Origin of the sequence: Amycolatopsis regifaucium, from assembly GCF_001613935.1 — a bacterium.
GTDB lineage: Bacteria > Actinomycetota > Actinomycetes > Mycobacteriales > Pseudonocardiaceae > Amycolatopsis > Amycolatopsis regifaucium.
Window position 1 is genome coordinate 225,554 of the sequence record NZ_LQCI01000001.1, and the last position, 57,671, is coordinate 283,224.

A 57,671-nucleotide genomic window follows, 5' to 3' on the forward strand; every position below is an offset into this window, starting at 1 on the left:
TCGTCAGTGACGGTGCGAGCAGCGGCCAGGTCACCGCGCGGAACCGCCGGACGGGTCCGGCCCCGTCGATCTCGGCGGCTTCCAGCAGTTCTGCCGGGACACCCTGCAGGCCCGCGAGGTACACGACCACGCAGAATCCCAGCATCTGCCAGCAGACGATCGACGCGACCGAGTACAACGCGAGATCCGGGTCCGAAAGCCAGCCAGGCGGCCGTTCGACACCGAACGCGCGGAGGAGGCCATTGACCGGACCCCGGTCGTCCAGCAGTTTCGTCCAGATGATGCTGACCACGACCGAGCTGAGGATCACGGGTGTGAAGAACACGCTCCGCAAAACGTTGTACAGCCAGCCTTTCCGGTCGAGCAGCAGGGCGACGCCGAGGCCGAGCAGGTTCGGCACGACCACCACGATCACGGTCAGGATCGTCGTGACCTTGAGCGCCGTCAGGAATTGTTCGTCCTGGAAGAGCAGCTTGTAGTTCTCGAGACCCACGAACCGCGAAGGCGGGTTGAACGGGTTGTGGTTCGTCAAGCTGTAGCCGAAGCTGATGAGGATCGGCGCCATCACGAAGCAGAGATAGATGACGACACCGGGAGCGCCGAACGAGGCGAAATGCCACACCCGCGGCAGGATCGGTTTTCTCCCCATCGCGCGTCAGCGCGCCTTCGCCCACTCGGCGTCCAGGAACGCGCACGCGTCGGCCACCGCTTTGCGGCCGGTGATGACGTCCTGTGCGGCCTGGTAGACCTTGTCCTTCATCCCCGGCAGGAGCCCGTCGTCCGCGGTCTCCCAGCTGAAGGCGTTCACGATCACGTTCTTCTCGACGGCTTCCCGGTAGAGGTCGTAGCCCGCCTTGAACACCGGGCCGACGTCGGACGGTGGCGTGTAACCCTTGATCGCGGGGAACAGGCCGTCGGCCTTGACCGAGGCGTCGATCTGCTCCTTGTCGAGCTGGAACGCGAGTGCGAACTTCCTGGCGGCGTCGAGCTTCGGTGACTTGGCGTTCACGACGATGCCGCCGCCGGTGTAGGCGGGGACGACGAGTTTCCCGTCCTCGGAAGGGAAGTTGAAGACGCCGATCTCGAACGACGGCTTCTTGGCGTCGGCGCTGGCGGCGAACCAGTTGCCCATCGGGTACATCGCGCCCTCGCCGTTGAGGAAGGCGGCTTCGGTCGCCGAGTAGTCCCGCGAGACCTGTGTCTTGTCGAGGTAGCCCTTGGCGACCAGATCGGCGAACTTGCCGAACGCCCGCTGGAAGGCCGGATCGGTGAACTTGACCTTGTCGGCACGCCGCTGGGAAAGCCAGTCCGGGGTTTTTCCGTAGACGTCGACGCTGACCAGGCCGTCCAGCAGCATCGCGGACGGGAACCCTTCCTTGCCGCCGCCGATGGTGAACGGCGTGATGCCCTTCGCCTTCAGTTTCTCCGCCGCGGCGAGGAGATCCGCCCAGGTCGCCGGGGCCGCGCTGATCCCCGCGTCGGCGAAGAGCTTCTTGTTGTAGTAGATCGGCGGGATGGTCTGGGTGTTGGCGGGTAACTGGTGGTGCCCGCCCTTGATCGGGTTGGCGCCGGGGAACTGGAAGTCCTTGAGCTCCTCGGGCGTCCACGCGTAGAGGTTGCCCGATTCGGCGAACCCGGCCGAGTCGACGGCTATCGCGACGTCAGGGAACTGGCCGGACTGCAGCAGCTGCTTGGCGTATCCGGTGCGGTCGGTCGACGGCGCGACCAGTTTCTTCACGCTGAGACCGGGATTGCGGTCCGTCACGCGTTTGATGGCGGCGTCCCAATAGGACGGTGGAAGGTTCGGTGTCTCGAAGGTCAGGAAAGAGATCTCGCTACCGGACGCGCTCGTCCCGCCGCCCACGGTGCAGCCGGTGAGACTCGCCGCGATGAGCAGCGCCGCTCCCCACGCGAAGGATCTTCTCATCCCCGGCCACCCTTCTCGCGACGATGCGCGGCGTCTCCTGGACGTCGGCATTCGATCGGATGTCTAGGGGGATGTCAAGCAGGTTGACGGCGGGAAAAGGGTTCAAAACGGACGATACATCTGACCTATCGGGGCGCTCAGAGCTTCGTCAGCCGGATCACCGTGCTCGCGAAATCACCGGCCGGAAGCCCGGGGAACAGGCCGTGTGCCTGCAGTGCGGCGCCGTGCCATACCTTTCCGGTGTCCTCGTCGCGGTACCGGCCGGCGGAGTCGAGGCCGTCGAGCCGGACCGGTCGTTCAGGAGCGTGGAAATGTGCCGCTTGCCGGAACACGAACACGACCGCGCGCCCGCCGTCGGCCGCCACGTACTGCAGTGCCGAGACGCCGTCGGTGGACGGCGGCACGAGCCGGTAGAGCCTCCCGTGCTGGACGACGGGCCGGATCTCCTTGTACAGCGCGATCTGTTCGCGGGCGTAGGCGAGGGCCTCGTCCGGCCACTTGACGATGTCGCCGCCGATGCCGAGCACCCCCGCCATGGCGACGTGGAACCGGAAACGCAGCGGGGTGGAGCGCTGCGTGACGAAGTTGGGGTCGTCGGTGACCCACGCCGACATCGCGCGGGTCGGATACACCTGTCCGTAACCGTGTTGGATGACGAGCCTGTCGAGCGCGTCGGTGTTGTCGGAGGTCCAGACCTGGTCCGTCCTGGCCATGACCCCGAAGTCGATCCGGCCGCCACCACCGCTGCACGCCTCGATCCGCAGTCCGGGATGCCCGGCGCGCAGGCGGTCCATGATCGCGTAGACCGCGCGCGTGTGCTCCACCCACAGCCGGTCCGGAGCACTTTCGGCCGGCCAGCCCGCCTCGGTGAACGGGCGGTTCATGTCCCATTTCAGGAAGTCGATCCCGTGCTCGCCGACAAGCGCGTCGAGCCAGCCGAACGCCCACTCCGCGACGTCCGGCCGGGCGAAGTTGAGCACCAGCTGGTTCCGCAGTTCCGATCGTGTCCGATGTGGATGATGCAGGACCCAGTCCGGCCGCTCGCGATAGAGGGCGCTGTCCGGGTTGACCATTTCCGGCTCGACCCAGATCCCGAACTTCATGCCGAGCCGTCGTACCTCGTCGATCAGCGGTTTGAGGCCGTCGGGGAACTTGTCGTGGTTGACGGACCAGTCACCGAGCCCGGCCCGGTCGTCGCTCCGGGCACCGAACCAGCCGTCGTCCATCACGAACAGTTCGACACCGAGCGCCGCGGCTTTCTCCGCCAGCGCGCGCTGTCCGGCCTCGGTGACGTCGAATCCCGTCGCTTCCCACGAGTTGTAGAGCACCGGGCGGAGTTCACCGGGGCGGGGAAGGACATGGCCCAGGGTGTACGCGTGCCATGCGCGGCTCGCGGCGCCGAACCCGCCTTCGCTGTACAACCCGGCGAAGACGGGCGTGGTGAGCGTGTCGCGGGGCGCGAGGCGGTGCACGACGCCGTCCTGGCCGAAGCCGCCGGTCACGGTGAGGCGGCCGGTGGACGAGCGGGTGGTGGTGATACGCCACGAACCGCTCCACGCGAGGGCGGCACTGTAGACCTCGCCGTACCGCTCGGTCGCTTCGCCGTCGTCGATCATCACCCACGGATTGGCGTGGTGACTGGTGATGCCGCGCCTGCTGCCGAAGGTGGTCTCGCCGTGGGGGACCGGCTCCCGGAGCAGCTGGCTCTCCGCGGCCCAGCGGCCGGTGACATGGCTGATCCGGTAGTCCGGCCGGACGGGTACGACCCAGCTCGCCGAGTCGGCGCGGATGACCTCGATCGGGTCGTCCGCGCCGTCGTGGGTGAGTTCGGTCCAGCGCTCGACGACGTCGGTGCCGGACGGGACGCGATAACCGAGCGTGATTCGCAAGGGATAGTGGCGGTCGCGGAAATGGACCTTCAGCAGCCCGCCGTCGATGTCGTGGGAGAGGTACCGCCATTCGAGGGCGCGGGTCCCGTCGGCGAACCGGATCTGGAGGGCGGGGGTCCAGTGGCGGGTGCCGCCGTCGGCGGCGAGTTCGTCGAGTCCCTCGTTGGGATCGTTGAAGGAATCCCAGCGTGCCTTGGTCTCGGGAAGGACGTCGGCGAGCTGTTCCAAGGTGAGCGGCGGCCCCCAGTGGACGTGACCGGGCGTGTCGTCCTCGGCCAGTCTCAGCGCGTAGCTCGTGGCCACCGTGCGGATGAGCCAGGAACGGGTGCTGTCGTCGAAAACGATCTCGGTCACGGCGCCATCCTGGCCCGGATCGTGGTGCGGGCCAAGAGGCAGTCCGTCGAAGCCTCTCAGCCGCCGACCTTCGCGATCGCCACGATGTTCTCCGGCCGCACCCGCACCAGGACCTTCCCCGGTGACGTCGCGTAGGCCAGCCAGCCGTCGATCGTCTCCTGCCCGGCGTCGCCGAGGTAACGTTCGGCGATCGGCCTCGAACCGCGGCGGATCTCTTCGGGATCGGTGACGATCTCCGCGACACCCTCCACACTCACGAACGAGTACGGGGGCAGCGGATCGTCGACGACCACCGAAACGCGGGGGTTCTCCTTGAGCGCCCTGCCTTTGACGGTGTCAGCGCCCAGGTTGACCAGGATGTCGTCCCCGTCGACGGCGAACCAGACCGGGACGGCGTGCGGCCGCCCGTCCGGGCGGACCGTCGCGAAGACGGCGGTGCGGGTGCCTTCGGCGAGAAAGGCGCGGCGCTGTTCGTCGGTCATCTTCTCCGGCATGACGTCATCCCTCCAGCATGGTGTCCAGGCCGAAGGCCGGGAACAGGTGGCTGTCGAACGTGGTGAACTCGGCGGCCTTGCCGTCGACGACGTGTACGAGGTCGAGTTTGAAGGCGCGGAACGCGGCGTCCCCGGGACGCCTCAGGTAGGAAGCGAACGCGGGCATCCGGTTGGCGTCGACCGCGACGGCACGCCATTCGCCCATCTCCTCGGCGATCCTGCCGTGCCTGGCGAGGTGTTCGAGCCCGATGTAGCAGTTGGGCTCCGGCGGCATGGTGACCCGGACGTCGTCGCGGACCAGTTCGCCCAGCGAGGCGAAATCCCCGCGGTCGTGTGCCTCGATGAGCCGCCGGACCAGCGCGCGTTCCTCCTCGGACGGGGCCGCCGCCGTCCATTCGCCGCGCTGCCGCGGAAGGCGTTCGCGCAGGGTCGCCCGGCCGCGCTGCAGGGCGCTGTTCGCGGCGGGGACCGAGAGATCCAGCAAAGTGGCGGTTTCGGCGGCCGCCCAGCCGAGCACGTCGCGCAGGATCAGCACCGCGCGTTGCCGCGGCGGCAGCATCTGCAGGACCGCGAGAAAGGCGAGTTCGATGGTCTCCCTGGCGACGGCGAGGGCGTGGGGCTCGCCGTCGGGCGGCGCGATCTCGTCCAGCAAGCGGTCCGGATACGGCTGGATCCACGGGACTTCGGCGAAGGAGCGCAGCGACGGCACCTGGCGCTCGCTCTTGCGGATCGCGTCGAGGCAGGCGTTGGTGGCGATCCGGTACAGCCACGCGCGGAAGTTCCCGCCGTCGAAGGTGTCAAGTCCGCGCCAGGCGTTGATCAGCGCTTCCTGGACGACGTCTTCCGCCTCGTCGAACGAGCCGAGCATCCGGTAGCAGTGGACGTGCAGTTCCCTTCGGTGCCGCGCGGTGAGCGCGGCGAAGGCGGTTTCGTCCCCCGCCTTCGCCGCGGCGACCGTTCCGTCCGTTTCGGTGCTGGTCATGGCGCCTCCCATCGAGTGTTCTTACCCGATGTAACGGCGCCTTTCGCGAGAACTCATCGGTCCCGCGATGAGTTTTTTCTCCGGTCCTGGAAACCGCGGGTCAGGGGCGTGCGGTGAGATATCCGCCCATGGTGCGGAAGTACTCGGTCGCGGCCAGTTCGGTGCCGTCCTCGGTCCGGACCCGCTCGATGACGAGCCCGTGCGAGCGGCCGCGACGGGATTCGGGGCCGGCGACGATCACGACACCCTCACCTTCACGGATGAAGATCCGCCCCGGGGTTCCGCCGTAGCGGCCCACCGACACCGAGGAGCGGACGACGCGCAGCGGCTTCCCGCGGTGGTAGGTGAAGGCGTTGGGATACGGGTCGGACTGCGCCCGCACCAGCCGCTCGATCTCGTCGGCGGGCCAGGACCAGTCGATGAGGCTGTCCTGGAGGGCGCGTTTGTGGAAGAAGCTGGCCTTCGACCGGTCCTGGGTGACCGGGGTGAAGTTCCCGCTCGCGATCAGCTCGATGGCCTCGGTGGTGATCGGGGCGATGAGGTCGACCGTCCGGTGGAAGAGGTCGGTTGTCGTGTCCTTGGGCCCGACGGGGACCGACCGCTGCAGCACGATGTCACCCGCGTCGAGGTCGGCGTCCATCAGGTGGGCGGTGACGCCCACCTCGGGTTCGCCGTTGATGAGCGCCCAGATGAGCGGGGAGAAACCGGCGTAGGCGGGCAGCAGGGAGTCGTGCACGTTCAGGGTGCCGTGGCGCGGCATCTCGAAGATCTCGGGCGGCAGCCAGGTGCGCCAGTTGTTGGCGACGATCAGGTCGAGATCGGCTTCCTTCAGCTCCGCGAGCAGTTCGGCGTCGTCGGGACGCTGCCGCAGCAGGGCCCGGATCCCATTGGCCTCGGCGAGGTCGGCGACGGAATCGGACCAGATCTTCTCGTAGGCATGGTCGCTCTTCGGGTGGGTGACGACGAGGGCGACTTCGTGACCCGCGTCGATCAACGCCCGCAGGGTGCGGTGTCCCCAGGTCTGGTATCCGAACATGGCGACCCGCATGGGACCGGCCTCCTCCTGGTCGAGGGATGAATATCACCACTGAAAGTACTAGTTGAGCCTCACCTAACTTAGGTTAGGGTTCCCTGGTCTTTGTTAGAAGTACCGAGATGCGGCTGAGCCGCGCAAGGGGTTCAAAAGATGGCACGAGCACTGGTCGGTGAACGGGTTCCGGTCTACGACGTGGTCGGGGTCGGGTTCGGGCCGTCGAACCTGGCGCTCGCGATCGCCGTCGCCGAACACAACGCCGCGCCAGGGGCCGAGACCGTCACGGCCCACTTCCTCGAGCGCCAGGTCCGGTTCGGCTGGCACCGCGGGATGTTGCTCGACAACGCCACCATGCAGGTCTCCTTCCTCAAGGACCTCGCGACGATGCGGAACCCGACGAGCTCGTTCAGCTTCCTGTCGTATCTGCACAGCAGGGACAGGCTGGTCGATTTCATCAACCACAAGAACCTGTTCCCGCTGCGGATCGAGTTCCACGACTACTTCGAGTGGGCGGCCGCCAAGGTCGACGACGTGGTCTCCTACGGCACCGAGGTCCTCTCGGTCACGCCGGTCTTCGACGGCGACCTAATCGTGTTCTTCGACGTCCACGCCCGCACCGGCGGCGAACTGGTGAACCTGCGTGCCCGCAACCTGGTGATGGGCACCGGACTGCGGCCGAATCTGCCCGCAGGGGTCACACCGGGTACCCGGATCCTGCACAACAGCGAACTGCTGCACCGCGTCGAGGGGATGGCCGCCGAGGAGCCGCGCCGGTTCGTCGTCGTCGGCGCCGGGCAGAGTGCCGCCGAGGTCAGCGCGCTGCTGCACGACCGCTTCCCGCAGGCCGAGGTGTGCGCGGTCTTCGCGCGCTACGGCTACAGCCCGGCCGACGACAGCGCGTTCGCCAACCGGATCTTCGACCCCGAAGCGGTCGGTCGGTTCTACGCGGCACCGGACGAGGTCAAGGAACGGCTGATGCGCTATCACGGCGCGACCAACTATTCGGCCGTGGACATCGACCTGATCGACGAGCTGTACCGCCGCGTCTATCGCGAAAAGGTGCAAGGAGTCGAACGCCTGAAGCTGATCAACGTCTCCCGGCCCACCGAAGTCGTCGACACCGGCTCCGGGGTCCGGGTCACCATCGAAGCGCTGGAGACCGGCGAGCGGACCCGGCTCGACGCCGATTTCGTGGTGTACGCGACCGGGTACAGCCCGGCGGACCCGACCCCGTTGCTCGGCGAGCTCGCCTCCGCGTGCGCGCGCGACGACGAGGGCAGGCTGCGGGTCGAACGTGACTACCGGATCGTCACCGAGCCGCCGCTGGACGGCGGGATCTACCTCCAGGGCGGTACCGAGCACACGCACGGCATCACGTCGTCGCTGCTGTCCAACACCGCGGTCCGGGTCGGCGAGATCCTCCAGTCCATTGTGGACCGGAGGGGGACCGGCGCGTCCCGGCCCGAGTACGCGGTGACCGGCTTCAGCCCCGCTTGACCCGCAGACGACGTCGAGTCTTTTCGAACGGTGGAGGCAATCCCGATGAACCGCGGCTTTCCCCTGACTCCGGCCCAGAAGGGGATCTGGCTCGCACAGCAGCTCGACCCGGCCGACCCGGTCTACACGATCGGCTGGTTCGCGGAGCTGCGGGGCGACCTCGACCTCACCCGGTTGCGTGAGGCCGTCGGGCGGGCGGTCGCGGAGGCGGAGTGCCTGCACGTCACGGTGGGATTCGAGGACGGCGAGCCGGTCCAGTTCCCGGCCGCGCCGGGTGAGGTCGCCGTGCTCGACTTCACCGGCGAGCCGGATCCCGAGCGGGCGGCCGACGACTGGGCGCGAGCGGAACTGGCCGCGGTGGCCGACCTCGCCCGGGGCCCGCTCACCGCGCACGCGCTGCTGGTGCTGGCCGAGGACCGGGTCCGCTGGTTCCAGCGCTACCACCATCTGGTGATGGACGCGCACGGGCAGGCGGTCCTGACCCGCCGTGCGGCGGCGCTCTACTCGGGAACCACCGAGACGGTGACATGGCCGCTCTCGGGCTTGGTCGAGGCCGAGGCCGCCTATGACTCGACAGCCGACCACGCCTACTGGCTCGGTGAACTCGCGGGCAGGCCGAACCCGGTGCGGCTGCTCGAACGCGCTTCGGCAGGTCCGGCCAGGTTGCGAAGGCACTCCTGGGAGCTGACGGCGGCGGAGACCGGTCATCTGCGGAAGTTCGCGCTCGACGCGGGAACGAGGCTGTCCCGGGTGGCGATCGCCGCGGTGGCGGCCTACGCCCACCGCGTGACCGGAGCCGAAGACCTCGTCCTCGGCCTGCCGGTCACCGCGCGCACCACCCGTGCCCTGCGCGAGCAGCCGGGGATGATGTCCAACGTCCTGCCGCTGCGCCTGACCGTGCGGCCCGAGACGACGCCGGCGCGGCTGGTCGCCCAGGTCGCCGAGAAGGTCTCCGCGCTGCTGGAGCACAGCCGGTACCGCGGCGAGGACCTCGCGCGGGAACTCGGCGCGAGCGGCGGGGTGCACGAACTCGTCGGGCTGAGCGTGAACTTCATGGCGGTGGACGGCGAACTCGCGTTCGGTGACGCGAGCGCCACCGTGCACAACCTCGAACTCGGGCCGATCAGCGACGTCGCCATCGCCGTCTACGACGCCGATGAAAGCCGGGGCCTGCGCTTCGACTTCGACGCCGACGCGGCCGTGTCCTCGGACGCCGAGCTGGCCGAGCACCGTCGCCGGTTCGCGACGGTGCTGGCCGACCTGGTGGCGCGGCCGGAGCTGCCGCTGGCCGCGATCGACCTGCTCTCGGCCGGGGAACGGGCCGAGGTGCTGGAGCTCGGCACCGCGGTGGCGGATTCGCCGGAGGTGTCCTGGCCCGAGGCGTTCGACCGGGTAGTGGCACTGAAGCCGGATGCCGAGGCCGTCGTCTGCGAGGACGTCCGGCTGACCTATGCCCAGGTCGACGCCGCCGCCAACCGGCTCGCCCGGCTGCTGCGGAACCGGGGTGTGGGTGACGAGGATGTCGTCGCGGTCGCGATGCCGCGGTCGGCGGAGCTCATCGTCGCGCTCCTGGCCGTGATGAAGGCCGGGGCGGCCTACCTTCCGCTCGACCTCGACCATCCCGAAGACCGCGTCGCGTACATGCTTTCCCACGCGGGCGCGGGTGTCGTGGTGTCCACAATGGACGAGGTGGCGCACTTGCCGTCCAGTGTGGACGTCGAACGGGTCCTGCTCGACGATCCGGCGATCGCCGCCGAACTCGGGGCCCTCGACGCGTCCACTGTGGATGTCAGCGGGATCACGCTGAGCCGGGCGGCGTACGTCATCTACACCTCGGGCTCGACCGGGAAGCCGAAGGGCGTTGTCCTGTCCCATGACGGGATCGGGAGCCTGATCAGCACGGCGACCGAACGGATCGGCATCGGCCCGGACAGCCGGGTCGTGCAGTTCGCCTCGACCGGGTTCGACGTGACCGTCTGGGATCTGGTCATGTCGCTGTGCGTCGGCGGAACGCTGATCGTGGTGCCGTCACACCGCCGGGTCGCGGGTGTCGAGCTGACCGGGTACATCGCCGCCCACGAGGCGACGCACATGATCCTGCCGCCGTCGCTGGTCGCGGCCCTGCCGCCGGACTGCGAACTGCCGAAGGGCGCGGTGCTGATCGTCGGCACCGAAACCGTTCCACCGGAACTGATCGCGCGCTGGGCCGAAGACCTGCGGGTCATCGCCGCGTACGGACTGACCGAGGCGACGGTGAACTCCACGCTGTGGGCGGCCGAGCCCGGCTGGACCGGGCCGATCCCGATCGGCAGACCGGATCCGAACACCCGCTGCTACGTCCTCGACACCGCGCTGCGGCCGGTGCCGGTCGGCGTCGAAGGTGAGCTGTACGTCGGTGGCCGCGGTCTCGCGCGGGGTTACGCCGGACGTCCGGGCCTGTCGGCGGAGCGCTTCGTCGCCGATCCCTTCGCCGGGGCCGGCGAACGGATGTACCGCACCGGCGACCGGGTCCGCTGGCGTGCCGACGGCAACCTCGACTTCCTGGGCCGCACCGACCACCAGGTCAAGATCCGGGGCTTCCGGATCGAACCGGGTGAGGTCGAATCCGCGCTCGCCACGTATCCCGGGGTCGACCGGATCGCCGTCGTGCCGCGCGAGGTCAAGCCGGGGGATCGGCGGCTGGTGGCGTATTTCGTCCCGGAGGCGGGCGGTTCGCCGTCGCTGTCGAAGGAACTGCGCGGTCACGCGGAATCGGCGCTGCCGCACTACATGGTGCCGTCCGCGTTCGTGGAACTCGACCGGCTGCCGATCATGCCGAACGGCAAGCTGGACCGCACTTCGCTGCCCCTGCCCGATTTCGGGGCCGCCGCCACCGGCCGCGCGCCGCGGACCGAGCGGGAACGAATCCTGTGCGACGTCGTCGCGCGGGTCCTCGGGCTGGCCTCGGCCGGTGCCGACGACGACTTCTTCTCCCTCGGCGGCGACAGCATCCTGTCGATCCGGCTGGTGCTCGGCGCCGCGGAACAGGGCCTCGCCATCACCCCGCGCCAAGTGTTCCAGCACCGGACTCCCGAGGCATTGGCCGCGTGCGCCGGAGCCGTGTCCGCCGAGTCCACTGCGGACGAGCGGCCGTTGCTCGACCTGACCGGCGCCGAGCGCGCGTCGCTCGCCGAGTACGCCGACGTCCTGCCCGTGACGCCGTTGCAGGAAGGCTTCTTCTTCCACGCGGAGTTCGAGGGCGGTTCGGCCGCCGACATCTACACCGTCCAGGAGGTGCTGCACCTCGAAGGACCGGTCGACGCCGTCACGTTGCGCCGGTCGGTGCAGGCGTTGCTGGACCGGTATTCGTCGCTGCGGTCCGGTTTCCGTCAGCTCGACGGCGGCCGGGTCGTCCAGCTGGTGACCCGGCACGCCGAACTGCCCTGGCGTGAAGTGACCGCCGAGGACGCCGCGGCAGCCTTCGAGGCCGATCGCAAGCGCCGGTTCGACTTCGCCCGGCCGCCCCTCCTGCGGGCGACCTTCGCCCGGCTCGGTGACGACCGGGCCGAACTGGCGCTGACGTTCCACCACATCATCGCCGACGGCTGGTCGGTCGTGGTGCTGCTCCGCGAACTGCTGGCGGCCTATGCGGGAGCGGACGACCCGCGCCCGGAGGTGGACTCGCGCACGGACCATCTGCGGCGGCTCGCGGCGCGCGACCACGAGGCTTCCCGCGAAGCCTGGCGCACAGCCCTGTCCGGGGTGGACGAACCCACCCGGCTGATCGACGCACCAGCCAAGGACGAGCGGCAGCCGTCGCGGGTGCGACTGAGCCTCGGCGGGCGGGCGACGGCGGAGCTGTCGGCCATGGCCCGAGCGCACGGGCTCACCCTCGGCACCGTCCTGCATGGCACCTGGGGGCTTCTGCTCGGCGGCCTCACCGGCCGCGACGACGTGCTGTTCGGCAGCACCGTCTCCGGTCGTGACACCGGCGCCGACGGTCTCGAAGCCGCGATCGGCCTGTACATCAACACGGTGCCGGTGCGGTTGAGCTGGTCGGGTGCCGAAACCTTCGCCACCGTGCTGCGGCGGCTTCAGGACGAGCAGTCCGCGCTGCTGGAGCATCAGCACCTCGGCCTCGGCGAACTGCGGCGCATCGCCGGTGCCGGCCAGGAAGAACTGTTCGACACGCTCGTCGTCGTCGAGAACTTCCCGCGTGACGAGCGCGTGGGTCCGTCCGGAACCGTCCGCCTCACCGGCGTCGAGGTCACCGACGCGGTGCACTTCCCGGTCGCGCTGATCGCGACCCCGGGGGACGACCTGGAGTTCAGCCTCAAGTTCGACGCCGCCCGGATCGACGCGGTCGCGGCCGGGCAGCTCGCGGAACGATTCGCGCGGCTGCTGGAGACGCTGACCGCGAACCCGGCTCTGCCGGTCGCCGCCGTCGATCTGCTGTCGTCCGCCGAACGTGGTCGCCTGGCCGACCTCAACGCCACCGCGCATCCGGTTCCGGAGCGCACGCTGGCCGAGGCGTTCGCCGAGCAGGTCGCCAGGACGCCGTCGGCGACAGCGGTGGTGTTCCAGGACACCGAACTGTCCTATTCGGACCTCGACGTCCGCGCGGAGGCGCTGGCCAGGAGGCTGTGTTCGGCGGGGGCCGGTCCCGAAGAGGTCGTCGCCGTCGCCGTGCCGAGGTCGGCCGAACTGATGATCGCCCTGCTGGGCGTCCTCAAGGCCGGGGCCGCGTATCTGCCCGTCGACCTCGACTACCCCGCCGACCGGCTCGAACACATGCTGGCCGATTCCGGCGCGCGTCTCGTCGTGTCCGAACCCGGGACGGCCTCACGGATCCCCGTGGTCGCCGGGCTCGAACACGTCTCCGTGACCGGCCAGGCCGACGTCGACGACGTGCCGCGCACCCCCGCCGGGCCGGACAACACCGCCTACTTGATCTACACCTCCGGCTCGACCGGGCGGCCGAAGGGCGTGGCGGTCACCCATCGCGCCATCGTCAACCGGCTCGACTGGATGCAGCACGAATACCGGCTCACCGCGGCGGACCGGGTGCTGCAGAAGACGCCGTCGAGTTTCGACGTGTCCGTCTGGGAGTTCTTCTGGGCGCTCTGCGAAGGCGCCGCGGTGGTGCTGGCCGAACCGGACGGCCACCGCGACCCGGCGTATCTCGCGCGGGTGATCCGGGAGCGCGAGATCACCACCTTGCACTTCGTGCCGTCGATGCTCGCCGCGTTCCTGGGCAGCGAAGACGTCACGCAAGACCTCGGCTGGACCCGCTCCCTGCGGCGCGTCTTCTCCAGCGGCGAGGCGCTGACCGGCGAGGTCGCCGCGCGCTGGCGCTCGCTCACCGGGGTCCCCCTGCACAACCTCTACGGCCCGACCGAGGCCGCCGTGGACGTGACCTTCCACCGGGTCAACGGATCCGAGGGCGCGGGAGTCCCCATCGGACGTCCAGTGTGGAACACCCGCCTGCACGTCCTCGACGGCTACCTCCGCCCGGTGCCCGACGGCGTCGCCGGTGAGCTGTACCTCGCCGGCGTCCAGCTGGCCCGTGGCTACCACGGCCGTCCGTCACTGACCGCCGAACGGTTCGTCGCCGATCCCTTCGGCGAACCGGGGCGGCGGCTGTACCGGACCGGGGATCTGGTCCGGCGCCGCGCCGACGGCGAGATCGAGTACCTCGGCCGCACCGACCGCCAGGTGAAGATCCGCGGCAACCGGATCGAACTCGGCGAGATCGAGGCCGTCCTCGCCGCGCAGCCCGGTGTCACGGCCGCCACGGTCGTCGCGAAGGACGGCGCGCTGCTCGGCTACGTGGCCGGTGCCGCGGATCCGGAGCGGCTGCGAGCCGCGGTGAGCGAGGCGCTGCCCGCTCCGATGGTCCCGCGCTCGCTCGTGGTCCTCGACGAATTCCCTTTGACCCCCAGCGGAAAACTCGACGTCCGGGCCCTGCCAGCGCCCAAAATCGCACAGCCCGTGATCGCGGCGACGGGCAACGAACAGGAACGCGCGCTCGCGCGGATCTTCGCGGACGTCCTGGGACTGGACACTGTGGACGTTCACGGGGACTTCTTCCTCCTGGGCGGCGACAGTATCTCCTCGATCGCCGTGTCGAGCCGCGCCCGCCGGGCGGGCTTCGAGCTGAGCCCCAAGGACGTGTTCGAACTCCGGACCCCGGCCGCGCTCGCCGCCGCCGGTCCGCGGACGGAACCGGGTCCGGTGGCGGATGCCGACGGAGTCGGTTCGCTCCCGCTCCTGCCCGAGGTCCTCCGGATCCGGGAGCTGGGTTCCGGGGTACAACCGGAGTCCGTGATCCTGGCCGTGCCGTCCGAGGCCGACGTCGAGACGCTCGCCGCGGCCCTGCAACTGGTCCTCGACCACCACGACGGTCTGCGGCTCGAACTCTCCCGGGTCGCTTCCGTGCTGTGGTCGCTCGAAATCCGTCCACAAGGGACGGTTCAGGCGACGGATCTGCTTCGCCGCGCGACCGGCTCTCTCGAAGCCGAATACCGGGACGCCGCCGACAGGCTGGAGGACAGCCTGCTGCAGGCCGTCTGGTTCGACGAGCCGGGCGAGCTGCTTCTGGTCGCGCATCCGGTCCTGCTGGAAGCGCGGGACTGGGCGACGCTGGCGGCCGATCTCGCCACCGCTTGGCGCGCCGTCACCGATGGCCACGCGCCCGCGTTCACACCGGTGGAGACCTCGCTCAGGACCATCGCCCGCCGGATCACCGGAGCAGCGCAGGATCCCGCGCTGCTCGGCGAAGTCGACCACTGGACCGAAACCCTGGCGCCCGGCGCCTTCGAGGTCCCCACCGCCGGTGAAGTCACCGAGCGCCGGATCACTCTGTCCAGTGAGGACACTCGGACCCTCGTCGGCCCGCTGCCCGCCGCTGTGCACGGCGACGCGACCGACGTCTTCCTGACCGCGCTGAAAGCCGCTGTCGACGGCGACCTCCTGGTCGATCTCCATGGGCGGGTGGACGACGTCTCCCGCACCGTCGGCGCGCTGACGTCGGTTCGTCCGGTGCGGATCACCGTGACCGGCGAACCGCTCGCGATGCTCAAGGCCGTCAAGGAAACCGTCCGGAAGACACCCGGCGGCCACGGTTCGCTGCGCTACCTCAACGCGCAGACCGCGCCGCTGTTCGCCGGTCTCGCCCGGCCGCGGATCGCCCTGCGGTACGCGGGCCGGGTACCCGCCGGAGCGGGGGAGTGGCAGGTCGCCGGGCACGCGGCGGTGCCGCCGCCCGGTGACCACGTGCTGCGGATCGGGGTCGCCTGCGAGGACACCGAGACCGGCCCGAGGCTGGTCGCGACCTTCGCGGGCCCGGCCGAAGCGCTCGCCCTCGCCGACCGGTGGGCCGCCGCCATGGCCGGACTCGCGGCGTCGGACACCGACGCGCCGATGGGGCTCACGCCGTCCGACGTCGAACTGGTGTCGCTGACCCAGGAGGAGATCGCCCGCGTCGAGAAGGTCAGCCCGGTGCCGGTCGCCGATATCTGGCCGCTCTCGCCGCTGCAGGAAGGGCTGTTCTTCCACTCCAGCTACAACTCCGACCGGGTCGACATCTACACGATCCAGGAAGCGATCGACTTCGGCCACCGGCTGGACGCCGACCGGCTGCGAACGGCGGTGTCGGCGTTGCTCCGCCGGATCCCGAGCCTCGGTGCCGGTTTCACCAGCGACGGGCTGCGCGGCCCGGTGCAGTTCGTCGCGGCCACCGTCGAACCTCCGGTGTCCGAAGTGGATCTTTCGGCCCTGCCCGAAGACGAACGACAGGTACGGCTCGACGAACTGATGGCCGAGGACCGGGGGACGCGGTTCGACCTCGGGGCCCCGCCGCTGTTCCGGCTGAAGCTGGTGCGGCTCGGGGACGGGCGCGACCGCGTGGTGCTGAACCGGCATCTGCTGCTGTGGGACGGCTGGTCGGCCTGGCTGTTCATCGAGGAGCTGTTCGCGCTGTACGACCTCGGCGGGGACGACCGGACGCTGCCCGCGGCCGGGTCCTATGTGGACTTCCTCCGCTGGCTGCGGCGGCAGGACATCGAGACCGCCACGACCGCCTGGCGCGAAGCGCTGTCCGGGCTCGCGGAACCGACCGTCCTCGGACCGGACGGCCAGGACCTGGCCCCGGCCACCCCGGTCAACCTGGACACGGTGCTGCCCGGCGACCTGGGCCGCGGGCTCCGGGAACAGGCGCGAAGGCACGGCCTGACCGTCAACTCCGTGCTCAACGCCGCTTGGGGCCTGGTCCTGTCGACGATGACCGGGCGGCACGACGTCGTGTTCGGTGCCGCTGTCGCGGGCAGGCCGGCCGCCGTGCCCGACATCGAGAACACCATCGGCCTGTTCCTCAACACCGTGCCCACCCGGGTGCGGCTCGACCCGGGCGAGTCCGTCCTGGACCTGGTGCGGCGCCTGCAGTCCGAGCGGATGGACCTGACCCCGTACGAGTTCATGAGCCTCGGCGTCCTGCAACGGGAAGCCGGGCATCGAGTTCTGTTCGACACGCTCTTCGTGCTGCGCAACGCCGACGGCGACGAGCGGCGCGAGGGTCTCCGTCATCGGCACGGCATCACCGGCCTGCTCAACATCGACGCGACGCACTACCCGTTGACGCTGGTGGTGACGCCGGGCGAGGAAACCCGGATCACGCTGTCCTACCGGGACGACGTGATCGACGCGGAAGAAGCCGCGTCGGTGCTGGGCCGGTTCACCTCACTGGTCGAGCAGATCGTCGCCGATCCGGCGAAACCCGTCGGCGCGCTCGAGACGGTGTCCGCCGAGGACCGCGCCGCGCTCGAAGCGGGCTGGGCCGAGGCCGGGCACCCGGTCATCGAGGACACGATCGCGGATCTGCTCGCCGTCCAGGCCGAGCGGACCCCGGACGCGACCGCGTTGGTGTTCGACGAGGAGCAACTGACCTACGCCGAACTCGACGCGCGCATCAACCGGATGGCGCGCCTGCTGCTGGCGAAGGGGGCGGAGCCGGAACAGGTGATCGCGCTCGGCCTGCCGCGCTCGATCGACATGGTGGTCGCGTTGTTCGCCGTCCTGCGGACCGGCGCGGCGTACCTGCCGCTGGAACTCGACTATCCGGCCGACCGGCTCGCGGTGATGCTGGCCGACGCCGGGCCGCTCTGCCTGGTGTCCACAAAGGACGTCTCGGCGACGCTGCCCGGCGACGTCCCTCGTATCCTGGTCGACGACCATGAAGACAGGGCGTTCGGCGACGGCCCGATCTCCGACGCCGAACGCCCGCTTTTCGCCCGGGGCCGCGCGGACCGCATGGAGCACCCGGCGTACGTCATCTACACCTCCGGCTCCACGGGCAAGCCCAAGGGCGTCGTCACGCCGTATCGCGGCCTGACGAACATGCAGCTCAACCACCAGGGCGCGATCTTCGCCCCGGCCATCGCGTCGGCGGGCGGGCGGCGGCTGCGGATCGCGCACACCGTGTCGTTCGCCTTCGACATGTCCTGGGAAGAGCTGCTGTGGCTCGTCGAAGGGCACGAGGTCCACGTCTGCGACGAGGAACTGCGGCGGGACGCGCGGGCTCTCGTGGCGTACTGCGACGAGCACCAGGTCGACGTCGTCAACGTGACGCCGACGTACGCCCACCTGCTGATCGAGGAGGGGCTGCTGGAGGACGGCGACGGGCGGCATCGGCCCGCGCTCGTGCTGCTCGGTGGCGAGGCCGTCTCGGAGTCGGTGTGGAACCGGCTGCGCGACACCGACGGGACCTACGGCTACAACCTGTACGGCCCCACCGAATACACGATCAACACCCTCGGTGGCGGCACGACCGACAGCGACACCCCGACCGTCGGCAAGCCGATCTGGAACACCCGCGCCTACATCGTCGACGCCTGGCTCCGGCCGGTCCCCGACGGGGTCGCGGGTGAGCTGTACATCGCGGGCGAAGGGCTGGCCCGTGGCTATCTCGGCCGTCCCGCCCTGACCGCCGAGCGGTTCGTCGCCGACCCGTTCGCCGACGGCGGTGGACGGATGTACCGCACCGGCGACCTGGTGCGGCGCCGGCCGGACGGGAACCTCGACTTCCTCGGCCGGACCGACGACCAGGTGAAGATCCGCGGCTACCGCGTGGAACTCGGCGAGATAGAGACCGCGCTCAGCCGGTATCCGGAGGTCGCGCAGGCCGCCGTCGTCGCCCGGCCGGATCCGTCGGCACCAGGGCTGCAGCGGCTCATCGGCTACGTCGTCCCGGCCGAACTGAGCGGGGACGCGCGTGCCGAGGCGGAGGCCGACCAGGTCGGCGAATGGCGGCAGATCTACTCGGACGAGTACACCGAGATCCCGACCGCGTTGTTCACCGAGGACTTCGCGGGCTGGGACTCCAGCTACGACGGCGATCCCATTCCGCTGGAGCACATGCGGGAGTGGCGGCAGGCGACGGTCGACCGGATCGCCGAGCTGAAGCCGGAGCGGGTGCTGGAGATCGGCGTCGGCACCGGCCTGCTGATGGGGCAGATCGCGCCGCTCGCGCGGGAGTACTGGGGCACCGACCTCGCCGCGCCGGTGATCGCGAAACTGAACCGGGAGCTGGAGCGCGATCCGGAGCTGGCGGCGAAGGTGAACCTGCGCGCCCAGCCGGCGCACGTGTTCGACGGGCTGCCCGCCGGGCGGTTCGACACGATCGTGATCAACTCCGTCATCCAGTACTTCCCGAGCGTCGACTACCTGACCGACGTCGTCACGAAGGCCGTCGGCCTGCTCACGCCCGGTGGCGCGCTGTTCGTCGGTGACGTCCGGAACCTGCGCCTCGCGCGCGCCTTCCACACCGCGATCCAGCTGACCCGCGCCGACGCGACGTCCGACGTGGCCCAGGTACGGCGGGCGATCGAACGTGGTGCCGCGCTGGAGAAGGAACTGCTGATCGATCCGGACTACTTCACCGCGCTCGCACGACGACTGCCGGACGTCGCGGCGCAGGTCCGGATCAAACGGGCCCGGCTGCACAACGAGCTGAGCCGGTATCGCTACGACGCCGTCCTGGTGAAGGAGCCCGCGGAGACCTTGTCGGTCGCACAGGCACCGCGTCTGTCCTGGGACGAGCTCGGTTCCCTCGCCGCGCTGGAGGAACGGCTCGCGGACGCGGAAACCCTGCGGGTGAGCCGGATCCCGGACGCCCGGCAGCTGCCCGAGGTCGAGGCGACCCGGGCGCTGGACGCCGGTGCGCCACTCATCGACGTCTTGGCGCGCTTCCGTGCCGTGGACGGCGTCGAGCCGGAAGACGTGCACGAACTCGGTGACCGGCTCGGTCACCGTGTGCACACCACCTGGTCCGCGGACGGCGCCTTCGAAGCCGTGTTCGTCCACAGGGGACAGCCGGACGCGGTGATCACCGATGTGCACCTGCCGGTCTCGGTCGGGACGAACCTGGCCAAGTACGCCACAAGCCCGACTTCGGCACGCGGCGGCGGCGAACTGGTGCAACGCCTGCGGGACCGGCTGAAGACGGAGCTGCCGGACTACATGGTCCCGGCCGCGTTCGTCACCCTCGGCGGCTTGCCGTTGACCGACAACGGCAAGCTCAACGTGCGGGCGCTGCCGGACGCCGATCCGGCGGTCCGGCTCGCCGAAAGCCGCCCGGCCGGGACCGCCGCGGAAGAAACACTGTGCGCGCTCTTCGCGGAGGTCCTCGGACTGGACGAGGTCGGCGTCGAGGACAACTTCTTCGACCTCGGCGGCCACTCGCTGCTGGCCACCCGGCTGATCAGCCGGGCGAGGACCGAACTCGGGGCCGAACTGGCGATCCGTGACCTGTTCGAGGCGCCGACGGTCGCCGAACTGGCCGCCCGCGCCGGTGGCGGTGAACCGGCGCGGCCGGCGGTGGTCCGTGCCGAACGCCCGGACCGGATCCCGCTTTCGGCCGCGCAGCGCAGCCTCTGGCTGGTCGACCGCATGGAAGCGAACGCGGTCGCCTACAACTTCCCGCTGACCTTCCGGCTGCGCGGCGAGCTGGACTTCGACGCGCTGCGGGCCGCGCTGGGCGACGTGCTCGGCAGGCACGAGGTCCTGCGGACCGTCTTCGCCGAGGACGACGGTGAGCCGTACCAGCGCGTTCTCGACGCGCCGGAGATCCCGTTCGCCGTCGAGGAGTGCGACGAGGCCGGGCTGGACGCTCGCGTCGCCGAGCTTTCGCGGACGCCCTTCGACCTCGCCCGCGAGATCCCGGTCCGGCTGCGGGTGCTGCGGCTCGGCGCCGAAGACCAGGTGATCTCGCTGGTCCTGCACCACAGCGCGACCGACGAATGGTCCGATCGCCCGTTCCTGGCCGATCTGAACTCGGCCTATCAGGCGCGGCGCACCGGCGACGCTCCCCTGTGGTCGGACCTGCCGGTGCAGTACGCGGACTTCGCGTTGTGGCAGAAGGACTTCCTCGAACAGCGTGGGGCCGGCCAAATCGCCTTCTGGGCGGGCTCCCTGCGCGGAGCGCCAGAGGAACTGACGCTGCCGCTGGACCGCTCGCGTCCGCCGCGGCCGACCGGCCGAGGCGGAAAGGTCAGGTTCCAGCTGCCCCAGGAGCTGTCGGCCGCCGTGCGTGACCTGGCGGCGAAGGCGGGAGCGAGCCCGTTCATGGTGCTTCAGGCAGCTGTGGCCGTGCTGCTGCACCGCACCGGTGCCGGGGACGACATCCCGCTCGGCGCCCCGATCGCGGGACGCACCGACGCGGCACTGGACGACCTCGTCGGGTTCTTCGTCAACACCCTGGTCCTGCGGACCGATCTCTCCGGCGAGCCGACGTTCGCCGCCCTGCTGGACAGGGTGCGTGAGGCGGATCTCGCCGCGTTCTCGCACGGTGACCTGCCGTTCGAACGCGTCGTCGAAGAGCTGAACCCGCCCCGGGTGCCGGGTCGTAACCCGCTGTTCCAGGTGATGGTGGGCTATCACCGGCAAACCGGTGCCCACGACGTGCTCGGCCTGCCCGCCGAGTGGTTCGAGATGGACACCGGTATGGCGAAATTCGACCTGCACTTCACGATGGTCGACGACGAGCACACCGCCACGCTGATGCTGGAGTACGCCGAAGACCTCGCCGACGAGGTGACGGCACGACGGCTGCTGCACCGGCTCGCGTCCCTGCTGGAGCAGGCCACCGCCGCACCGGACCGGCCGGTCGGCGCACTCGACATCCTCGCCGCCGACGAACTCGCGCGGGTGACCGAGTGGAACCGCACGGCTCGTGAAGTCCCGGTCACGACGCTGCCGGAGTTGTTCGAGGCGCAGGTGGCGCGGACGCCGGACGCGCTCGCTGTGGTGTTCGAGGACAGTGAGCTTTCCTACGCGGAGTTCAACGCGCGAGCGAACCAGCTGGCGCGGTGGCTCGTCGATGAGGGCGTGGGCGCGGAGTCGGTGGTGGCGGTGGCCCTGCCGCGCTCGATCGACCTGGTGATCGCGTTGTACGCGGTGCACAAGGCGGGTGGGGCCTACCTGCCGGTCGACCGCGACTACCCGGCGGATCGCATCGCGTTCATGCTCGAAGACGCTGCTCCCGCGGTGATTTTGGAGACGCTGCCTGAGGTCGACGGCTATTCCGGCGAGAACCTGGGCCGGGTGGTGGATCCGAAGTCTCCGGCGTATGTGATCTACACGTCGGGTTCGACGGGGCGGCCCAAGGGTGTGGTGGTGCCTCATGAAGGCATCGTGAACCGGTTGTTGTGGATGCAGGACGAGTACGGTCTGACCGCTGATGACCGGGTGTTGCAGAAGACGCCGTCGAGTTTCGATGTGTCGGTGTGGGAGTTCTTCTGGCCGCTCATCACCGGCGCCACGCTGGTGGTCGCCCAGCCCGAGGGGCACAAGGACCCGACGTACCTGGCGGAGCTGATCCGCACCGAGGGGATCACCACTGTCCACTTCGTCCCGTCGATGCTCGCGCTGTTCCTGGAGACGGCGGAGTGCGCCGGACTGCGGCGCGTCATCTGCAGTGGTGAGGCGCTGCCGTCCGAGCTGGCCGCCCGCGTGGACGTCCCGCTGTACAACCTTTACGGCCCGACCGAAGCGTCGGTCGATGTGACCGCCTGGCCCGCCGGTGCCGGGACGGCACCGACCGTCCCGATCGGACGTCCGGTGTGGAACACGCGGACCTATGTGCTGGACGCCCGGTTGAAGCCGGTCCCGCCGGGAGTCCCCGGTGAGCTTTACCTCGCCGGTGCGCAGCTCGCGCGCGGGTACCTGGCCCGGCCAGGACTGACCGCCGAGCGGTTCGTCGCCGACCCGTTCGGCGGCGCGGGGGAGCGGATGTACCGGACCGGTGACCTCGCGCGCTGGTCCGCCGACGGGGTCCTGGAGTTCCTGGGCCGTGTCGACGACCAGGTCAAGATCCGTGGTTTCCGGGTCGAACTCGGCGAAGTCGAGGCGGCCCTGACCGCGGCCGGGTCCGTCACGCGTGCCGTGGTCGTGGCCCGGGACGACCGGCTGGTCGCCTATGTCGTCGGCTCCGACACAGGGTTGCGGGACGCGGTGGCGGCGAAGCTGCCCGAGCACATGGTGCCGTCGGCGTTCGTCGTCCTCGACGAGATTCCGTTGACCCCGAACGGCAAACTCGATCGCAAGGCGCTCGCCTCTCTCGAATACGCCTCGCCCGGGTTCGCGGCCACCGAAGGCCGCGAACCACGGAACGCGCGGGAAGAGGCCTTGTGCGCGTTGTTCGCCGACGTGCTCGACGTGGACCGGGTCGGGATCAATGACGACTTCTTCGCCCTCGGCGGGCATTCGCTGCTGGTGATGCGGCTGGTCAGCCGGATCTCGGCGAGTCTGGACGCCACGGTGTCGGTACGTGACGTTTTCGACGCCCCCACCGTCACGGCGCTGGCCGAACGGCTCGCCGGGTCGTCGGCCCGACCGGTCCTTGGTGTGGGTGAACGACCGGACGTGCTGCCGCTTTCCCCCGCGCAGCAACGGTTGTGGTTTCTGTACCGGCTCGAAGGGGTCACTGCCACCTACAACATCCCGCTCGCCTGGCGGCTGCACGGTGAACTGGACGCCGGCGCCCTGCGGGCGGCGATCGGCGACGTCGCCGAGCGGCACGAGACACTCCGGACCCTGTTCGTCGAGGAGGAAGGCGTCGCGGCACAGCGGATTTTGGCCGACGCGCGACCGGAGGTCCGCTTCTGCGACGCGACGGACTTGCCTGCCCAGCTGTCCGCCGAAGCCGGACGCGGCTTCGCCCTCGACGAGGAACTCCCGATCCGGGTCACCGTGTTCGCGGTCTCGCCGACGGAACACGTCCTGCTGCTGGTGCTGCACCACGTGGCGACGGACGAGTGGTCGCGAGGACCGCTGATTGCCGATCTCGCCACGGCGTACAAGTCGAGGCTGGCCGGATACGGTCCACAGTGGACCGAACTTCCGGTCCAGTACGCGGACTACGCCTTATGGCAACGGGAACTGCTTGATGCGACGGCCTCCGAGCACCTCGAGTTCTGGCGGGACACGCTGGCCGGGCTACCGGACGAACTCGCCCTGCCGACGGACCGGCCACGGCCGGCGGAATCGACTCACCGCGGCGGCCTGGTCAGCTTCCCGATCGACGCCGCGCTCACCGCACGGCTGCGCGAGGTCGCCCGTCGTCACGACGTCAGCATGTTCATGCTGGCGCAGGCCGCGGTCGCGGCGCTGCTGCACCGGCTCGGCGCCGGGGACGACATCCCTCTCGGCGCACCGAGTTCCGGCCGCACCGACGAACGGCTGGAGCCACTGGTCGGGTTCTTCGTGAACTCGCTCGTACTGCGCACCGACCTGTCCGGCGACCCCGCGTTCGGCGACCTGTTGTCGCGGGTGCGGTCGGCGGACCTGGCCGCTTTCGAGCATCAGGACCTGCCGTTCGAGCGGCTGGTCGACGCGGTCAACCCGGACCGCTCGCTCGCCAGGCACCCGTTGTTCCAGGTGATGGTGGTCTATCTGCCCGAATCGGGCGACCGGCTGGAGCTGCCGGGCCTGCACGCGGACCAGGAGGACTTCGCGCAGGGGGTCGCCAAGTTCGATCTCGAATTCGGGTTCCTGGAGAACGTCAACGGGATCTCGGGCGCGATCGAGTACAGCGCCGACCTGTTCGACGAGACCACGGCCGAGGCGTTCGGGCGGCGGCTGATCGCCGTCCTGGCGCAGGTGGCCGCCGATCCCACGGTTCCCGTCGGCGCGCTCGACGTCGTCGGCGAAGACGAGCGCACGCTCCTCGGGCACTGGAACGACACCTCGCACGACGCTCCGGCGACGACGCTGCCGGAGTTGTTCGAGGCTCAGGTGGCGCGGACGCCGGACGCGCTCGCTGTGGTGTTCGAGGACAGCGAGCTTTCCTACGCGGAGTTCAACGCGCGAGCGAACCAGCTGGCGCGGTGGCTGGTCGAGCAGGGCGTGGGCGCGGAGTCGGTGGTGGCGGTCTCGCTGCCGCGGTCGCTCGATCTCGTCGTCGCGCTGTACGCGGTGCACAAGGCCGGTGGCGCCTACCTGCCGTTGGACACCGACTACCCGGCCGACCGGCTGGCGTTCATGCTCGAAGACGCGGCTCCTGCCGTCGTTCTCGATACCCTGCCTGATCTCGACGGCTATTCCGGTGAGAATCTCGGCCGCGTTGTCGATCCGAAGTCTCCGGCGTATGTGATTTACACGTCGGGTTCGACGGGGCGGCCCAAGGGTGTGGTGGTGCCGCATTCCGGCATCGTGAACCGGTTGTTGTGGATGCGGGACGAGTACGGTCTCACGGCTGATGATCGGGTGTTGCAGAAGACGCCGTCGAGTTTCGATGTGTCGGTGTGGGAGTTCTTCTGGCCGCTCATCACCGGCGCCACGCTGGTGGTCGCCAAACCGGACGGGCACCGGGATCCGCGGTACCTCGAGACGGTGATCCGCGACCAGCGGATCACAACCCTGCACTTCGTCCCTTCGATGCTGGAGGCGTTCCTCGCCGAGGAACCGGGCTGGCACGGGGTCCGCCGGGTCCTGTGCAGTGGCGAGGCGCTCCCGCCGGAACTGGCCGCCCGCGTGGACGTTCCGCTGCACAATCTCTACGGACCCACCGAAGCCTCGGTGGACGTCACCTCATGGAAGGTCGTCGACGACACCGTCCCCATCGGACGTCCGGTGTGGAACACCCGGGTGCACGTGCTGGATGCCCGGCTGCGGCCGGTTCCGCCGGGCGTCGCCGGTGAGCTGTACCTGGCGGGGACACAGCTGGCGCGTGGCTACCTCGGGCGGGCGGGTCTGACGTCCGAACGATTCGTGGCGAACCCGTTCGCGGCGGGGGAGCGGATGTACCGCACGGGTGACCTCGCGCGGTGGCGTTCCGACGGCGTCCTCGAATACCTGGGCCGTATCGACGATCAGGTCAAGCTGCGTGGGTTCCGGATCGAGCCGGGCGAGATCGAGGCCGTGCTCTCCCGGCGGGGCCCTGCGCGAGTGGTCCTGCGCGAAGGCAGGCTCGTCGCCTACCTCGCCGGTCCGGCCGACATCGAAGACCTCCGGCGGCAGGCGGAGGCCGCGCTGCCGGAGTACATGGTGCCGTCGGCGTTCGTGGTGCTGGACGAATTCCCCTTGACCCCCAACGGGAAGCTCGACCGCAAGGCGCTTCCCGCCCCCGACTTCGCCGAGGCGGTCTCCGACGACGCTCCGCGCACGCCGCGGGAGGAACTGCTCGCGTCGCTCGTCGCGGGCGTCCTCGGGCTGGACAAGGTCGGTATCCACGACGACTTCTTCCGCCTCGGCGGCGACAGCATCGTCGCGATGCAGCTGGTCGGCCGCGTACGGACCGCCGGGCTGCTGCTCAGCCCGCGTGATGTCTTCCGGCACCGCACCGTGGCCGCCTTGGCGGAGGTCAGCACGGTGCGGCTCGACGCGCCCGCGTCGGCGAGCGGGAAGCCGTTGGTCGACCTCGACGCGGGCGAACGCGCCGAGATCCTCGAAGTCGCCCCGGCCACGGCCGAGGTGTGGCCGCTGACGCCGTTGCAGGCGGGGTTGCTGTTCCACGCCACGATGGACGGCGAGGGGCCCGACGTCTACACCGTCCAGGTCTCCTTCGAACTCGACGGTCCGCTCGACCCGCGGCGGCTTCAGGAGGCCGCTCAGGCGCTCGTCGACCGGCACGCGGTCCTGCGCACCGGTTATCGCTACCTGGCGTCCGGCCGTCCGGTCGCGCTCGTGGCGCGTTCGGTCACGGTTCCCTGGCGTTTCGTGGAATCGGACGGCGATGTCGAAGCGGAGCTGGCTCACGACCGTCGCCGGTTCGATCCGGCGTCCGCGCCGGTGCTGCGTTTCCTGGTGCTGGCCCTGCCGGACGGGCGGCACCGGCTGGTGTGCACCCACCAGCACGTCCTGCTCGACGGCTGGTCGGTTCCGCAGCTGTTCGCGGAGCTGTCGCAGCTGTACGCGGGCGCGGACCTCGCGCCGGCCAGGCAGTACCGCGACCACCTCGCCTGGCTCGGAGACCAGGATCGCGAGGCGGCCGAGACCGCTTGGCGGCAGGCACTCGACGGCCTGACCGAACCGACCCACCTCGTCCCGCACGACCCCCAGCGAGCACCGGCGTTGCCGGAGCGCCGCACCCTGGAGCTGCCGGAACAGGCGACCGCCGCGCTGGCCGGACTGGCCCGTACGCGAGGGCTGACCCTCAACACCCTCGTCCAGACGGCGTGGAGCATCGTGCTCGGCAGGCTGACCGGGCGGTCGGACGTCGTGTTCGGCGCGACGGTCGCCGGCCGCCCGCCCGAACTGGCCGGGGTCGAGCGGATGATCGGCCTGTTCATCAACACGGTCCCGGTGCGGATCGCGGTCGATCCCGCCGAAAAACTGAGCACGCTGCTCGACCGGGTCCAGGACGAACAGGCGAGCCTCCTCGCGCACCAGCACCTCGGGCTCGCCGACATCCAGCGTGGCGCCGGGCTCGGCGAGCTGTTCGACACGCTGATGGTGTTCGAGAGCTACCCGGGCGCGGAAGCGGACGAGACCGGTGCCGGGCTGCGCGGGGAAAACGTGCGTCACGAGGACTCCACGCACTATCCGCTCACCTGGGCGGTGGAACCCGGCACGAGGCTGAAGCTCACCGCCGAGTACCGCGCCGACCTGTTCGACGCCGGTATGCCGGAACGGCTCACGGTCGCGATGGACCGGGTGCTGACCGCGATGGTGTCCGATGTGGACACTCTCGTCGGCCGGGTCGGGATCCTGGCCGAGACCGAACTCGACCGGATCCTGCGCGACGGGACCGGCGCGGCCATCGCCGTCGAACCGTCCACTGTGGCCGGTCTGTTCGAGGCGCAGGTCCGGCGCTCGCCCGGCGCGGTGGCGGTGGTGTCCGGCGACGTCACCTGGACCTTCACCGAGCTGAACGACCGCGCCAACCGCCTCGGCCGGGCACTGGTCGCGCACGGCGTCGGGCCGGAGGACTTCGTGGCGCTGGCGCTGCCGCGGTCGGCGGACGTGCTGCTGGCGATCCTCGCCGTGCACAAAGCGGGCGCGGCGTATCTGCCGCTCGATCCGGACTACCCGGCCGAGCGGCTGGCCGCGATGCTGGCCGACGCGCGGCCCAAGGTGATCCTGACCGAACCCGAGCTGCTGGAGTCGCTGCCCCGGACCGGGATCGAGACGCTCGCGCTGTGCGCACTCGTCACCGAGGACAGGCTCACGCACGACCTGACCGACCGGGACCGCGTCCGCCCGCTCCTCCCGGAACATCCGGCGTACGTGATCTACACGTCGGGTTCGACGGGGACGCCCAAGGGGGTCGTCGTCCCGCATCGCGGCGTGGTGAACCTGTTCCACAGTCATCGCGCCACGTTGCATCGGCCGGCGGTCGAGGCCACCGGTAAACCGCATCTGCGGGTGGGACACGCCTGGTCGTTCTCCTTCGACGCCTCCTGGCAGCCGCAGCTGTGGCTGCTCGACGGGCACGCCGTGCACATCGTGGACGAACAGACCCGGCGCGACCCCGAGCTGCTGGCCGCGATGATCGCCCGGGACGGTTTCGACTTCATCGAGGTCACACCGTCGTTCTTCGCGCAGATGGCGGAGGCCGGTCTGCTCGACGGCGACCGGTGCCCGCTGGCCGTGATCGGGGTCGGCGGCGAAGCGGTGCCCGAGAGCCTGTGGCGTCGGCTGGCCTCCCTGGACGGAACCGAGGCCTTCAACCTGTACGGGCCCACGGAGTCCACAGTGGACGCCTTGGTCGCGCGGATCGGCGACAGCGACAAGCCGCTGGTCGGCCGTCCGGTCGCGAACACCCGCGCCTACGTGCTGGACGCGGCGCTGCGGCCGGTGCCGCCGGGAGTCACCGGTGAGCTGTACCTCGCCGGTGCCGGTCTCGCCCGCGGTTACCTCGGGCGGGCCGCGCTGACCTCGGAGCGGTTCGTGGCCGACCCCTTCGGTCCCGCTGGTGCCCGGATGTACCGCACCGGCGACCTCGCCCGGTGGACCGCGGACGGACGGCTGGACTTCGGTGGCCGCGCCGACGACCAGGCGAAGATCCGCGGATTCCGGGTCGAGCCGGGCGAGATCCAAGCCGTGCTGGAACGGCACGACGAGGTCACGCAGGCCGTCGTCCTGGTCCGCGAGGACCGGCCGCGGGTCAAACAGCTGGTGGCCTACGTCGTGTCCACTGTGGACCAGGGGGAACTGCGGCGGTTCGCGAGCGAGACGTTGCCGGACTACCTGGTCCCGGCGGCGTTCGTCACGCTCGACACGCTTCCGGTACTGTCCAACGGGAAACTGGACCGCAAGGCGCTGCCCGCGCCGGATTACACGGAGCTGGCCGGTGGCCGTGCGCCGGAAACCGAGCGGGAGAAGGCGCTGTGCGCGCTCTTCGCGGAAGTGCTCGACGTGCCGGAACTCGGCGCCGACGACGACTTCTTCGCCCTCGGCGGGGACAGCATCGTCGCCATGCGGCTGGTCAGCCGGGCCCGTGCGGCCGGCTTGAAGATCACCCCGCACGACGTGTTCGCGCACCGGACCGTCGAGGCCCTCGCCGAGGTCGCGGAGAGCCTGGCGGACGAGGACACGGTCGCACTGACGCCGATCATGCACGCGCTACGGGGACTGGGCGGGCCGATCGCCGGGTACCACCAGGCCGCCCTGGTGCGGACGCCGTCCGGGATGACCGCCGGCCAACTGGAGAAGGTACTCGGTGCCGTCGTCGCGCGGCATGACATGCTGCGTGCCCGGCTCGACCGGTCGGTGGACGGCTGGGCACTCCGGGTGGCGGAAACCGTCGACGTCCTCGTCGAACGTGTCGACGTCGAAGGCGGCGACCTGGCCGCTTCGATCGAGCGGCACGCGGAGCCGACCCGTGCCAGGCTCGACCCGGACGCCGGGGTGATGCTGAGCGCGACCTGGTTCGACGCGGGGCCGTCGAGCCCCGGCCGGTTGCTGCTGATGATCCATCACCTGGCTGTCGACGGTGTCTCGTGGCGGATCCTGTTGCCGGACCTCGCTTCCGCCTGGGCAGCGGTCGCCGACGGCCGCGAACCGGACCTGTCCCCTGTGGACACCTCGTTCCGGCGATGGTCGCGGGCACTGTCCGAACAGGACCGCGGGGGCGAGCTGGACCTGTGGAAGTCGGTACTGGGCGGCGGGGACCCGCTCCCGCTGGACCGGCCGCTGGACCACGAACGCGACGTGACCGCCACGGTGAAGAAGGTGTCGCTGACCCTGCCCGCCGAGCGGACGGCTCCGTTGCTTTCCCGTGTACCGTCGGCGTTCGGGGCGACGATCAACGACGTCCTGCTCACCGGGCTCGCGCTCGCCGTCGCCCGGTGGCGCCGGGACGAGGGCCGCGCGGTGCTGGTCGACGTCGAGGGGCACGGCCGTGAGGAGGAACTGGCCGGTGGCGCGGATCTTTCGCGGACGGTCGGCTGGTTCACCAGCGTCGTGCCGGTATGCCTCGATCCGGGCGAGCTGGACCTGGACGACGCGTTCTCGGGCGGAGCCGCCGCCGGTGCCGCGCTCGACCGGGTCCGGGCGCATCTCGCCGGGCTGCCGGACGCGGGGATCGGGCACGGGCTGCTCCGGTATCTCGACCCGCGTACCGGTCCCGAACTGGCGGCGTTCGTGAAACCGCAGATCGAGTTCAACTACCTGGGCCGGATCGGCGTCCCCGAGGCGACGGACTGGTCGTACGCGGCGGAGGCCGAGGCGGCGGAACTCGGGGCGGACGATCACATGCCGGTCTCGCACGCGCTCACCCTCGACGCACTGACCGAGGACCGCCCCGGCGGCCCCGAACTGACCGCGCAGTGGTCCTGGCCGGAGGCCGTACTGACCGAAGACTCGGTGCGGGAACTGGCGGAAGGCTGGTTCACCGCACTCGACGCGCTCATCCGCCGGGCTGACGCACCGGCCACGAAGAAGGAGAACAAGGAATGACGAACCCGTTCGAGAACCCCGACGGCACGTACCTGGTGCTGGTCAACGACGAGGGCCAGCACAGCCTGTGGCCCGAGTTCGTCGAGGTCCCGGCGGGCTGGACCACGAAGTTCGGCCCGGCTTCGCGGACCGAGTGCCTCGAGTACGTCGAGACCAACTGGACCGATCTGCGGCCCGCTTCGCTCGTCAAGGCCATGGAGTCCTGATTCGATTGGGGCTCGTGAGTGATTTGGGTCGTTAGAACGAACCCTCCCTTAGGTACCTACTCGTCACCTGCGTCTTTGCTCGCGTGAAGTACATGATGGCCCCCTTCCTTGCGCTAGGCGCAAGGAAGGGGGCCATCATGTACTGGGGAAGGTGTGAAGGCCTCCTGCAGGAACTCTGAGCCCCCTAAGGAGGCCTTCACGGTCAGGCGGCTACCGGGCTCACCCGCCGTAGGTACCTGAAACACCCGCGGCTAGAACGACCCAAATCACTCACGGGCCCCAACGCTTCCCGCGCACGAAAACGGGGCCGCGAGCTTTTCGCTCGCGGCCCCGTTTTCGTTGCTCGCAAAGGCTCAGTTGGCCGGTTTGACCTCGGTCTTCGGGTCACCGTCGACCGCGGCGGACAGCTGCGGGACGATCCGGTCGATCACGTAGGGCAGGCTCAGCACGGTCACGAACGAGACCGCGCTGCCGTAGGTCCCTTCGTTCTCGATGAAGACCTCGCGCTTTTCCTTCGCCACCTTCAGTCCACTGTAGAGCGCGTCCTTGCCGAGGATCTCCTGCGCCTTGGCCGGGGTGTCGATGAGCCACACGAGTGCGTCGCGGTCGAGCAGGTCGGTCCGTTCGGCGCTGAGGCTCTTGCCGAACTTGTCGCCGATGGCGGCGTCGAGGTCGGCCGGCAGTTTGAAGCCGAGCGATTCGAGGATGTGCGAGCGTCCGTCCTGGCTGCCGTAGACGAAGTAGCCCTCGTAGGTAGACGCCATCAGCGCCGACTTGCCCTGGAACTCCGGGTGCTCCTTGCGCACCTGGGCGAACTTGTCCTCGACGCCCTTGACCAGTTCGTTCGCCTTGGTGGCGCGTCCGACGGCCTGGCCGACCTTCTTGGTCGCCTCGTTCCACGGGATGCCGTAGTCGTTGTACTCCTTGGGCTGCGCGACGACCGGGACGCCGATCTGGCTCAGCTTGTCGTACTGCTCCTTGGTGAGCCCGGAGTACAGCGCGATGATCAGATCCGGCTTCAGCGCCGCGATCTTCTCGTACTGCGGTCCGTCGACGTCCTTGAGGACCTCGGGCAGCGCGGCGCCGCCGAGTTTGCCGGTCGCCCACGGGCCGATGGTGCCGGGGAACTTGCCGAGCCACTCGGTGACCCCGACCGGGACCACGCCGAGGGCGAGCAGCGCGTCCTGCTCGGTCAGGCCCACCGTGACGACCCGCTTGGGTTCCTGCGTGATGGTGGTGCTGCCGTACTTGTGCTCGATCGTCGTCGGGAACGCGTTGGCGTCGACCGCGGAGCCGGCGGAGTTCTGCGCGGCCGGGGCGGGTGACTCGCCGCCACCTCCGCACGCGGTGAGCGAGGCGGCCAGCACCAGTGAGGACGCCAGTACACCGGCGGTCTTCAGGCGCCCGCGCACGGCGGAGAGAGTGGGGATTCGGGCCATCGTCCGTCCTTCTTGATCGGCGGTCCGGCGAAATGCCGGATTAATCGATATTCAGGTTTGCCTAACCTAAGACGCCGAACGGCCGAACGCAACCGGCTCCGCTGCGTCCCGGATCACGTCCGTGACCGGTTGTCCGACCAGGCCGCCCAAAGCGTTGCGTACCGACCACCGGAGGCCACGAGTTCGTCGTGCGTCCCGCTTTCGACGACCGCGCCCGCGTCGAGCACGACGACCCGGTCCGAGGCCGCCGCCTGCGTCAGCCGGTGCGCGACGACGAGACCGGTCCGGCCTTCGAGCGCGGCCGCCGCGGCGGCTTCGAGGGTTCTCGCGCCCGCGCTGGTCGAACGCCACACGTGGGCCTTGCTCGCCACTGCCGCCGATCCCGGCGTCGCGGTCGAATTGCTCCTCTCGCGCCAATGCGCCGACGGCACGTTCCCGAAGCATCTCGACACCATGGAGTGCGGATCCGGCGACCTCGCCGCGACAGCCTCGGCGGTCACGGCGCTGGCCGCGCGGCCGTTCACCGACGCCGCACCCGCCTCGAAACGACCGGACGGCTGGTCCGAGCGGCGCGTGTCGGCGGTCGTCTCCGCGGTGACGGCGCTCGGTGTCCGGCCGACCGGCGAGGGATTGGTGACCGGCGAGGCGGGGACACCGGATGTCGCGCTCAGCGCTTCGGTCGCCGCCGCCCGGCAGGTGGCGGGGCTGGACGCGAGCGGTACCGCGCGTTCGCTGGGCAAGCTCGCGCGGGCCGACGGCGGTTTCGCCAAGGAACCCGAGGGCGACGGGGCGACTGATTTCCCGACGAGCCTGGCCGCCGCGCCGGGTGTCGCCGGCCGGTCGTGGCTCACCGCTGCCGACTCGCCGTTGTCGCCCGCGCTCCGGCTGCCGCTTTCGGGAGCCGACGCGGCGTCCGGCACCCAGTTGCGGGCCACCGCTCAGCCCGCCTTGCCGCCCTGGCTGATGTGGGGCCTGACCGGACTGGCCGGATCGCTGCTGCTCGCGGCGATCGTCCTGATTTTCCTGCTCCGTCGATTCATCAAGACCAAGGGGGGTCTCGTCATGAGAAAACTGCTCGCCGTCACGTCCGTCCTCATCGGACTGACGATCGCCGTACCCGCGACCGCGCGGGCGGTCGACCCGGCCAAGGGCTACGCCGGGGTCTGCACCGGCGCCGACGCCCGCACCGGGGTCACCGTCGTCGTCGACTTCCAGGAACTGGACGGCAACGGCGGCACCGCCGCGCCGACGATCACGCGCTGCTCACCCAACGCGAACCCCGGCACCGCCCGCACCGGAATCAAGGCCTTGCAGGACGCGGGCATCGCCGTCGCCGGGACCGCGAAGTGGGGCCTCGGTTTCGTCTGTCGCCTGGAGGGCCGCCCGGCCGCGACGGAAACCCTTCCGCTGACGACCAACCCGAACTACAAGGAGGCGTGCGTGATCACCCCGTCGCCGGTCGCGTACTGGGGTTACTGGTACGCCGACGGTTCCGGTTCCGCCTGGACCTACAGCAGCCAGGGCGCGCTCAACCGCAACGTCGTCCCCGGCGGCTTCGAAGGCTGGTCGTTCTCGCTGAACAAGTCCGCGTCGACCAACCCGCCGCCCAGGGTGACGCCGTCGAACCCGGCTCGCACCGTCCAATGAGGAGGGTCTTCGGTGTGGTGGCGGCGCTCTTCCTGATCGCCGCCGCTTCGCCGTCCGCGCACGCGATCGATCAGGGCAAGGGACATCCCGGCTTCTGCAAGGACGGCACCGGGGTCACCGTGGTCGTCGACTTCCAGCAGCTGGGCGGCACGACCATCGTGCGCTGCAATCCCCAGCCGACCCGGGACACCGGGCTGGACGCGCTCAAGGGCGCGGGTTTCCAGATCGCCGGTGTGCAGCGCTGGGGTGAGTCGTTCGTCTGCCGGATCGAGAACCGGCCGTCCGCGACCGAGCAGCTTCCCGTCGCCGGGCGCGAGCAGTACCGCGAGATGTGCGTCGACACGCCTCCCTCCGGAGCGTACTGGTCCTATTGGCAGGCTTCGAACAACTGCGCGTGGGACTACAGCCAATGGGGTGTGAAGAACCGTGACTTCATCCCCGGCGGGTTCGAGGGCTGGTCCTTCTCACTGAACGCCACCACGGCGAACAACCCGGTCCCGCGGATCGCCGCGGTGCGGCCGGGTACCGAAGGACAGCCCTGCCTGCCACCTGAGGAAGCGAAGCCGTCCACCGGGGATCCCGCCGAACGGCAAGGGCAACGGCCACAGGCCGGAAACGGGCAGGGCCAGGAGCCGCCCGCGGGCGAGAGGCCGGGTGCGGACGAGCCGCCTGCCGCGGGACAGAGTGCCGGCGCGCTGCCGCCGCCCAAGCCGCGTCCGAGCGCGTCGGCGCGGCCGAAGGCGAACGACCCGTCGGGCAACGTCGCGTTCACCGGTGGGGAGAACGCCGAGGACGTCACCGCGATGCTCGACCGTGAATCCGGCGCGAGTGGCTGGGCACCCTGGGCGGCGGGAGCGGCGGTCCTGATGTTGTGTGTGGCCGGATTCCTGGTGGCGCGCCGACGTAAACGCGCCCAGGGAACCTGATGACGTCGTACTTCCTGCCGCGCGACCTGCATCCGGCCGCCTGGTGGGTGTGGGCGCTCGGTCTCGCCGTCGCGGCGGCCAGGACGACGAATCCGTGGCTGCTGCTGACCATCGTGGCCGTCGCGGGCTACGTCGTCGTGGCCCGGCGCACCGAGGCGCCGTGGGCCTTGGCGTTCCGGCTCTACCTCTACCTCGGCGCGCTCATCGTGGCGGTCCGGGTGTTCTTCCGGCTCGTGTTCGGCGGCGGCGAGGGCGCCACGATCATCCTGCGGCTGCCCGAAATCCCGCTGCCCGCGTGGGCGGCGGGCATCCGGCTGTTCGGCGATGTCTCCGCGGAATCGTTGCTGGGCGGCCTCTACGACGGGATGCGGCTGGCCGCGATGGTGATCTGCCTCGGCGCGGCCAACGCGCTGGCGAACCCGAAACGCCTGCTCAAGGCGATGCCGCCCGCGTTGTACGAAGTGGGCACCGCGGTGATCGTCGCGCTTTCGGTGTTCCCGCAGCTGGCCGAAAGCGTCCTGCGGGTCCGGCGGGCCCGCAAACTGCGGGGTGGTTCCGGCAAGAAGATGAAGGCCCTGCACGCCGTTCTCATCCCGGTCCTGGAGGACGCGCTGTCCCGTTCGCTGCAGCTCGCCGCGTCGATGGACTCCCGCGGTTACGGACGAGCAGGGACGCTCGAGGCGCGTGCCCGGCTGCTCACCGGCACGCTGATGATCGTCGGCCTGCTCGGCGTCTGCGTCGGCGTTTACGCCACTTTGGACGGTTCGACGCCCAGGTTCCTCGCCGCACCGGTGCTTTCCGCCGGGGTGCTGATCGGACTCGCCGGATTCCGGGCCGCGGGCAAACGTGTCCAGCGCACCCGTTACCGGCCCGACCGCTGGCATCCGGCGGAACTCGTCGTCGCCGCGAGCGGGGGCGCGGTCGCGGGTGTGCTGTTCATGACCTCCAGCGTGAACCCGATGGACCTCAACCCGTCGCTGCTCAACCTGTCCTGGCCGTCGCTGTCGTGGGGTCCGTTGTTCGGGGTACTGGCCGGAGTGGTACCCGCCTTCCTGACCCCGGTCCCCGAACCGCCGTACGCCGCGCTCGAAGAAGAAGTGCACACATGATCGAACTGAATGAGGTCTCCTTCACCTACCGCGGCCGCTCCGAACCGGTGCTGTCCGACGTGACGCTGTCCATCGGTGAGGGCGAACTCGTGCTCTTCGCGGGCCAGACCGGAGCGGGCAAATCGACGCTACTGGGCACGATCAACGGTCTCGTCCCGCATTTCACCGGCGGCCATCTGGAAGGCACGGTGTCCGTCGACGGCGTCACGACGCGGTCGCGACCGCCCCGCGAGTTCGCGCATCTGGTCGGCGTCGTCGGACAGGACCCGCTCGCGGGCTTCGTCACCGACACCGTCGAGGACGAACTGGCGTACGGAATGGAGCAACTCGGCCTCGATCCGCAGGTGATGCGCCGCCGCGTCGAGGAGACGCTGGACCTCCTCGGCATCGCGGAACTGCGCAGGCGCGCGTTGCGGACCCTGTCCGGCGGACAGCAGCAGCGGGTGGCGATCGGCTCGGTGCTCACCACGCATCCGAAGGTGCTCGTGCTGGACGAACCGACGTCCGCCCTGGACCCGACCGCGGCCGAGGAGGTGCTGGCGACGCTGGCCAGGCTGGTGGAGGACCTCGGCACGACGGTGCTGATGGCCGAACACCGCATGGAACGCGTGATCCCGTTCGCGGATCGGATGATCTACGTTCCGGGTACCGGCGCGGTGGTGGACGGTCCGCCGCCCGAGGTGCTGAAGGACATGCCCATCGCCCCGCCCATCGTCCAATTGGGACGGCTGGCGGGCTGGGATCCGTTGCCGATGGCGGTGCGCGATGCCCGTCGCCGCGCTTCCTCGCTTTCACTGGGGACTCCGCCGGCCCGGACCACGGTCGAGGGCGAGGAGGTGCTCACCGCGGCCGGGATCGTGGTCCGGTACGGGCCGAAGGTCGCGGTGCGCGAGGTCGATCTCGTCCTGCGGGCCGGTGAGGTGCTGGCGATGATGGGCCGCAACGGTTCCGGCAAGTCGTCGCTGCTGTGGGCGGTACAGGGCTCCGGCCCCCGGCAGGGCGGCACGGTCACCGTCGAGGGCAAGGATCCGAAGACGCTGAGCAGCTCGGCGGCCCGCGCACTGGTCGGCATGGTGCCGCAGACCGCGAGCGACCTGCTGTACCTGCAGACCGTCGCCGCCGAATGCGAGGCAGCCGACGCGGAGTCGGGGGTGGAACCGCGTTGTTGCCGGGCGCTGCTCGACCGGCTCGCTCCGGGGATCGATCCCGACTCGCATCCGCGCGACCTGTCGGAGGGGCAGCGGCTCGCGCTGGTGCTCGCGGTGCAGTTGTCGGCCGCGCCCCGGATCATGCTGCTGGACGAACCCACCCGGGGTCTCGACTACCTGGCGAAGGCAGCGCTGGCGCGGATGATCGCGTCCTTGACGGCCGAGGGCAAAGCGGTCGTCGTGGCCACGCACGACGTCGAATTCGTCGCGACGGTCGCGCGGCGCGTGGTCGTGATGGCGGAAGGAGAAGTCGTCTCCGACGGTCCGACCGCCGACGTACTGGGCGGCTCGCCGGCGTTCGCGACGCAGGTCGCCAAGATCCTCGGGGAACCGTGGCTCACCGTCGACGACGTCCGCTCGGCGCTCGCACAGGAGGTCCGGTGACCACCGCGCCCGCGGTCCGGCTCGGCCCGCGCTCGGCGCTGGTGCTCGCGCTCGCGTCGCTCGCGGGACTGATGATGTTCCTGTGGCCGCTCCTGGTCCGTGTCGAACCGCAGGCGACGCAGCACGGCCCGGACGCGCCGTTCGTGTTCATCGGGCTCCTGCCCGTCCTGATCGTCATCGTGCTGGCCGAAATGTCCGAAGGGGGCATGGATTCCAAGGCCCTCGCGATGCTCGGGGTGCTTTCGGCGGTGAACGCGGCGTTGCGCCCGCTGGGGGCGGGGACCGCGGGCATCGAGACCGTGTTCTTCGTCCTGGTGCTGGCGGGACGGGTGCTCGGGCCCGGATTCGGTTTCGTGCTGGGCTGTACGTCGATGTTCGCTTCCGCGTTGCTGACCGCGGGCGTCGGGCCGTGGCTGCCGTTCCAGATGATGTGCTCGGCGTGGATCGGGATGGGCGCGGGACTGCTGCCGCGCCGTGTCACCGGCAAGGCCGAGATCGCGATGCTGATCGGCTACGGGATCTTCGTCGCGTATGTGTTCGGGTTCCTGATGAACCTGTGGTTCTGGCCGTTCATCACCGACGCCGAAGTGCCGTACCACGACGGCCACATCTCCTACGTGCCCGGCGCCCCGGTGCTGGAGAACCTGCACCGGTTCGCCGTGTTCACGCTGCTGACTTCGACGGCCGGCTGGGATACCGGGCGGGCGGTCACCAACGCGGTGGCGATCCTGGTGCTGGGGCCCGCCGTCCTCGCCACGTTGCGCCGGGCCTCCCGGAAGGCTTCCTTCGGCCGGAGTACTTCGGACGCCCGATCGCCCAGAGCGCCAAGGGAGTCGGGAAGGCGGCGGTGAGGGCGATCGCGCGAACTGACCACCGATCGTCCACAGTGGACCAATCCCACTCACCGGGGCACTCTTCCCGCTGTGCGGCGAGTTCGGTGACCGCTGTGCTAACTTCCGGGAATGCGCGGAGGCTCCAGGATTCCCTTCAGCAGGACGCTCGCGGTGGCGGCGTCGGTGCTTCTGGTCTCGCTCGCCGGCCCGGGAGCGACGGCGAACGCCGCCGGCGGCCAGCCGCCGCGGCACGGCTGCGAATGCGCGACCCCGTCGATCGACCGGTTGCAGCAGTGGCTCGCGTCCGGTGAGGGTACGACGGTTCCGGCGACCGGCAGTCTGCTCGTCCGCGAGCGCGGCGGATACGCGGCCAAGGTGACCTTCCTCAACGCCGAGTGGCACGTGATCGTCGTCTGGCTGGGGAACCGGTTCGAGGCGCAGGCCGACCTTTCGAAATCCACCGGTTTCTGGCTGACCTACCGCGCGACCGATGATCTCTACGTGCAGCTGCGTCCCGCGTCGCACTGGAGCGGCGGCGACAAATGGCTCACGAAGGTGCCGTCGACCGGCGGGAAACTCGTGAAGAGGTTCTTCAGCTTCGCGCCCCGCGCGTGGACGACGCTGCCGGAACTCGGCAAGCCGTCGTACTCGTTCGCGTCCGCGCTGGCCGAGGCGCGTGGTCTGGTCTTCGTCGGCAAGACCGCCAACGAACTCGACTTCCGCGGATTGCGTGTCGACCGCTACACCCCGCCCTGTCTCTGAGTGCCGCCGATCCGTACGCGGTCGGTCGGCCTCCCGCGCGCCGAATCCAATTCTAACCGTGTTCCGCTAAGGAAACGCTAAGCGTCATCCTTAGCGTAATCGGACGGTTGTGCTGGATTTGCGGATACCGTAGTCGTAACGCCGGAAAAGTTCGTATCGAGTGCGTTATTGGCGATCAAACTCGGATATTCGTGCGATCCGTCAGATGATCGCCAACGTCGGTGAATAGGTTATCTTTCAACCATTCCGGAATGATTGACGAAGAACCGCCTCTTGGTGGGCTTTATCCCTTTGTTACCTGACGCCGGGTTGTTTCGATCATCGGGTGCTCGTACGGTCGGAGACACGATGGGGTGACACGGTGGGGGTTCTGGGGTTTCAAGAGTCGACCACGAGTCGTGGTCGAGAATCACTTTTACTCTTTCGTGTTCTCTGTTCGTCCGGATCCGGGATATCGAAGATCGCCTTGCCGTAATCGATGTACTCTCAATCTGATGGGGAGCGTGTTCGACAATGGAAGCTAAAGTGGAGACGAAGAGAATCAGAAAGGGCGTGGCCGCGGCCGTCATCGCCTCGTTCGGATTCGTGGGTGTCGGGGTGGCGGCGCCGCCCGCGATGGCCTGGCTGCACCCCGGCCCGACCACGCAGTATCCGTCGAGCGGAGGGACGTGGCAGTACGGCTTCTGGAACGTCAAGGTCCGCTCGTACTACACCGTGAACAGGTGCCACGGGTCGTCCGTCAAGCTCAACGGCAGCCTGTCGCGCAGTGCCGACACGCGCGCCGGTGTGCGGTCCACCGCGGAGAAGTACGCCGTCAACACCCCTGGTGCCGACGACGCGTACTACTACCGCACCTGCTGATTCCGAATCCCCGCCGTATCCGGCCGGTCGCGCGCCGGCCGGATACGGCGGGGATCACCGCCCGGCCGAACGATCGAAGGAAAGCCGTTGCACAGAAAAGTAGTCGTCGCGGTTTCGGCGGTGCTGTTCGCCTTGCTGGCGGTCGCGGTGACCTTGATGGCGAACCTGCACGACCGGACCTATCCGCAGCAACTCGGGACCAAGTCCCTCGTCGAGCTGGACTTCGTCAATTCCGGCCTGCCGGACGCGGAGGCGATCGGTGAACTCGGGCGGCTGAGCGATCGTCTGGGAGTCGGCCTCCTCAAGGTCGCGCCGGATCTCGGCGGTGACCAGTCCGGCCAGGTCTTCGTGAAGGTCGGCGACGCGGGTGAATTCCCGGCGCGGATAACGCGCTTCGGAGACGAGAAGGACGCCGAGATCAGGAGCAACGCGGCGCTCGAACATTCATATGCGAGCGGTCAATACCTCGTCACCGGTTCGACCGACCGGCTTCCCGAGTTCCGGGAGTGGCTGACGGCGCGTCAGGTGATCGCCAAGTGGAACTACAACGATCTCGGTACGACACTGGAAACGGTGGCGCGGCAGGGCAGCTTCCTGATGAGCCTGCTGGCCGCCACCGCGTTGATGGCGTCGCTGGTGCTGTACTGGCTTTCGGTCAAGGCCAGGGGCAGGGCGCTCCGTGCGCTCGCCGGCGTTTCGACCTGGCGGATCCAGTACGAGGACCTGAGAGGCTTCCTGTTCGCGATGGTCCTGGCGGCTGTCGTCGTCGACACGGCCGCCGTCGTCGTCATCGGTTTCACGCAAGGGTGGGTTTTCGCGCCGCTCTACCTCTCGATCCTGCTGGTGTTCGACGCGATCGTGATCGTCGTGACGATGTTGTGCGCGCTGGTGATGTCGGTCGCGTCCTGGCCAGGGCCCGCGATGCTGGCCAACCGCGATCCCGCGGTCAAATCCCTGCGCGGGGTTTCGGTGGTGCTCAAGGCACTCACCTTCGTTCTGGTGCTGGCCGCGGTTTCCCCGGCGTATACCGCCTACGCGAATGCCAGGAACACCGCTCTCCAGCAGTCTCATTGGAAGTCCTTGGCGGATCAGGTCGCCCTGTCCTTCCAAGCGGCGATGGGTGAAAACGGGTTCCAGGAGATCATGGGCAAAGTGGGTGACGTGGTGCGCGACGCCGAACAACGCGACGACGTCGCCCTTTCCTACGCCTGGAACGGGGAGACCGTGGAAGGCGCCGACCTGGGGCCGTCCGGCAACCTGGCGCTGGTCAATCAAGGCTGGCTGAACCTGATGCTGGGCAACGGGAAAGGCCGGCTGGCGCCGCTCCCGCCGGAGCGGATCCCGGACAGCACGCGGAAATTCCTGGTGGAAAACCTGGAGCTGTGGAAGCGCGGAGGCGAGTCCGCGGCCGAGGTGCTCGGCAAGTTCTCGTTCTACCACTTCTCGCAGCCGGAACAGCTTCCGCTGGCCCTGGCCGGAAGCGGCGAACTGGTGTTCCCGGCGGACGCGATCGTCGTCGTCGCCCCGGAGGTGTACGCCACGTTCGACGACGACTTCCTCGCGTCCATCGCGTCCACGCGGAATCTCGTGTTCACCGGGCTCGGCCCCACCCAGGGGCTGCTGGCGCAGCACGGCCTGCAGTACAAGATCAACGTGCAGTACGCCGCGGAGGAAGGGATCCTGCTCGCCCAGTTCACCGCGTATTTCGCCTGGCTCGAAGGGGTTTCCTTGGTGGCCTTGCTGGTGGCGCTGGTCGTCTCCGCACTCATCGCGGCGTTCATCGCGGCGGTACTGCACGCGCGACGGGACTTCCCGCTCCGGCTCGCGGGGCAGCGCTGGTCCGAGATCCTCGCCGGGCGGGTCGCGCCGGAATGGCTCGTGGGTGCCGCGCTGGCCGTGATGATCATCCTGCTCCGCGGTGGCGACGGCGCGCTGCTCGCGACGGCGGCGGCGGTGCTCTGCCTCGTCGCCTCACCGGTCACGCATCTCCTGGCCACTCGCTGGACCTTCGCCAACGTCCGGCGACGCACTCTCTAGACGGGAAGACCTCCATCATGGAAATACGAGCCGATGCCGTTTCCGTCGTCATCGACGGCCGGGAAATCGTCCACGACGTCTCGCTCTCCTGCGGTCCGGGGACCATGACCGCGCTCGTCGGGCCCAGCGGCTGCGGCAAAACGACCTTGTTGCACTGCCTGGGCTTGCTGCAGCGCCCGACCTCGGGCCGGGTCCTGGTGGACGGCACCGACACCGGCGGCTGGAACGCTCGGGCCCGGCGACGGTTCTGGAAGGAGTCCGGGGCCTTCGTGCTCCAGGACTACGGCGTGCTGGAGGAGGAGTCCGTCGCCTTCAACGTGGTGATGAAGGCCGGCGTCTTCGGCTCGCGAGTGATCGGGGATCAGCGGAAGATGAAGGCCGTCCTCGAGCTGACCGGACTGACCGGCCGGGACGAGGAACAGGCCGCGCATCTCAGCGGCGGCGAGAAACAGCGTCTCTCGATCGCCAGGGCGCTCTACAAGGACGCCCGGGCCGTCTTCGTCGACGAGCCGACGGCGTCACTCGACGAGGCCAATCGGGCACGGGTCATCCATCTCCTCGGGGATCTGGCCCGGCGCGGCTGCGTCGTCATCGTGGCGACCCATGACGACTCGATGATGAGCGCGTGCGACGTCCGCTATTCGCTGCGTGCGGAAGAGGGTGTCCGGACTTCTCGTCACTGACGATCTTCGCGGGGAGAGTCCCGACGGGTGACCGTCGCACACAGTGCCCGTTTTGTCCTGTACGGTGAACTTTCAGCCGCCCCGTGCTCGACCGATCCGAGGAGTACCCCTGATGAGCCTGTTCGACTCGCTGAAGGAGAAGGCCGCCGAACTGCTGGGCGGTGCGGGGGACAAGGTCGGCGAGCTGACCGGACTCGACCTTTCCGGCGCCACCGACCAGGTCACCCAATCCGCCGAGGGGCTGACCGAGACCGGCCAGGGCTTCGCCGAGAACGCCACCGCCGCGGGACAGGGCGCCGTCGATTCCGCCACCGCGGCCGGTCAGGGCGTCGTCGACTCCACCGGCGCGCTCGGCGACGCCGCCACGGGACTGGCGGGCGACGCGATCGACCCGAACGCCAGGGGCTGATCGTTCACGATCCCCGGTATCCGTGAGATTCCCCCGGGTGCCGGGAAAACGCCTACGCGGCGGAGGTGCGGGCACGCTATCCTTGCGGGACTTGACCCATCTGCGGGGGAGCGGACATGGTCGTGATCTGGATCCTGCTCGGCGTACTCGTACTGGTGATCGGTATCGCCGTGGTCACCGACCTGCGCGATCGCGGGCGAGGCGGCACCCGCAAGATCATGCTGCCGGGCTGGGCCTCGCGGCGTGCGGACTACACGGAGAACGACCTGGTCCACGGCCGCTGGGTCGACAAATCGCCGCGCGAGCAGGAGGAAGAGCTTCGGCGGCGGTACAAGTCGGGCGAGGAGTGAACCGGTCGTAGCCAGTCCGAAGTGGACGGTCTAAGCGGCGTGGCTGCTCCACCGCCACGCGGCGTGCAGGGCCGCGATCAGGGCTTCGTCGTCGGCGAAGGTGGGTTCTTCCCCGACCGGTAGCCAGGTCCGGTCGACGACCTCGCCGTGCCGTCGGCGGATCACCGCGATCCCGGGGTAGGAGAGCGCCGCCCGGTCGTCGACGGCCACCTGCCGGGGCTCCCAGCTCAGCTGGACTACGCGATCAGCGCTCATTGGCCACAACTTTCTGTACTTGCGTACTGGGTAAGTCGTGAGTCGGTGCCCGGACGTTTCATCCAGCGGCCTGGCCGTGAAGGCCTCCTTCCCTACCTTGAGCGTAGGGAAGGAGGCCTTCACGGACCGCACGCGAGCCCCACCGGCTTCCCTAGCCGACGAGACCGGCGAACCGGCTCAGCGTCTCCTCGCGTCCCAGCGCCTGGGTGATCGAGTGCAGGTCCGGGCTCCGGGTCGAACCGGTGATCGCGATCCGGATGATCTGCGAAGCCTCGCGAATCGAGCCCGGGAAGCCCTCGGGGTTCTTCTTGAACTCCTTGGCGTTCTTCGCGAAGCCGTGCTTCGCGGCCACCTCGCGGATCTGCTGGAACCACTCCTGGCCGTCGTCGAGCTGCTGGTAGCTCTCGACGAAGTCGCGCGCGACGGCCTGGACGACCTCGCGGTCGACACCGAGCGCGGCGATCCGCTCGTCGTCGGGGCCGGCGACGGCGGCGTGCAGCTGCGGGAAGAAGAAGCCGTAGACGGCGCGGAACTCGCTCCACTTCTTCAGGTCCTTGCGGGGGTTCTCGGCGCCGTCACGCTCCACGGCGAGCGCCCGGAGCGCGAGCTCGGGCTCGGCGTCGAGGACGGTCCGCAGCGCCGGGTCGAACCGCTCCGCCCAGGCGCGGACCTCTCCGAGGATCTCGGCGCCGGAGAGCGTGGCGATGTGGTCCGCGGCGATGTCGTCGAGTTTGATCAGGTCGACCAGCGGGCCGGCGACCCCGCATTCGTCGAGGTTGATCGGCTCGCTCAGCGCCTGGTCGAGCGGCATTTCGGCGAGACGGCCGTTGGCGAGGCCGCGCAGATAGTAGAGGACGGCCTTGGTTGGGTAGCCGGACTCGATGTAGAAGTCGACGCTCGCTTCCGGGTCCTTGCGCTTGGACAGCTTGCGCTTGCTGCCGCCCTCCTGCTTCATCAGCGGCGCGATGTGCGCGTAGGTGATCGGCTCGAAGGCGAGCGCGTCGAACAGCTGCTGGTGCACCGGCACCGACGAGATCCACTCGTCGCCGCGGATGACCAGGTTGACGCGCATGAGGTGATCGTCGACGGCGTGCGCGAAGTGGTAGGTCGGCAGCCGGGGGCTCTGGTCGGAACTCTTCAGGATGACGACGTCGTTGCGATTCGCTTCGGCCTCGAGCGGGCCGCGGATGGCGTCGGTGAACCGGGCGCGGGCGCCGGTGTCGTCCGGTGCGCGGAACCGTACGACGTACGGGTCGCCTGCGTCCAGCTTGGCCTGGACGTCGGCGGGGTCGGCGTCGCGCCAGATGGCCCACGAGCCGTAGTAGCCGGTCGGCAGCTTCGTCGCCTGCTGCCGCGCGGTGATCGCCGCGAGTTCCTCCTTGGTGGCGAAGTCGAGGTACGCACGGCCGAGGCGGAGCAGGTGGCGGACGTAGGTCAGGTAGATCTGCTCGCGCTCGGACTGCTGGTACGGGCCGTAGTCGCCGCCGCGATGGATGTCCTCGTCGGCGGCGAGGCCGAAGTAGCCGAAGCCGCGCTCGAACTGCTCGATCGCGCCTTCGACCTCGCGGGACCGGTCGGTGTCCTCGACCCGGACCAGGTAGCGGCCGCCGCTGCGGCGGGCGACGTCCTGGTCGATGGTGGCGACGTAGATGCCGCCGATGTGGACGAACCCGGTCGGCGACGGGCCGAAGCGGGTGACCAATGCGCCCTCGGGGAGATCGCGGGCGGGGTAACGCTGTTCCCAGTGCTCGGGTTCGGGCAGGTCGGCGGGGAAGAGGGCGTCGATGACTGCTCGGTCCAGCATGGCGGTTCAGATCTCCCGGCGTCGTGGTGCATGGCTGTTTTCGCCATCGAAGAGACTAGCCGTCCGGCCTCCTGACCCGGTGGGGGTGGTCCCGATGCGGGATGCTCCACTTGCGCACCCCGATTCGCGCGAGTGGAGCATACGAAAGCCACACGTCGTCCATGCTGCTTCGCACTGTCGGCGGGTGGGTCCGAACCTGCACGATCTCGGTACCGAACACCGCAGGTTCAGAGGGAGATTTCCAATGCAGAACACCGTTTCCGACGATATCCGCCGTTTCTTCGCCGACTCGGGGGTCGACGTCGCCGCGCTGGGCCAGACCGAAGTGGACGTGGTGATCGATCACTTCGACAACTCGAAGAACGCGTCAAGCGGAGGGGCTTTCGGCTGTTTCACCGGCGCTTGCTGTCTCATGGCCTGAGTGCTCCGCGCAGAGGCAGCCGACGCCCTTCGAGATCCAGTCCCGGCCTTCCCATTCCGGGTGGCGTTCGATCATCAGCGCTTCGACCTCGGCGGCGATCGTCTCTTCGGGGAGAGCCGAGTCGCGTCGCTGCCAGGTCTCGTCACGCAGCAGTTCGAGGTATTCGCGGACGTCGGTCAGGACCCGGCGTCCGGAGACGTCGCCATGGCCAGGGACGACGAGGTCCGGCCCGGCGGCGTCCAGCCGCCGCAGCACTTCGATCCACCGCTGTCCCGAGACATCGGTGTCGTACGGCGGGAACCACGGGAAGATCGCGAACTGACCGGTCTCGACCAGGTCTCCGGTGAACAGCACACCCGCGTCGGGGACGGTCACCACCTGGTCGCCCTTGCTGTGGGCGCGTCCGGTGGCCGCCAGCCGCACGATCCGTCCGCCGAGGTCGAGTTCGTGGGCTTCGTCGTAGACGACGTCCGGGGCGACCAGGTCGACGCCTTCCAGGTTCCGCGCGACCGGTGTGCCGAGACCGCGGAACATGTCCAGATAGGCCGGTCCTTTGTGGACCAGATCCGCCGCCTGCGCACTGTTGACGAGGTAGGTCGCGTGGTCCGCGAAGACCTGTGCGCCGAACGCGTGCTCGGGGTGGAAATGCGTCGTGGTCAGGTACAGACGGCGGCCGCGGGCCTGTTCGGCCGCGAAGGTGAGCACCTTTTCGGCGTTGCGCGGCCCCAGTCCCGTGTCGACGACGAGCACCGAGTGCGCACCGCCGATGACGCCGATGTTGGGGACGAGGTCGACGCCGTGATTCGGGATCACCACGAGGTCGCGGGCGATTTCGACGGCTTGGCCCGGCTCGACGGCGGGCTCGTGGGTGAGGGGTTCGAAGGGCATGCTCCGAATGTCCCGCCGATGCCCCTTCGCCGTCCAAGACCGATTCCGCCGGTCCGATACCTGATGGGTATCATCGCCGGTGATGGATCTCCGCCTGCTGCGCTACTTCGTGGCCGTCATCGAAGAGCGGCACTTCGGCCGGGCCGCCGCGCGGCTGCACATGACCCAGCCGCCGCTGAGCCGGGCCATCCAGCGGCTGGAAAGCGATCTGGGAGCCGTGCTGTTGCTTCGCTCCGCCGCCGGCGTCGAACCCACCGCGGCCGGAACCATCCTGTACGCCGAGGCCCGCACCCTGCTGGACCGGGCCGAGCGGGCCCGCGCTCGCGTGACGGCCGCGGCGGGCCCCGCGACGCTCACCGTCGGCACCCTGTCCGACGGCGCGGGGGAGGCGGGCAGCCGGCTGGCCGAGGCGTTCCGCCGTCGTCACCCCGAGGTGTCGATCCGGTTCCGCGAGGCGGATTTCACCGATCCCACCACCGGTCTGCGCGCCGGGCTGGCCGACGTCGCGCTGACGCGGTCGCCGTTCGACGAAACCGGTTTCAGCCTCCGCGTCCTGCGCTCCGACCCGGTCGGGATCATCCTGCGCACCGGCGACCCGCTCGCCGACCGTACTTCGCTGCGGCTGGCCGACGTCGCCGATCGTCCCTGGTTCCAGCTGCCGGACGGGACGGACCCGCTCTGGCGCGCGTACTGGAACGGGGCGGCGCCGGTGGGGGAACGGCTGCCCGGCCCGGTGGTGCGCACGGTCAGCGAATGTGTGCAGGCCGTGCTGTGGAACGGCACCGCGGGCATCGCCCCGCTCGGGCACCCTCTGCCCGACGGACTCACCTGGGTGCCCCTGGCGGACATGCCGCCGAGCCCGCTCGTCGTCGCGTGGGTGACCGGACGGGAGAGCCCGCTGGTCCGCTCGTTCGCCCGGATCGCCGTCGAGAGTCATCGATGAGGGCGGTGTAGAACCGCCGGTGTCGGGGAATCACCCGATCATGCCGGAATCACCCTCTGAACCCGACGACACGACCGTCGACGCCGTCGGAAAGCTGGTCTTCGCCCTCGAAACGGTCGAACAGGCGCGCGGCCATCTGTACGCCTTCCATCACCTCACGGGAACCGCCGATTTCGCGCTCAGCGAGGCTGTCGAAGCGCTCCGGAAGGCCGGGCACCCGGACTGGGCGGAGCGGATCCAGACCGAGCTGATCGGCCTCAACGTACTGCCGGAGCGGTGGACCTTCCAGCTGATCGAGGAGTACGACGATGGCTACTACGCGGCCTTCCGCGACATGACGCGAGACGTCACCGACGACTTGAGCGGTGGGCGGCGGCATCTGTACGAAGAGCGCATCAAACGGCAACGGCGCACCGCGGGAAGGCCGGGACACGAAATGGGAAAGCCCAGTACGTGAGCCACGGATCCCGGCGAGCGCTCACAGTTTTTCCAGCGCGTCGGGTTTGTGCACCGCTTCACCGCCGCTCCTGTCGCTGCGGACCAGGTACTGCGGTTCGTCCTTCGACGCCCGCACCGTACGGCCACCCGCCTCGGTGTCGGAGGTGATCTCCTTCAAGACTTCACCTTCGGCCTGCCCACCATGACTGTTCCAGCGGACCTTGTCTCCTTTGTGGAAGCGTTTCGTCATCGTCATCCCTTCTCGGTGGGTGTCCGTCGTGGACGGTCCGACGCGGGCCAGACATACGGGAGGTCGTCGGGAACGTCGGGAAAGCGCGGCCGGTAGTGCTCCGGATCCTTGCGGACCAGCGCGGACCGGTGGCTGAGATGGAAGTCGGCGTCACCGAGCCAGGGCGGGAGTTCGCCCTCGTCCGCGAGTTCCGCCTGAGTGCGGACTTTCGCCAAGCCGGTCGTCCGGAGCAGATCGGCCCGCAGGGTATCGCGGCAGGTGTCCTGCCTGCCGGTCGCGCACCAGACCTCGCAGACGTCGAAGCCGTACCTGACCAGGGCCTCCTCGTAGCCCGCCCACATCGTCGCGGCCGGATGGTGACGCCACCCGTAGTCCGCCACCGTGAGCGCGCGCAGCACCTGGATGGTCTCCACCCGCTGCTTGCCGAGCCGTCGCGCGTCGAGCACTTCGGCCGTGGCGCGAAAATCGGCGCAAGGGAGGAAAGTCTGCACAATGTCGACTTCCCCGGCGCCCGGGTTTCAAACCGCTCAGAAGATCGACCAGCCGGTCAGGGTGGTGAACCGGTCCAGCGCCGCGACCCCCGCGACGGAGTTGCCGCGCGGGTCCAGGCCTGGGCTCCACACGCAGACCGCGCACCGGCCGGGGACGATCGCGAGGATGCCGCCGCCGACCCCGCTCTTGCCGGGAAGTCCGACACGGTAGGCGAATTCGCCGGCCGCGTCGTAGGTGCCGCAGGTCAGCATCACCGCGTTGATCCGCTTGGCGGCGCTGAGCCCGAGCAGCCTGCTGCCGTCGTTGCGGACGCCGTGACGGGCGAGGAACATCGCCGAACGCGCGACGTCTTCACAGTTCATCGCGATCGAGCACTGGCGCACGTACTGGTCGAGGACGTCGGGGACCGGACGGCGCATGTTCCGGTAGGACGCCATGAAGTACGCGAGCGCGCGGTTGCGGTCGGCGTGCCCGGCCTCCGACGCGGCGACCTCGGCGTCGATACCGATGTCCGCGCGCCCGCTTTCCTCGCGGAGGAACCGGAGCAGGGTTTCCGCCGCGTCACCGTGATGCGCCAGCTCGTCGGTCACCACCAGCGCGCCGGCGTTGATGAACGGATTGCGCGGGATCCCGTCCTCGTTCTCCAGCTGCACCAGCGAGTTGAACGGGTTGCCGGACGGTTCACGGCCCACCCGCGTCCACACGCCGTCGCCGTGGGAGAGCGCGAGCGCCAGGGTGAAGACCTTCGACATGCTCTGGATGGAGAACGGCGTCCGCCAGTCACCGACCCCGTGGACCCGACCGTCCACTTCGGCCACCGCCATCCCGAATCGCCGTGGATCGACCCTGGCCAAAGCGGGGATGTAGTCCGCGACGGAGCCGCGGCCGATCTCCGGGGCGACGTCGTCGGCGATCCGGTCCAGCAGCGCTGCGAGGTCCACGGCGGTAGCGTATGAGGCCGTCCTCGCGCGCGAAGATCGGGGTTCGCGAGTGAACTTGTCAAATCGAAAAGGGAAATACCAGGAAAACCGCCGCGGTGACGTGCCGCACACCTTAAGTCTTCCTTAGCAGTGTTGGTGACCTGCCGCACACGCTCTAGCGTCTGGCAACCATGGATTCCTCGCTGCTCACCGAAAAAGGTGAAAGCTACTCAAAAGCGCTGGGCAACCGCCAAGTGCAGATGATCGCGATCGGCGGCGCGATCGGCGTCGGGCTTTTCCTCGGTGCCGGTGGCAAACTCCACCAGGTCGGGCCGTCGCTGGTCCTTTCGTACGCGCTCTGCGGTATCGCCGCCTACTTCGTGATGCGCGCACTCGGTGAGCTCGTCCTGCACGAGCCGACCTCCGGCAGCTTCGTCACCTACGCCCGCAAGTTCATCGGGCCATGGGCGGGCTTCGTCTCCGGCTGGATGTACTGGGTGAACTGGGCGATGACCGGGATCGCGGAGATCACCGCGGTCGCGATCTACGCGCACAAGTGGCTGCCCGACGTGCCGCAATGGGTGACGGCGCTCATCGCGCTCGGCGTGCTGATCGCGGTGAACCTGCTTTCGGTGAAAGTGTTCGGGGAGCTGGAATTCTGGTTCTCGGTGGTCAAGGTGCTGGCCATCGTGGTCTTCCTCGTCGTCGCCGCCGGGCTGGTGGTCACCGGCGCCGACATCGGCGGCAGCCCCGCGGGCGTGCACAACCTGACCGCCCACAATGGATTCTTCCCGGCCGGTGTCGGCATCGCGCTGATGACCCTGCAGGCGGTCATCTTCGCGTACTCGGCGATCGAGGTCGTCGGCATCGCGGCAGGCGAGACCAAGGACGCCCGCAAGGTGCTGCCGAAGGCGATCAACGGCGTGGTCTGGCGGATCGGCGTGTTCTACGTCGGTTCCGTGCTGCTGCTGGCGATGCTGCTGCCCTGGCCGTTCTACAACGGCGGCGAGAGCCCCTTCGTCACCGTCTTCTCGCGGCTCGGGATCCCCGGCATCGGTGACGTGATGAACGCGGTCGTGCTCACCGCCGCGTTGTCGAGCGTCAACTCCGGGCTCTACTCCACGGGCCGGATCCTGCGCGCGCTGGCGGACAAGGGCGAGGCGCCGAAGTTCGTCGGCAAGATGAGCGGCCGTCACGTGCCCTATGGCGGGATCTTGTTCACCTCGGGCGCGTACCTGCTCGGCGTGGTCCTGAACTACCTGGTGCCCAAGGACGCTTTCGACATCGCGATCGCGATCGCCTCACTCGGGGTGATCACGACCTGGGCGACGCTGATCTTCTGTCAGATGCGGCTGCGTCAGGCGGCGTTGCGCGGGGAGCTGGAACGGCCGTCGTACCGGATGCCGTGGGCGCCCTACAGCGGCTGGGCGACGCTCGGTTTCCTCGCGCTGGTCGTGCTCCTGATGGGCTTCTCCGACGGTGCGGAGAAGATCGCCTTCTATTCGATCCCGGTGCTGGTCGTCGTACTGGCGGTGGGGTGGCGGATCGTCGGGCACCGGCGGCGGCGAGAAGTGCGCTGATCCCGCGTTCGGCCCGCGTTCCGTCCTCTGCTCGCGGTAGTTCGCGCTGCCGACTACCGCGTTGAGAGGACGGAACGCGGGCCGGGGCGGTCACTGGGAGATCGGGAAGTTGAAGCCCGCGGTCCCGCGTCCGGCCGTGTGCGGCCAGCGGGTGGTGACGACCTTGGCCCGGGTGTAGAACCGGACGCCTTCCGGGCCGTGGATCGGGCTGTCGCCGATGAGGGAGTCTTTCCAGCCGCCGAAGGAGTAGTAGGACATCGGCACCGGGATGGGGACGTTCACCCCGATCATCCCCACCTTGACCTCGCGCTGGAACTTCCGCGCCGCCTCGCCGCTTCCGGTGAAGACGGCGGTTCCGTTGCCGTAAGGGTTCGCGTTGATCAGCGCGATCGCGTCGTCCACAGTGGACACACGCACGATCCCGAGCACGGGCCCGAAGATCTCCTCGCGGTAGGCGGCCATCTCCGTGGTCACATGGTCCAAAAGCGACGGTCCGACGAAGAACCCCTCCGCGTGTCCTTCGACCTGGAGCGCCCGGCCGTCGACGACCACGGTCGCGCCCTGTTCCGCGCCGAGGGCGACGGAGTCGATCACCCGCTGCCGCGCGGCCTGGGTGACGACCGGGCCCATGTCGTTGCCGTCGTCGTGGCCGGGACCGACCTTGATCTCGGCCGCCTTGCGTTCGAGGATCTCGACCAGCTCGTCACCCGCCGAACCGACGGCGACGCCGATGGAGATCGCCATGCAGCGCTGTCCGGCGGAACCGAACGCGGCGGCCGTGAGATGGTTCGCGGCGTACTCCAGATCGGCGTCGGGCAGGACGACGGCGTGATTCTTGGCCCCGCCCAGAGCCTGCACACGTTTGCCGGTGGCCGTCGCGCGTTCGTGGACGTACTTCGCGATCGGGGTGGACCCGACGAAGGACACGGCCGAGATGCCAGGGTGGTCGAGGATCGCGTCGACCGTCACCTTGTCCCCGTTGACGACGTTGAACACGCCGTCGGGGAGACCCGCCTCGGCGTACAGCTCGGCGACCAGCCGGGACGCGGACGGGACGCGCTCGCTCGGCTTGAGCACGAACGTGTTGCCGGTCGCGATGGCGATCGGGTGCATCCACAGCGGGACCATGATCGGGAAGTTGAACGGCGTGATCCCGGCGACGACCCCGAGCGGCTGGCGGAAGTCGTGCACGTCCACGTCGCGCGAGACCTGGCTGGAGAAACCGCCTTTCAGCGCGTCGGCGATCCCGCAGGCGTACTCGACGATCTCGCGGCCGCGGACGATCTCGCCGCGCGCGTCGTCGAGCACCTTGCCGTGCTCGGAGGAGATGATCCGGGCGAGGTCGTCCTCGTGCCGCATCAGTAACTCGCGGAAGGCGAACATCACCTTCGTCCGCTGCGACAACGACGAGTCGCCCCATGCCTCGAAGGCCTTGCTCGCGGCCGCGACCGCGGTGTCCACATCGGACGGTTCCGCGAGGAGCACCTCGGCCTGCGGCCGTCCCTGGGCCGGGTCGTACACGAGGGCGGTGCGAGTGGAGCCCGCCGTCGTCGCCGTGCCGTTGATCCAGTGTTCGATGGTCTTCACGCGTTGTCCTCCACAGGTGTTCACAGCAGCCCGACGGCTGTGTCGACGGCCTTGGCGACGTCGCCGTCGTGCGGGTAAAGCAGGGACCGGCCGACCACGAGGCCCTGCACGGTCGGCAGCGCGAGCGCCCGCTGCCAGGCGGCGAACGCCGCGTCGGGATCCTTGACCTCGCCGCCCAGCAGGACGGCGGGCAGCGTCGAGGCGGCCAGGACGCGCTCCATGTCCTCGACCACCGGGAGTTTCAGCCAGGTGTAGGCCGACGAACGGCCTAGGCCGGAGGCGATGGTGATGGAGCGGATCACGGCACCGGGGGAGAGGTCGTTGCGGAGGCGTCCGTCGACCCAGTCGGCGAGGAACGGTTCGATCATCGCGATCAGCTTCCGGTCCGCCAGCTCGTTGATCGCGTGGGCGGTGTTCTCGAGGACGGTGGGTGTCGCCGGGTCGGTCAGGCAGATCCGGGTGAGCGTCTTCCCGCCGTCGAAGCCCATCCGTTCGATCGCTTCGGCGTCGTAGCAGGCGAACCGGTCGTCGACCTCGAAACTCGATCCGGCGAGCCCGGTGCGGTTCATCGAACCGATGACGGTCTTGCCGTCGAGCACGTCGAGGATCAGCAGGTCGTCGATGATGTCCGGGGTCGCCAGCACCCCCGTGACGCCGGGGCGTTCCAGCGCCAGGCAAAGACGGTCCAGCAGTTCGCCGCGGTCGGCCATCGCGAGCGGGTCGGAGCCGACGCCGTTCGCGCCGCGCGCCGGATGGTCCGCGGCGATGATCATCGCGGCACCCTTGTCGTTGAACGGTGACTTCGCGCGGACCCGGGCGGCGGCGGCCGCCGCGATGGCCTCCGGATCGCGGACCCGGGCCGCGACAACTCGCCGTACTGTGTCGGACACTGTTCGTTCCTCCCGGTTCGCGTGGTCTCTCGACCTTCGCAACAGGTCAGCGACTTTGTCAAGACATATGGACATAAGGTCATAACGACCAAAGCGTCTTCGCGGTAGGCTCCGCGCATGAATCCCTGGGTGCCCGGCGAGATCGAGGTGGATCCGAACCGTCCGGAGCCGCTGTACTCCCAGGTCGCCCGGCAGCTCCGAGCCGCGATCGAGGACGGCAGGCTGCCGAACGGCGCCCGGCTGGACACCGAAGTGGAACTGGCCGCGCGGCTCCATCTGTCGCGGCCGACCATCCGGCAGGCGATCCAGTCACTGGTCAACCAGGGGCTGCTCGTCCGCAAACGCGGCGTCGGCACGCAGGTCGTCCGCACCAAGGTCGCCCGGCCGCTGCGGCTGAGCAGCCTCTTCGACGACCTCAGTGAACTCGGCGACAAACCGGAGTCCGTCATCCTGGTCAACCAGGTCGAGCCCGCCGGTGAGGACGCGGCCGAGCGGCTCGAGACACCGGGACTGACCCATGTCCGGCGGCTGAAGCGGGTGCGCTCGACCGACGGCGAACCGCTGGCGATCATGAACAACTACCTGCCGGACGGCATCATCGACCCCGACGACGACGAACTGCGGGACAAGGGGCTCTACCAGCTACTGCGCTCCGCGGGCGTCCGCCTGCACGCCGCCCAGCAGAACGTCGGCGCCAGGGAGGCGACGGAGGAGGACGCGGCGCTGCTGGGAGAGAAGCCGGGAGCGGCACTGCTCACCATGCGGCGCACCACCTACGACGACGCGGGCCGGGTCGTCGAGCACGGATGGCACGTCTACCGCGCCTCGCGCTACTCGTTCAATCTCTCACTGACCAACAACGTCTGATGGCTTCGGCGCGGGATCGCGTTCCAGATCGGTTTCCAGCGCCGCGTACACCGACGGGCGGAACCGGCGCAGCCAGCCGGCGAGCGCGAGCCCGGCCAGCGCGACGACCAGGAGCAGCCACGGCAGCTGCGGGACGATGCCGTTGCTCGACCCGGCTAGCGTCGGGAAGTTGACGATGGCCAGCGTCACGATGACTCCGAGTCCTACCGCGCCCAGTCCGGGCGCGATCAACGTCTTCACGATCCGGCGGTCGCGGGTCCGGCGGAAGTGGACCAGGATCGCCACCGCAGCGAACAGTTGCAGGGTGAGGATGCCGAGGGTGCCGAAGCCGGTCATGCTCGCGGTGAGATCGGCGACCGGGTCGAGTCCGGCGAGCCGGAAACCCAGTGCCACCAACGATCCGAAGATCAGCTGGACGATCGAGGCGTAGCGCGGCGCACCGTTGCGCGGATCGGTCCTGCCCAGCAGCCGCGGCAGCACACCGACCCGGCCCAGCGCGTACAGGTAGCGGGTCGCCGAGTTGTGCAGTGCCAGCAACGCCGCGAACAGGCTGACCACCAGGAGCAGCAGCATCACCTTGGTCAGCGGGCCGCCGAGATACTCCTGGGCGACCGAGAGCACGAGATCCCCGCTCGAAAGATGCGCGACGGCCACGTCCTGCGCCTGTTCGGCGCCGATCGCGCTGACCACGGCCCAGGTGGTGAACGCGGCGAACACGCCGATGAACCCGATGGCGATGTAGGTCGCCCGCGGGATCGTCCGCTTGGGATCCTTGGCCTCCTCGCCGAACAACGCCGTCGCCTCGAATCCGATGAAAGCGTTGGCGGCGAACAACAACGCCAGTCCGCTCGCGCCCTGGAACAGGACGGAAGGACTGAACGCGGCGAAGGAGAAGCCGTGCCGGAACAGCACACTGAAGTCCATGATCAGCAGGATCGACACTTCGAGGATCAGGGAGACACCCAGCACTTTCGCGCTCACCGCGATGCCCCGGCGGCTGAGCAGGAGAACCAGCACGACCGAAAGCGCGCTCCAGAAGAACCAGTCGAGGCGGAGCCCGAGGACGTCGTCGATCGCGGTGGAGGTGAAGAATCCGCTCGTGCCGATCGCGCCGGCGACGAAACAGTTGTAACCGAGCATCGCGACGAAACCGGCGACGAGCCCCGGAGTCCGGCCGAGCCCCTTGACCACGAAGGCGTAGAAGCCTCCCGCGCTGGTGAGCACCTTCGACATCTGCGCGTAGCCGACCGCGAACAGCAACAGGACGACCGTGGCCAGCAGGAAGGCCGCGACCATGCCGCCGCCGTTCCCGACCGCGATGCCGATGGCCGCGATCACGACCATCCCGGTGAGCGGCGCGACCGCGGCGAGCACGAGGAAGACGATGCCGGGCACGCCGAGGACGTTCTTGGCGAGGGACGTGTCGTCTCGGCTCATTCGCTGCTCCTCATCTCCGCTGGAGGAGCCAGTATGGGAGCGGCGGTAGCCGCGGCGGTTGCCTTTGCGTGCGAACCTGTTGTCAGTGACTGTGGCTGCAGAGGGAATGCGAACGTGGCGTTGCCGACCCAGTGTCCGCCGGTTCGTGAAGGCCTCCTTGCCTACCCTGAAGGTAGTAAAGGGCCCTTCGCTACTGGCCGATGTGAGACGGCCGTGACGCCAGGCCGCCAACGGGAGCGAAGCCGGAGTGGGTCGCGACGTGGTGAGATCCAGCGCTCCTTCGATCACCGATCAAGATTCCCGTGCCTCCGGAAAGGACGGCCATCCGTGCGGCCGCTCCAGGATTTCGATGGTTGCCTGGTCGACCAGGAAATATTGCCCGCCGTCCTCGCGCGGATTCGTGTACGCCGCCGTCGCGATCAACCGGTCGAAGTCGGCCATCACCGCGATGGGGTAGCCGCCGTCGAAGATCTCGCCGTGCGCGGCGGTCGCGACGGTCCCGGTTTCGTACCAGGTGACGAAGTACTGCGCCGGTCCGGTTTCGAAGACACGCAGCGTCGTCTCCTTCTGCCGGACACCGGCGAAGTCGCCGGAAACACCCGTCCAGATCATCGTCGTCCGGTCCGCGTAATGCTGCTCCAGTACGTTCCCGGAGCCGTAGTGGAAGTTGGCGCGGAGCCCGACGAGGTCGGTGCTGAGCGGATGGGTCCCGGTCACGGGGAAGAAGCGGACGTCGAGTCGCACGGGCTGAAACCTCCGGATCGCGTGTTTCCGCAGGTTTAACAGCCCGTGGCGGCTCGATCGTTGTCCGGCGAAGCGCTCCTGTTGTCGCTGGACGCGAGGATCAGTCGAACATGCCGGGCTGGTAGTCGCCCGCCGGCGTCCGGGCGATGACGTTGAGCCGGTTGTACGCGTTGATCGTGGCGATCAGCGCGATCAGGGCACCGATCTGCTCGTCGTCGTAGTGCTTGCGCACCTGCGCCCAGGTGTCGTCGCCGACGCCGTGGTGCGCGTCGGCGATCCGGGTGCCCTCCTCGGTGAGCGCCAGCGCGGCGCGCTCGGGCTCGGTGAACACGTTCGCCTCCCGCCAGGCGGCGACCAGGTTGAGCCGCACCGAGGTCTCGCCGGCGTGCGCGGCGTCCTTGCTGTGCATGTCGGTGCAGAAACCGCAGCCGTTGAGCTGGCTGGCGCGCAGCTTCACCAGCTCTTGCGTCGCGTGCGGCAGCGAAGACTCCTCGATGGGTCGGCTCGCGGCGCCGAGACGCTTGACGTACTTGAGGATGACGTCGTTCTCGAACAGGTTGACTCGCGGTTCCATGATCTTTCCTCTCCGTCGGTTCTGCACACATGACGAGCCGGGCGAGCAGGTTGTGACAGCTCCCGAAGTGACGCCGGTCACTGCCGCTGCAAAGTGCTGCCTTGCGCATCTGAACGCGAGAACTGCGTGAAACTGCACTGTTGGCGCATTGACGTTGCACAAAACTGCACCTAACGTGAT

35 protein-coding genes and 2 pseudogenes (1 of these 37 cut by a window edge) are annotated in these 57,671 nt (G+C 69.2%); 18 read left to right on the top strand and 19 right to left on the bottom strand.

Annotation, left to right across the window (positions count from 1 at the left end):
• From AVL48_RS01045 to AVL48_RS01070, 6 genes are all read right to left on the bottom strand, one after another.
• Positions 1 to 649, bottom strand: the 5' portion of a protein-coding gene (locus AVL48_RS01045) for a carbohydrate ABC transporter permease (protein ID WP_244162430.1). The gene continues 239 nt to the left of window position 1, outside the view; the window shows 649 of its 888 coding nt (coding positions 1-649); it begins with the start codon at positions 647 to 649; its stop codon lies off the left edge, out of view.
• 6 nt (positions 650 to 655) lie between these two features.
• The gene (locus AVL48_RS01050; protein WP_061982910.1) at positions 656 to 1,927 is read right to left on the bottom strand and encodes an ABC transporter substrate-binding protein; all 1,272 of its coding nucleotides are present in this window, start codon (positions 1,925 to 1,927) and stop codon (positions 656 to 658) included.
• A gap of 137 nt (positions 1,928 to 2,064) precedes the next feature.
• On the bottom strand, positions 2,065 to 4,170 hold the full coding sequence (locus tag AVL48_RS01055) for an alpha-galactosidase (protein WP_061982909.1): 2,106 nt from the start codon (positions 4,168 to 4,170) through the stop codon (positions 2,065 to 2,067).
• A gap of 56 nt (positions 4,171 to 4,226) precedes the next feature.
• The gene (locus AVL48_RS01060; protein ID WP_061982908.1) at positions 4,227 to 4,664 is read right to left on the bottom strand and encodes a PPOX class F420-dependent oxidoreductase; all 438 of its coding nucleotides are present in this window, start codon (positions 4,662 to 4,664) and stop codon (positions 4,227 to 4,229) included.
• 4 nt (positions 4,665 to 4,668) lie between these two features.
• Positions 4,669 to 5,646 (bottom strand): RNA polymerase subunit sigma-70, encoded by a 978-nt coding sequence (locus tag AVL48_RS01065; RefSeq protein WP_244162429.1) that lies wholly within the window; start codon positions 5,644 to 5,646, stop codon positions 4,669 to 4,671.
• Positions 5,647 to 5,746: 100 nt separating this feature from the next.
• The gene (locus AVL48_RS01070; protein ID WP_061982906.1) at positions 5,747 to 6,694 is read right to left on the bottom strand and encodes a methionyl-tRNA formyltransferase; all 948 of its coding nucleotides are present in this window, start codon (positions 6,692 to 6,694) and stop codon (positions 5,747 to 5,749) included.
• A gap of 138 nt (positions 6,695 to 6,832) precedes the next feature.
• Here AVL48_RS01070 and AVL48_RS01075 point away from each other — a divergent pair, with 138 nt between their 5' ends.
• The 3 genes and pseudogenes from AVL48_RS01075 to AVL48_RS01085 all read left to right on the top strand — a co-directional run bounded on the left by AVL48_RS01075 (position 6,833) and on the right by AVL48_RS01085 (position 30,753).
• On the top strand, positions 6,833 to 8,176 hold the full coding sequence (locus AVL48_RS01075) for a lysine N(6)-hydroxylase/L-ornithine N(5)-oxygenase family protein (RefSeq protein ID WP_061982905.1): 1,344 nt from the start codon (positions 6,833 to 6,835) through the stop codon (positions 8,174 to 8,176).
• 21 nt (positions 8,177 to 8,197) lie between these two features.
• Positions 8,198 to 30,547 (top strand): annotated as a pseudogene (locus AVL48_RS01080) (non-ribosomal peptide synthase/polyketide synthase); the annotation flags it as partial.
• On the top strand, positions 30,544 to 30,753 hold the full coding sequence (locus AVL48_RS01085) for an MbtH family protein (protein ID WP_061982903.1): 210 nt from the start codon (positions 30,544 to 30,546) through the stop codon (positions 30,751 to 30,753). The pseudogene AVL48_RS01080 and the gene AVL48_RS01085, both read left to right, overlap by 4 nt.
• A 353-nt stretch (positions 30,754 to 31,106) precedes the next feature.
• Here AVL48_RS01085 and AVL48_RS01090 read toward each other — a convergent pair whose 3' ends face one another.
• Positions 31,107 to 32,192 (bottom strand): iron-siderophore ABC transporter substrate-binding protein, encoded by a 1,086-nt coding sequence (locus AVL48_RS01090; RefSeq protein ID WP_061989805.1) that lies wholly within the window; start codon positions 32,190 to 32,192, stop codon positions 31,107 to 31,109.
• Positions 32,193 to 32,305: 113 nt separating this feature from the next.
• A pseudogene (locus AVL48_RS01095) lies at positions 32,306 to 32,512 on the bottom strand (ABC transporter ATP-binding protein); the annotation flags it as partial.
• 40 nt (positions 32,513 to 32,552) lie between these two features.
• On the opposite strand from AVL48_RS01095, the gene AVL48_RS39925 reads away from it, so the two are divergent.
• From AVL48_RS39925 to AVL48_RS01150, 11 genes are all read left to right on the top strand, one after another.
• Complete coding sequence (locus AVL48_RS39925; RefSeq protein WP_244162428.1) at positions 32,553 to 33,839, top strand: hypothetical protein; 1,287 nt, start codon at positions 32,553 to 32,555, stop codon at positions 33,837 to 33,839.
• A 14-nt stretch (positions 33,840 to 33,853) separates the two neighbouring features.
• Positions 33,854 to 34,765, top strand: a complete 912-nt coding sequence (locus AVL48_RS01105; protein ID WP_244162427.1) for a YML083C domain-containing protein — start codon at positions 33,854 to 33,856, stop codon at positions 34,763 to 34,765.
• Positions 34,765 to 35,874, top strand: a complete 1,110-nt coding sequence (locus tag AVL48_RS01110; protein WP_061989811.1) for an energy-coupling factor transporter transmembrane component T — start codon at positions 34,765 to 34,767, stop codon at positions 35,872 to 35,874. Before AVL48_RS01105 ends, AVL48_RS01110 begins: the two co-directional genes overlap by 1 nt.
• On the top strand, positions 35,871 to 37,466 hold the full coding sequence (locus AVL48_RS01115; protein ID WP_061989814.1) for an ABC transporter ATP-binding protein: 1,596 nt from the start codon (positions 35,871 to 35,873) through the stop codon (positions 37,464 to 37,466). The genes AVL48_RS01110 and AVL48_RS01115 overlap by 4 nt, the downstream gene beginning before the upstream one ends.
• On the top strand, positions 37,463 to 38,317 hold the full coding sequence (locus AVL48_RS01120; protein ID WP_061989816.1) for an ECF transporter S component: 855 nt from the start codon (positions 37,463 to 37,465) through the stop codon (positions 38,315 to 38,317). The genes AVL48_RS01115 and AVL48_RS01120 overlap by 4 nt, the downstream gene beginning before the upstream one ends.
• A gap of 153 nt (positions 38,318 to 38,470) precedes the next feature.
• Positions 38,471 to 39,061: a hypothetical protein gene (locus AVL48_RS01125; RefSeq protein WP_082857503.1), complete on the top strand. Its 591-nt coding sequence runs from the start codon at positions 38,471 to 38,473 to the stop codon at positions 39,059 to 39,061.
• A gap of 525 nt (positions 39,062 to 39,586) precedes the next feature.
• Positions 39,587 to 39,922, top strand: a complete 336-nt coding sequence (locus tag AVL48_RS01130; RefSeq protein ID WP_244162426.1) for a lactococcin 972 family bacteriocin — start codon at positions 39,587 to 39,589, stop codon at positions 39,920 to 39,922.
• An 87-nt stretch (positions 39,923 to 40,009) separates the two neighbouring features.
• Positions 40,010 to 41,959: a hypothetical protein gene (locus tag AVL48_RS01135; protein WP_061989820.1), complete on the top strand. Its 1,950-nt coding sequence runs from the start codon at positions 40,010 to 40,012 to the stop codon at positions 41,957 to 41,959.
• A gap of 17 nt (positions 41,960 to 41,976) precedes the next feature.
• Entirely contained in the window at positions 41,977 to 42,642 is a 666-nt protein-coding gene (locus AVL48_RS01140; RefSeq protein WP_061989822.1) for an ABC transporter ATP-binding protein, read from the top strand.
• Positions 42,643 to 42,754: 112 nt separating this feature from the next.
• Entirely contained in the window at positions 42,755 to 43,051 is a 297-nt protein-coding gene (locus AVL48_RS01145; RefSeq protein ID WP_061989824.1) for a hypothetical protein, read from the top strand.
• Positions 43,052 to 43,167: 116 nt separating this feature from the next.
• Complete coding sequence (locus tag AVL48_RS01150) at positions 43,168 to 43,401, top strand: hypothetical protein (protein ID WP_061989826.1); 234 nt, start codon at positions 43,168 to 43,170, stop codon at positions 43,399 to 43,401.
• Positions 43,402 to 43,431: 30 nt separating this feature from the next.
• On the opposite strand, the gene AVL48_RS01155 is transcribed toward AVL48_RS01150, so the two are convergent.
• From AVL48_RS01155 to AVL48_RS01165, 3 genes are all read right to left on the bottom strand, one after another.
• Positions 43,432 to 43,656 carry a hypothetical protein gene (locus AVL48_RS01155; protein ID WP_061989829.1) on the bottom strand — a complete coding sequence of 75 codons (225 nt, stop codon included), beginning with the start codon at positions 43,654 to 43,656 and terminating at the stop codon, positions 43,432 to 43,434.
• 151 nt (positions 43,657 to 43,807) lie between these two features.
• Complete coding sequence (locus AVL48_RS01160) at positions 43,808 to 45,460, bottom strand: glutamate--tRNA ligase (RefSeq protein WP_061989831.1); 1,653 nt, start codon at positions 45,458 to 45,460, stop codon at positions 43,808 to 43,810.
• A 367-nt stretch (positions 45,461 to 45,827) separates the two neighbouring features.
• Positions 45,828 to 46,769, bottom strand: coding sequence for an MBL fold metallo-hydrolase (locus AVL48_RS01165; RefSeq protein ID WP_061989833.1), 942 nt, complete (start codon positions 46,767 to 46,769; stop codon positions 45,828 to 45,830).
• Between the two features lie 82 nt (positions 46,770 to 46,851).
• Here AVL48_RS01165 and AVL48_RS01170 point away from each other — a divergent pair, with 82 nt between their 5' ends.
• Both AVL48_RS01170 and AVL48_RS01175 read left to right on the top strand, forming a co-directional pair.
• Positions 46,852 to 47,712 carry a LysR family transcriptional regulator gene (locus AVL48_RS01170; protein WP_061989835.1) on the top strand — a complete coding sequence of 287 codons (861 nt, stop codon included), beginning with the start codon at positions 46,852 to 46,854 and terminating at the stop codon, positions 47,710 to 47,712.
• Between the two features lie 40 nt (positions 47,713 to 47,752).
• Positions 47,753 to 48,169 carry a hypothetical protein gene (locus tag AVL48_RS01175; protein ID WP_061989878.1) on the top strand — a complete coding sequence of 139 codons (417 nt, stop codon included), beginning with the start codon at positions 47,753 to 47,755 and terminating at the stop codon, positions 48,167 to 48,169.
• Positions 48,170 to 48,190: 21 nt separating this feature from the next.
• Here the strand turns inward: AVL48_RS01175 and AVL48_RS01180 are convergent, their stop codons facing one another.
• Genes AVL48_RS01180 through AVL48_RS01190 form a run of 3 tightly spaced genes read right to left on the bottom strand, consistent with a single transcriptional unit; the run spans position 48,191 to position 49,833 of the window.
• On the bottom strand, positions 48,191 to 48,400 hold the full coding sequence (locus AVL48_RS01180; protein WP_061989880.1) for a hypervirulence associated TUDOR domain-containing protein: 210 nt from the start codon (positions 48,398 to 48,400) through the stop codon (positions 48,191 to 48,193).
• Positions 48,401 to 48,402: 2 nt separating this feature from the next.
• Positions 48,403 to 48,891 (bottom strand): MSMEG_6728 family protein, encoded by a 489-nt coding sequence (locus AVL48_RS01185; RefSeq protein ID WP_061989838.1) that lies wholly within the window; start codon positions 48,889 to 48,891, stop codon positions 48,403 to 48,405.
• Positions 48,892 to 48,927: 36 nt separating this feature from the next.
• Entirely contained in the window at positions 48,928 to 49,833 is a 906-nt protein-coding gene (locus AVL48_RS01190; RefSeq protein ID WP_061989840.1) for a glutaminase, read from the bottom strand.
• A gap of 170 nt (positions 49,834 to 50,003) precedes the next feature.
• Between AVL48_RS01190 and AVL48_RS01195 the strand changes: the two genes are divergently transcribed.
• A complete protein-coding gene (locus AVL48_RS01195) occupies positions 50,004 to 51,392 on the top strand; it encodes an amino acid permease (protein WP_061989842.1) in 1,389 nt (462 codons plus the stop codon).
• Between the two features lie 90 nt (positions 51,393 to 51,482).
• On the opposite strand, the gene AVL48_RS01200 is transcribed toward AVL48_RS01195, so the two are convergent.
• Both AVL48_RS01200 and AVL48_RS01205 read right to left on the bottom strand, forming a co-directional pair.
• Positions 51,483 to 52,979: a CoA-acylating methylmalonate-semialdehyde dehydrogenase gene (locus AVL48_RS01200; RefSeq protein ID WP_061989844.1), complete on the bottom strand. Its 1,497-nt coding sequence runs from the start codon at positions 52,977 to 52,979 to the stop codon at positions 51,483 to 51,485.
• Positions 52,980 to 52,999: 20 nt separating this feature from the next.
• Positions 53,000 to 53,869, bottom strand: coding sequence for a Cgl0159 family (beta/alpha)8-fold protein (locus tag AVL48_RS01205; protein WP_061989846.1), 870 nt, complete (start codon positions 53,867 to 53,869; stop codon positions 53,000 to 53,002).
• Between the two features lie 117 nt (positions 53,870 to 53,986).
• On the opposite strand from AVL48_RS01205, the gene AVL48_RS01210 reads away from it, so the two are divergent.
• The gene (locus AVL48_RS01210; protein WP_061989848.1) at positions 53,987 to 54,736 is read left to right on the top strand and encodes a GntR family transcriptional regulator; all 750 of its coding nucleotides are present in this window, start codon (positions 53,987 to 53,989) and stop codon (positions 54,734 to 54,736) included.
• Here AVL48_RS01210 and AVL48_RS01215 read toward each other — a convergent pair.
• The 3 genes from AVL48_RS01215 to AVL48_RS01225 all read right to left on the bottom strand — a co-directional run bounded on the left by AVL48_RS01215 (position 54,716) and on the right by AVL48_RS01225 (position 57,491).
• Positions 54,716 to 56,173, bottom strand: coding sequence for an APC family permease (locus tag AVL48_RS01215; RefSeq protein WP_061989850.1), 1,458 nt, complete (start codon positions 56,171 to 56,173; stop codon positions 54,716 to 54,718). The two genes, AVL48_RS01210 and AVL48_RS01215, sit on opposite strands and share 21 nt — an antisense overlap.
• 291 nt (positions 56,174 to 56,464) lie before the next feature.
• A complete protein-coding gene (locus AVL48_RS01220; protein WP_061989852.1) occupies positions 56,465 to 56,917 on the bottom strand; it encodes a MoaF C-terminal domain-containing protein in 453 nt (150 codons plus the stop codon).
• A 100-nt stretch (positions 56,918 to 57,017) separates the two neighbouring features.
• A complete protein-coding gene (locus AVL48_RS01225) occupies positions 57,018 to 57,491 on the bottom strand; it encodes a carboxymuconolactone decarboxylase family protein (protein WP_061989854.1) in 474 nt (157 codons plus the stop codon).
• Between the last annotated feature and the right edge of the window lie 180 nt (positions 57,492 to 57,671).

Excerpts from the sequence above, each read along its gene's own strand:
- AVL48_RS01050 (WP_061982910.1), bottom strand. The coding sequence starts at position 1,927 with ATGAGAAGATCCTTCGCGTGGGGAGCGGCGCTGCTCATCGCGGCGAGT.
- AVL48_RS01060 (WP_061982908.1), bottom strand. The coding sequence starts at position 4,664 with ATGCCGGAGAAGATGACCGACGAACAGCGCCGCGCCTTTCTCGCCGAA.
- AVL48_RS01065 (WP_244162429.1), bottom strand. The coding sequence starts at position 5,646 with ATGACCAGCACCGAAACGGACGGAACGGTCGCCGCGGCGAAGGCGGGG.
- AVL48_RS01070 (WP_061982906.1), bottom strand. The coding sequence starts at position 6,694 with ATGCGGGTCGCCATGTTCGGATACCAGACCTGGGGACACCGCACCCTG.
- AVL48_RS01075 (WP_061982905.1), top strand. The coding sequence starts at position 6,833 with ATGGCACGAGCACTGGTCGGTGAACGGGTTCCGGTCTACGACGTGGTC.
- AVL48_RS01085 (WP_061982903.1), top strand. The coding sequence starts at position 30,544 with ATGACGAACCCGTTCGAGAACCCCGACGGCACGTACCTGGTGCTGGTC.
- AVL48_RS01090 (WP_061989805.1), bottom strand. The coding sequence starts at position 32,192 with ATGGCCCGAATCCCCACTCTCTCCGCCGTGCGCGGGCGCCTGAAGACC.
- AVL48_RS01110 (WP_061989811.1), top strand. The coding sequence starts at position 34,765 with ATGACGTCGTACTTCCTGCCGCGCGACCTGCATCCGGCCGCCTGGTGG.
- AVL48_RS01115 (WP_061989814.1), top strand. The coding sequence starts at position 35,871 with ATGATCGAACTGAATGAGGTCTCCTTCACCTACCGCGGCCGCTCCGAA.
- AVL48_RS01140 (WP_061989822.1), top strand. The coding sequence starts at position 41,977 with ATGGAAATACGAGCCGATGCCGTTTCCGTCGTCATCGACGGCCGGGAA.
- AVL48_RS01145 (WP_061989824.1), top strand. The coding sequence starts at position 42,755 with ATGAGCCTGTTCGACTCGCTGAAGGAGAAGGCCGCCGAACTGCTGGGC.
- AVL48_RS01150 (WP_061989826.1), top strand. The coding sequence starts at position 43,168 with ATGGTCGTGATCTGGATCCTGCTCGGCGTACTCGTACTGGTGATCGGT.
- AVL48_RS01155 (WP_061989829.1), bottom strand. The coding sequence starts at position 43,656 with ATGAGCGCTGATCGCGTAGTCCAGCTGAGCTGGGAGCCCCGGCAGGTG.
- AVL48_RS01160 (WP_061989831.1), bottom strand. The coding sequence starts at position 45,460 with ATGCTGGACCGAGCAGTCATCGACGCCCTCTTCCCCGCCGACCTGCCC.
- AVL48_RS01165 (WP_061989833.1), bottom strand. The coding sequence starts at position 46,769 with ATGCCCTTCGAACCCCTCACCCACGAGCCCGCCGTCGAGCCGGGCCAA.
- AVL48_RS01170 (WP_061989835.1), top strand. The coding sequence starts at position 46,852 with ATGGATCTCCGCCTGCTGCGCTACTTCGTGGCCGTCATCGAAGAGCGG.
- AVL48_RS01175 (WP_061989878.1), top strand. The coding sequence starts at position 47,753 with ATGCCGGAATCACCCTCTGAACCCGACGACACGACCGTCGACGCCGTC.
- AVL48_RS01180 (WP_061989880.1), bottom strand. The coding sequence starts at position 48,400 with ATGACGAAACGCTTCCACAAAGGAGACAAGGTCCGCTGGAACAGTCAT.
- AVL48_RS01195 (WP_061989842.1), top strand. The coding sequence starts at position 50,004 with ATGGATTCCTCGCTGCTCACCGAAAAAGGTGAAAGCTACTCAAAAGCG.
- AVL48_RS01210 (WP_061989848.1), top strand. The coding sequence starts at position 53,987 with ATGAATCCCTGGGTGCCCGGCGAGATCGAGGTGGATCCGAACCGTCCG.
- AVL48_RS01215 (WP_061989850.1), bottom strand. The coding sequence starts at position 56,173 with ATGAGCCGAGACGACACGTCCCTCGCCAAGAACGTCCTCGGCGTGCCC.
- AVL48_RS01225 (WP_061989854.1), bottom strand. The coding sequence starts at position 57,491 with ATGGAACCGCGAGTCAACCTGTTCGAGAACGACGTCATCCTCAAGTAC.